Raw genomic sequence first — 42,063 nt, 5'->3', positions numbered from 1 at the left:
GGTTGATAGGCCAGATATGGAAGCCCGGTAACGGGTGGAGTTGACTGGTACTAATAGGCCGAGGGCTTGTCCTCAGTTGCTCGCGTCCACTGTGTTGGTTCTGAAACCACGAACAGCCTCATGTGCCACACATGACGGTTTGATAGTTTCATAGTGTTTCGGTGGTCATAGCGTGAGGGAAACGCCCGGTTACATTCCGAACCCGGAAGCTAAGCCTCACAGCGCCGATGGTACTGCAAGGGGGACCTTGTGGGAGAGTAGGACGCCGCCGAACAAATTTTAAGAAAACCCCCGCACTATTGGTGCGGGGGTTTTCTGCGTTCCGGGACATTTTTCCGGACCCTTTTGCAGGCCCTTTTTCAGAAAGTGACGTCCGCCGTTTCCACGACGTCGGCCTCGCGGCCGGGTGCGCTGTGGAACTTCCAGTAGAGGTTGGTGTGGGCGACGACCTTGTCCGGGGTCGGGGCGCCGTACTGGGTGAGGTCCTCGGTGGTGTGGGCGTCGGCGACCAGCGTGGCGTCGTAGCCGCGGGTGATCGCGCTGTGCAGTGTCGAGCGGATGCAGACGTCCGTCTGGGCGCCGGCGACGACGATGCGGCCCACCTGACGGGCCGCGAGGACGGACTCCAGGTCCGTGGCGTCGAAGGAGTCGGGGTACTTCTTGTGGACCAGGGGCTCGTCGTCGTGGCGCTTCAGCTCGGGGACGTACTGCCAGGGGGAGCTGTCCCGGGGCATGTGGTCGTTCGAGTGCTGGACCCAGATCACGGGCACGTCCGCGGTGCGGGCCTTGTCGATCAGGGTGGCGACGTTCGCGATCACCTGGTCGCGGTCGTGGGCGTCCGCCATGACCCCGTTCTGCACGTCGATGACGAGGAGCGCGGTGTGCGGCCGGTCGGAGAGTGTGGTCATGCGGGCACCCTAGGGCGGGTCCACTGACAACGCGTGGACAGGCTGCGGAAATCCGCTGGGAGCGACCGGGGCGCCGGCACTAGCGTGGGGCCCATGAGCTCTGTGGATGTCGCTGGTTACGTGGTCCGGGGGATACGCGCCGACGAGTGGGAGCGGGTGAGGGAGCTGAGGCTCGCCGCCCTGCGCGATCCGGTCGCCCCGCTCGCCTTCCTGGACACGTACGAGAACGCTGTCGCCAAGGAGGACCGGTTCTGGCGGGAGCGGACCGAGATGGCGGCGGAAGGGGCCACGAAGGGGCGGCAGTTCGTCGCAGAGGCGGCAGACGGGAGCTGGGTCGGGTCGGTGACCGTGCTCATGGAGCAGCCGGGCACCGAGGACTGGTCGGGGCGTCCGGTCGAGCGGCGGCAGGGGCATGTCGTCGGGGTGTTCCTGCGGGACGGGCATCGGGGCAACGGGCTGATCCAGGCTCTGCTGGAGGCCGGTGTGGCGTGGGCGTGGGAGCAGGAGGCCGAGCGGGTGCGGCTGTTCGTGCACGAGGACAACGAGCGGGCGCAGAAGGCGTATCTGAAGGCCGGGTTCGGGCCGACCGGGCTTGTGCTGTCCTTCGCCAACGACGAGACGGCCAACGAGCTGGAGTTCGCCCTAGACCGTTAGCTCTTCGTGCGGCCAGCGGGCCCTCGCCTGTTCGCGGGAGCGCAGCAGGGCCCGGGTGTCGAGGCCCTGGGCGATGCCGGTGGCCAGGAGGCCGGGGAGCTGGGGGACGGGGGCCACGGCCGCCACGTCCTCCAGAACCAGGGTCAGTGGTGGGTCGAGCCGACCGGAGGATGACCGTTCGGCCATGCGCCGGCCGTGCTCGACCACGCTGGAGACGAGGGCCGTCAGCAGGGGCATCGCGCCCGGGCTGGTCCGGGGGTCCTCGATGGTTTCACCGACCACATACAGCGTGCCCCCTTCGTGGACGAAGGAATCCAGGGCGAGCGTGTCGGTTCGGTGAGGAGTGCAGGACTCGCGGACGTTGACCGTGGTGAGCGCGGAGAGCGCACGGCCGGTCAGTTCCTGGGCGATGTCGCGGCGTTCGGGGTGGGCGGTGAGCGCGGCCTCGAGTTCGCCCGCGGCGCCGGGCGCGGCCTTGGGGTGGGTGCGCAGGACCCGTACCGCGTCCTGGATCTGTGTGCCCAGGGCCCAGCGGTGGACGTGGCGGACGGTGCGGCCGTCCAGTGCGGCGGCGTGCAGACAGCTGCGCAGCAGGGTGACGGCGGTGTCCGTGACGGCCTGGTCGATCTTTGCCGAGGGGCGTACGGGGGCCAGGAGTGCCGTCGCCCGCTCCAGCGCCGTCGCCTTGTCCTCGCAGCCCGCGGTGGGGGACCAGTGGAGGCGGGCCGGGGTGTCGCAGCGGTGGGTGGGGTCGTACAGGAGGGTCGGGCCGAGCTTGGCGCGGGCGTCCTTGGTGGCCGCCCACAGTGCCGGTTCCGAGGTGACGACCACGGCGGCGCCGGGGGCGTCCTGGAGGGCCTGGGTGGCCGTCGTGCGGCGGTCGTCGGGGGCGCCGTAGAAGACGGGGCTCACGGCCGGGAGCGGGGCGGTGGGAGCCGCCACGGGGGCTTCCGGGAGCGGCGGTCCGGTCTCCTGGGGGGCCTGGGCTTTCCGGGGTTCCTGGGGGGTGGGCTCCGGGCGGGGCACGGGGACCGGAGGCGGGGCGGGGACCTCGTGGACCGGTGCGGCCGCCTCCTGTGGCGAGGGTGTGGGCGCGGTGGCCCGGCGTGCCTTGCCCGCGCGCCAGCGGGCGAAGGTGCCGAGCACGAACACCGTCAGGACGAACAGGATCATGAGCTGGCCGATGAACAGGCCCCAGAACAGTCCCCAGTTGGGCAGGTCGTCCGGCGGGGTGCCGGGCCAGGCGCCCGCGATGTCGTGGGGGGCGCCGATGAGGTGGCGCATGGCGAGCGGGGTGCGGGTGAAGGCGAGCGGGGCGGGCCAGCCGCCCCTGGCGAGCAGGGCGCCCAGGCCCGTCGCCGTCCACACCAGCAGGGTCATGCCGAGGAGGAAGGCGAGCAGGCCCAGGAGCAGCCCGTCCGGGATGCCGCCCCGGGCCTCCTGCCCCGCGCCCCTACCGTCTCGGTCGTCCGCTCTCACGCGCGCTCCCTCGCCCTCTCCGCCGTGCCACCGTGGTCGTCTACGCGACCGTCGATTCGGAGTCGCCCAGGTGCTGTTCCACGAAGGCGGCCGCCCGGCGCTCGGCCTCCAGCTCGGCGGCGAACAGCGCGTCGTCGGCCGACATCTCGCTGGAGGACTCGGTCATCGCGCGGTCGGTGAAGACCAGCGGGCGTTCGGTCTCGGTGATCAGGTGTTTGACCACCTGGACGTTGCCGTTGACGTCCCAGACGGCGATGCCGGGGGTGAGCGTCGGGATGATCTCGACGGCCCAGCGGGGCAGGCCCAGCACGCGTCCCGTCGCCCGTGCCTCGTCCGCCTTCTGGGCGTAGATCGTCCGGGTGGATGCCATCTTCAGGATTGCCGCGGCCTCCTTGGCCGCCGCGCCGTCGACCACGTCGGAGAGGTGGTGGACGACCGCGACGAAGGAGAGGCCGAGGCGGCGGCCGAACTTCAGCAGCCGCTGGAACAGCTGGGCCACGAACGGGCTGTTGATGATGTGCCAGGCCTCTTCGACCAGGAAGATGCGCTTCTTGCGGTCGGGCCTGATCCAGGTGTGCTCCAGCCACACGCCGACGATCGCCATGAGGATCGGCATGGCGATGGAGTTGCGGTCGATGTGGGAGAGGTCGAAGACGATCAGCGGGGCGTCCAGGTCGATGCCGACCGTGGTCGGGCCGTCGAACATGCCCCGCAGGTCGCCGTCCACCAGACGGTCGATGACCAGGGCGACGTCCAGGCCCCAGGCGCGTACGTCGTCCAGGGCGACGTTCATCGCCTCGGCCGACTCCGGTTCGGGGTGGCGCAGTTGCTCGACGATGTCGGTGAGGACGGGCTGGCGGTCGACGATGGTCTCGTTGACGTAGGAGTGGGCGACCTTGAGGGCGAAGCCCGCGCGTTCGTCCAGTCCGTGTCCCATGGCGACCTCGATGATCGTGCGGAGCAGCGCGAGCTGGCCCGTGGTGGTGATCGCGGGGTCGAGGGGGTTGAGGCGGATGCCGTGGTTGAGGGCGGCGGTCGGGTCGAGCCGGATGGGGGTTATCCCCAGCTCCTCCGCGATGAGGTTCCATTCGCCGACGCCGTCCTCGCCCTGGGCGTCCAGGACGACGACCTGGCGGTCACGGAAGCGGAGCTGGCGCAGGACGTAGGTCTTCTCCAGCGCCGACTTGCCGTTGCCGGACTCGCCCAGAACGAGCCAGTGCGGGGCGGGGAGCTGCTGGCCGTAGAGCTGGAAGGGGTCGTAGATGTACCCCTTCCCGGAGTAGACCTCGCGGCCGATGATGACGCCGGAGTCACCGAGGCCGGGGGCCGCGGTGGGGAGGTAGACCGCCTGGGCCTGACCGGTGGAGGTGCGCACCGGGAGGCGGGTGGTCTCGACCTTCCCGAACAGGAAGGACGTGAAGGCGTCGGTGACGGCGGACAGCGGATCTCGCATGGAGAGCCCCTACCTTCGGATGCCGGTGGCGAACGGGAGGGTGTTCACGAACGCGCGGTGGTGCTCGCGGTCGCACCACTCCAGCTTCAGGTACGACTTGCCCGCGGAGGCCCGGATGGTGCGCTTGTCGCGGTTGAGGGCCTCCGGTGAGCGGGCGGAGACGGTGATGTACCCGACGAGGTTGACGCCGGCCGCGCCGCTGGCGAGGTCCTCGCCGCGCTGGTCGAGGCGGTTGTGGGCGGCGATGTCGCGCGGGTCGACGGTGCGGTTCATCTTGGCGGCGCGGGACGCCTCGGCCTCGTCGTTGGTCTTCTCGGTGAGCATGCGCTCGATGGCGACCTCGGTGGGTTCGAGGTCCATGGTGACGGCGACCGTGCGGATGACGTCCGGGGTGTGGACGAGCAGCGGGGCGAGGAAGTTGACGCCGACGGGGGTCATCGGCCACTCCTTGACCCAGGCGGTGGCGTGGCACCAGGGGGCGCGGGTCGAGGACTCGCGGGTCTTGGCCTGGAGGTAGGTGGGCTCCATGGCGTCGAGTTCGGCGGGCCAGGCGTTGCGCTTGGTCATGGCCTGGATGTGGTCGATGGGGTGGTCCGGGTCGTACATGGAGTGCACGAGGGAGGCCAGGCGGCTCTGGCCGAGCGGCTGGCGGACGCGGATGTCGGCCTCCTGCAGGCGCGAGCAGATGTCGGTCAGCTCGCGGGCCATGACGATGGCGAGTCCGGCGTCGCGGTCGAGCCTGCGGCCCGCCTGGGGGCGGGCGGCGCGGGCCATGGCGTGGGCCTCGGAGGCGAGTTCGCGGTTGTACGGCATACAGGCGACCAGATAGGCGCGGTGCTGCTCGCTGCTCGTGGAGACCATGGACTGGAGCTGGTCGTAGGAGCGCTGGAGCCACTCGGGGGAGCGTCCGTCGCCGCGCAGCGCGACGTCCTTGGCGTGGGCGTCGGGGTCGGCGGGCAGGGTGCGGGCGAGCATCTGGATGCGCCGGACGAAGCCGTCGCCGTTGGCCACGTGCTTGAGGAGGGTGCCGAAGCGGTCGACGAGGGCTTCCTGGTCCTCGGAGTCGCGCAGCCCGACGCCGGGACCCTCGATCTCGATGGCGGCGGTGACGGTCTTGCGGTCCGCGTGGAGCAGGACGGCGATCTCGTCGGGGCCGAAGGGGGCGGCGAGCCAGCTGATGCGGCCGATGCCGGGCGGCGGGCCGATCTCGATCTCGCGGCCGTCCAGGCGGGTGCCCGCCTCCATGACGGCGGAGCGGTAGGTCGCGCCGCGCTTGACGGTGCGCTTGTAACTGCGGTTGATCTCGAACCACTTGTAGAAGGTGCGGCGCTTGTACGGCACGTAGACGGCGGCGAGCGCGAGCAGCGGGAAGCCGGTCAGGAGCACGATGCGCAGCGGGAGCGCGGGGACGAGGAGGCCGCACATCATGCCGAGGAAGGCGCCCGCGACGATGAGCGCGATCTCGCCGGACTCGCGGTTGCGGCCGATGATCGCGTTCGGCCGGGCCCGGCCGATGAGATACGTACGGCGGGGCGTGACCGGATGGGACAGATGGGACTCGGTCGTCAACGCCCTTCACCTCCAGTGCGGTTGGTGCTGCTGTTGCGGGTGTCTCCGGCGTGCGGGGTGGCGGCCGGGCTGGGGGCGCGGGGCGCGGGGGTGGCCGCGCCGCCGCCTCCTTGCGGGGTACGGCCGCTGTGGGCGGCCACGCCGCCGCTGGCGGGGTTGGCGGGGCGGGGGGTGGACCCTCCGCCACCGCCCGCGTTGCTGTCGGCCCGTGTGCTGTGGGTCTTGATGCCCTGGGCGACGAGGGTGGCGGGGGAGCTGATGACGGCGGCGGCCTTGTTCTCGGCGCCCTGCATGATGCGGTTGTTGCGGGAGCCGGCGATCTCGTCGCCGAAGCCGGGGACGAAGCGGTAGATCATCGCGCTGGCGAAGATGGCGAGCAGGATGATGGAGAGGCCGGAGACGACGGCGCCGAAGGCGTCCGGGCCGTTGTCGCCGGAGAGGGCGCCGGCGAGGCCGAGCACGATGACGATGACCGGTTTGACCAGGATGACGGCGATCATGATCCCGGCCCAGCGGCGGACGTGGCCCCAGAGGTTCTTGTCGACGAGTCCGGCGTAGACGACGGTGCCGAGGAGGGCGCCGACGTAGAGCAGGGCGGCGCGGATGACCAGCTCCAGCCAGAGGACGCCCGCGGCGAGGATGCTGACCAGGGAGACGACGATCAGCATGATCGGGCCGCCGCCGATGTCGTTGCCCTTGCCGAGGGCGCCGGAGAAGGTGCCGAAGAAGGTGTCCGCCTGGTCGCCGGTCGCCTTGGCGAGGACGTCGGTGACGCCGTCGGTCGCGGAGACGACGGTGTAGAGGATCAGCGGGGTGAAGGCGGAGGCGAGCACGGTGAGCCACAGGAAGCCGACGGCCTCGGAGATGGCGGTGGTGAGCGGGACGCCGCGCACGGCGCGCTTGGCGACGGCGAGCAGCCAGAGGACCAGGGTCAGGATGGTCGACGCCGCGAACACGATCGCGTACTGCTGGAGAAACTTCTGATTCGTGAAGTCGACGTTCGCCGTCTCCTTCACGGCGTGGCTCAGCTTCTGAATGGTCCAGGAGGCGGCGTCGGCGCAGCCTTTGGCGAGGGAGGAGAGGGGGTCGAGGGTGGAGGTCAGGGGGTTGTCGGGGGTGTCGGGAAGTCCCTTGCGCGGGTCGTCCTGCAGGCACCGGGCCTTCGCGGGGCCCATGAGGAGATCACACTTGTGGGACGACGGCGTGGGCGAAGGGGCGGCGACGGCTCGGGTCGCCAGCATGAAGAGGGCGCCCTGCACGGTGGTGACGGCGGCGGCGACCTTGAGCGCGCGGCGCTGGCTACCGGGCATAGGTGAAGCCTCCGTATTCCTGAACGGCCTTGGCCATCTGGTCGGCGCTGGACGCCTTGTCGTCACCAGGGACGGGTGCGGGGCCGTCCTTCTGCGAAAAACTCTCGACCTTCCAGTCGCCGCCGGACCAGTTCAGACGGAGCACCAGGGTGAACCAGTCGCTCGTGACCGGGTTGGTCGAGCGGTCGCCCGCCGTTCCGTACAGACCCGTACACCACACCTCGACGGTCGCCGCGCTGTCGGCGTAGTCGGTGGTCTTGGTTCCGATCGGCGCCGTGCGGGATACGTAGGTCTGCCCCGTGGCCGCGTTGCCGTTGGCGTCCAGGCCGATGTCGCTCAGGAACTTCTGGTTGTACGCCTTGTCGAACTTCTGGGACAGGGCGGCCTGCTGACTCGGTACGAAGACCTGCTTGACGATCTCCGCGCGCCGTGCGGGTTTGAGGAAGTCGGCCGAGACGAGTGCCGTCGCGAAGTTCGCGCCCGCGCTCTCCGCCCCTTGCCGGCTGTGCGCGTACCCCATGGGGATGTCCCCCGTCTTCGTGCCCACCGGGTCCGTGCCGGTCGGGGATGTGGCGGAGGTTCTGGGGTGGGTGCCGGGGGTGGTGTTCTTGTCCGTCGCGTCCCGGGAGGAGCCGCTCCGGTTCGCGAAGGCGATCGCCGCGATCAGCAGGACGACCACGCCGACGACCGTGACCAGGCTGCGGGAGGAGGTGCGGCGGGGGGTGCCGGCGTAGGGGTCCTCGGGCAGGCGGGTGCGGGTGCGGCCCGTGTCGGGGTAGCCGTGCTCGTCTCCGGGACTCATGCCGCGTACGCCCTCTCCGCCTCGTAGACATACGACGGTAGCCGTGCTGGTTCCCGCGCGGGCGCGGTGTGGTGACTCGACATCAGGGAAACGCAACCTCAGCCGGTGGGCACGACGGACGGATGGGACGAGAGGGGGAGCGTCAGACCGCCATGCCGTACACGATCGTGAACAGCGTGCCGAGGGAGCCGATGATGAACACCCCGGTCAGGCCCGCGATGATGAGTCCCTTGCCCTGTTCCGCGCTGAAGGTGTCGCGGAGCGCCGTCGCGCCGATGCGCTGTTTGGCCGCGCCCCAGACCGCGATGCCGAGGCAGAGCAGGATGGCGACCGCCATCACCACCTCGATCATCACCTTCGCTTCGTTGCCCAGGGTGCCGAAGGGGCCCCAGTCCGGAGCGATCCCGCCGATGATGGTGTTGATGTCTCCCTTGTCGGCCGCGAAGAGCATGTAAGTCACCGCCCCTGATGGGTAGTTCCGAGAGGACCTCGCGGTGTGCAGAGGTCACGCCTCATTCTCGCCGACAACGTCGCCGTCGTATGTCGACTTGACGTCATTGACTGGCGGGTTTCGTACGAATACTTCGTACGGTGACTCTGTGTATCACGGCAGGTCACGCCGGGCAACGACGACTGAGCATAACCTGCCGCAGGGTTGCTTCGTTGTTTCTTCTTCGGCCTGGAACCGCTCCTGGCGGGACGTCAGGGCGCCGCCGTGGTGGTGGGGAAGGTGAGCGGGCGCTCACCCCTGCGCGCGTCCCGCTGTTAATGTTTATGCACATTGGTGCAGATGGCTAGGCGGGAGCAGAGGGTGCGTGAAAGCGGCCTGGAAGGCGGTGAAATCGGCGATCCCGAAGCCGATTCGGTCGAGCTCTATCGCCTGATGGTTCGTCAGGACGGCATGACGCTGGGCTCGGCCGCGGACCTGCTGGGCTGGAGCGGGGAGCGCACAGCGACGGCCGCCGAGCGGCTCGGCAAGTACGAGCTGCTGGTGCCGCTGCTCGGCGAGGGGGCCGCCTTCGCCGTCTCCACACCCCGGAGCGCCGCCTCCCGGCTGCTCGCCCCACTCGACCATCAGATCGAGCGCCTGGAGCAAGAGGCCGAACAGCTGCGCTCCCACCTCGGGCGCTATCAAGTCACCTACGAGGACGTCGTCCACGGGGCCGAGGACGCGCTGGGGTTCAGCACCCTGGTCGGGCTCGACGCCATCAACTCCGAGCTGGAGGCCGCGGCGGCACGCTGCACGGAAGAGGTGCTCACGGTGCAGCCCGGCGGGGGCCGCAGGGCGGAGAGCCTGGCGGCGTCCTGGGAACCCACTCGCGCCATGCTTGAGCGAGGCGTGCAGATGCGCACCATCTATCAGCACTCCGCCCGTTTCCACTCGGCCACCCGGCAGTACGTCGAGCGGGTCACCAGTCACGGCGGAGCCGTGCGCAGCATCGACGCGTCCACCGAGCGGCTCGTCGTCTTCGACCGGAAGCTGGCCGTCATTCCGGCCCGCAGCGACCGTCAGATCGCCCTCGCCATCCGCCAGCCGGCCGTCGTCGAGTTCCTGGTCGCGGTGTTCGAGCGGTTCTGGAGCATGGCGTCGCCCTTCTCCGCCCGGAACCGGGCGTCAGAGGTGAAGACCCTGCTGTCCGACGTCCGGATGTCCATCATCAAGCTGCTCGCCGAGGGGGAGACCGACGAGACCATCGCCCGACGCCTGGGCGTGAGCGTGCGTACCTGCCGGGGTCACATCTCCAAGATCTACGAGGAGTTCGGTGCCCGCAGCCGCTGCCAGTTGGGCGTGCTGATCGCGTCCTCGGGGCTGCTGGACGCCGAGAACGTCCAGCAGCCCGAGCGGGCCCAGGGGAGTTGATCCGGGCGCTTCATGCCGCCCGTACGGACAGACCGAGGCGTTCTGTCAGACCGCCGGTGTCCCGGACCACGTACGCCGCCCGGCTCAGCCGGTCGGCCGGGGTCAGCGCCGCGAAGCCGATGCTCGTCATGCCGGCGGCCACCGCCGCGTCGACCCCCGGGACACTGTCCTCGACGACCACCGCTCGGGCCGGATCGACGCCCATGCGCACGGCAGCGTGCAGGAACAGGTCCGGGGCGGGCTTTCCGCGCAGGACGTCGTCCGCCGAGTACACCCGCTGCCCGAAGCGGGGAGCGAGTCCCGTGACCTCGAGTGCGAGGTGAAGGCGATCACGCGGGGAACTCGATGCGACGCAGAACGGGATGCCGCGTTCGCTCAGGGTGGTCAGCACGTCCACGATCCCGGGAACGGCGCGCAGCTCTCGCTCGAAGGCCGTCTTGAGCCGCTCCCGGTAGCGCTGCTGGAAGTCGGCCGGCAACTCGCGTCCCGTTTCCGCGCGGATCATTTCGCGCACCCGGTCCACGGTGCCGCCCATGTAGCGGCGGATGCTGCCCTCGACCGTGGTGGGGAACCCGGAATCGGTGAGCAGGGCGGCAAGCACCCGGTTGGCGACGGGCTCCGAGTCGACCAGTACGCCATCGTTGTCGAAGATCACCAGAGCGGCGTCGGTGGGGTCGCACAGCGGTGAGGGAACGGTCGCGGGCGCGGCCCATCCGGGATAGGGGGCTGTGTGCAGTCGGGCATTGTCGAAGCGGAGGTCCGTGGTGACCTCCTCGGTGACCCAGGGGGGCAGCTCAGTGACGAGCGGTGCGTCGGCGGATTCCAGTTCGGCCAGGACCAGTCCGGCGTTGGAGCCGTAGAACTCGTCCACCGTCCAGCCGGCGTACGGGGCGCCGAGGTGGTGCCGGACCTTCTCCACGAGCGGCTGCGGGCACAGCCGGGCAAGGATCTCCTCGGCGTCGGTGAGCGGCACCGGGTACTCGAACTCGGGCCGGTGTGCGCCCGAGCGGGGTCCCTTGACGGTGAGAGTGGCCGTCTGCCCGTCCGTGACCCGCACGCGCACGGCCCGGTCGGGGTTGTCGGACAGGTAGCCCTGACGGACGCCGTGGGTCCGCACCACCGCCTCGCGCCAGCCGGGGCGCACGAGGAACTTGCGTTCCGTCTCCACCCCCATCAGACGATCCCGGCCAGTGCGGTGTCGAAGACCTCCGCGAAGACGTCGAGTTCGGCCTCTCGGACCACCAGTGGGGGGTGCACGTTGATGATGTCGGGTGCCATGCCGGTCGTCGCGACGAGGACTCCGGCCCGCGGATGCGCCGAGCGGAAGAGATGGCGCAGTCTGCCGGCGTGCGGTCCGTTGAGCACGATGCGCGCCGTGCCGCCCATCGCGTCGACGCCGTGCACCAGGGCGGGGTGACGCGCGGCGACGGCGGACAGCCGTTCCCGCAGACCTTCTTCCAGGAGCAGGATGTCCTTGTCCACCGTCGTCCAGCGCTCCCAGCGGTCCAGGACGGTGTCGACGACAGCGAGAGCGTGCGGGATGCCGATGTAGGTGGAGGAGTGGCTGCCGGGCCGGTAGCGGTCCGGATGGCCGAGGGGCTCGCGCGACCACACCATGCTCAGCGCCGCACCGCCGTTGGTCAGCCCCTTGCTGGTCACCACGACGTCCGGGGCGATACCGGCCCGCTGGAAGCCCCAGCGGGGGCCGACCCGGTGCATACCCGTGAAGATCTCGTCCGCGATGATCACCGCACCTTGCTCCCGCGCGTGGTCCACGGCGGAGCGCAGCAGCTCGTGATGGGGTTCGACCATGCCACCGACGTTCTGCACGGATTCGAAGACGAACGCCGACACCTTGCGGCCGAAGCCGTTGCCCCCGACACCGCTCAGCTCCGATCCCCAGCGGGCGACGGCCTTGCCGCAGCCTGTCGCACATGTGCCGTCGAGGGGCGCGTGAGGGCACTGCCGGCAGTCCGGGCTGGGCAGGCGCACCACCTCCAGGCCCCATGCGGCGAGAAGTTCGCGGTAGCGCGGGCTCGAACTGAGCATGCTCGTCACCCCGGAGCGGCCGTGGAAGGCACCTTCGAAGACGACGACCGTGCCGGGACCGTTGGCCGCGAAGGCGATGCGCAGGGCTGTCTCCATGGCCTGCGCGCCGCCGAGGTCCAGTTCCACTCGCCCGGGTACGCCGAGGGGCTCCGACACCAGCTTTTCCAACCGGGACAGTACCTTGAGCCGGAGTTCCGACTCGCAGAAGGAGGGCAACGCGGGCAGTTGCTCGCAGCGCGTCAGCGCCTCGCGCAGCAGTCCGGCGTCGTAGCCCCAGGCGACGGTGCCGTTCGCAGCCTCCGCGTCGAGGTACCGGCGTCCGTCGGCAGCGGTCAGCCAGCAGCCGTCGCCCGCCACGAAGCGGGGGACGTCGGGCTCGCGGTAGACCAGGTTGCCCGCTCCGGCGTAGGCGGGGATGCGAGCAGTGTTCTCGGGTTCGGTCACGCGGATGCCTCCTCGTTCAGCCGTCGGCCGCCGAGCGGCGTCGGCGCTCCGTCCACCAGTACGACACGGCTGCCGTCGGGGTGGGTGCCGTCGCCGAGCGCGAGCCTGCCTGCCGCGAACGCCCGCACGGTCCACCGCAGGCACGGTCGGTCGCTGCGGCTCTTCTGCTCCAGCTCCTGCTGCCAGGCGTCCTCGGGGGTGGGCCGCCGGGTTCCCACGGGTACTTCCGGTCCCATGGCCAGCACCGCGCCCCCGTCCTGGGTCTCGTCGACCAGAAAGCAGGAGGTCCGGGTGGTGGGTCGGCCTGCGGCCATGGCCAGCCGCACGGGATCCCTGCCCGTGAACGCCCGTACCCCGCCGTCCGACAAGACCGACAGGTCCGCCGGGTGCTGGTTGATCAGGCGGCCGCGGTAGTGCTCGAGGAGCTTGCCGTCGATCCAGCGGTGGTAGGCGAGGACGACCAGGTCCAGTTCGCCGTTGCGCCGCTCCCAGTCGGTCAACCGTGCGTCCAGACCGTCGTGCCACTGCCGGGCCCGGGCCCGGTACCGTGCGCGTCCTCTCGCGTCACGCGCGGCCGATGCGATGCCGCAGTAGCGGTCGAAGTCGCCCGTCCACGCCTCGACTCCGGCCTGGCGTGCCACGTCCAGTGCCTTGACCTGCTCCCCGTGTGAAGCGACGAGGCACACGTCGAATTCCTGCGGGTGCGCGTCTCTCATCCCGATCAGCGTGCTCAGATTGGCTCCGGTCGCGGAGACCAGGACACCGATGCGCAGCGGTCCGGAGACCGAGCGCCGGCGCAGCGGGGGGACGTCGGTGGCAGGCACGGGTGCGGGCAACGAGATCTCTTCTCTCAGGCCCACTGCACGGGATCGAGGCCGTGGGCGACAGCCGATTCGATCTCCACTGTGCGGCGCACCGGCGTACCGGTCCATCGCGGTCCGGCCCAGTTTGCTGCACTGCAGGAAGCTGAAGGAGGGACCCGCGGTCAACCGCACAGCTGGCGAGGCGCGCTCATGTTCATGCAGTGCATGTAGATGATGCCCGCGAGGCTGGAGATCGACGAGGTGCGTGGGCGACTGTGGCGAGGTCGTCGCTGACGGCAATCATTCGCTTGCTGACAAGGGGGAATTCAGATGGCTTCGCAGGTGTACGTACCGTCCCGGCTCGCGTCCGTCGCGACGGCGAACGACATTCGGTGGGACCTGATCCTCGGGGTCGTGGTCCCGCCCGCCCGCGGCTGATCGCGCCATGGCGTCGGGCCCCGTGGAGTCGCGCGACGCCGGTGGCCCGGCCAACGCCATGGAGTCCACGGCGCCGGGTGCCGGACCGGTCGGGTGGGCCCTGCCGTAGTACCCCCACTCCGGTCAACCGTGTCGTGCCGTGCGGGCCTCCGCACGGCACGGTTCTCGTTGGAGGACCTCATGCATACGCCCCCTATCCGTTCCTTCCGGCAGATCGAGAGCCGGCTCGACCCCTCCCGTCCGGTCGTGACGCTTTTCAGCGGCGGTCTGGACAGCAGCTACCTGCTGCTGCGCCTGCAGCAGATGGGGCTCACGGACATTCACGCCGTCAGCGTCGACCTGGGCGAGGACGAGTCCAGCGTCCACAAACAGCAGATCGCCGACGCCCTCGGTGTGAAGCTGCACATCCTGGACCGCAAGGAGGAATTCGCGGATTCCTTCGTCGCGCCGGCGATCGCTGCCCAAGCCGTGTACCTCGGCATCCACCCGGTCAGCTCGACGCTGAGCCGGCCTCTGATAGCCCGAGCCGCTGTCGAACTCGCGGACACGCTGGGCGCTCAGGCGGTCCTCCATACCGCGAACCGGTCGCAGAACACCCTGCGTCGCCTCAACGGTGCTCTGCGACTGCTGGGATACCAGGGGGTGTACGGCAGCCCGTACGATCTGGACCCGGTCGACCGCGACGACAAGCACGCCGCTCTGCGGGCCGCCGGCGTCGACCTCCTCGACGGACGCGTGGTCAGCGGTGATTCGAACCTGTGGTGTCGTGAGTTCGAGTCCGGCATCCTCGACGACCCCGAGAACCACGCCGTGCCGGAGGAGATGTACCGCTGGAGTGTCCCGGACCTCCAGGCGGCGCCCGGGACCGTCTCGGTGGGCTTCGAGTCCGGACACCCCGTTCTGGTCGACGGGGAACACCTGCCCCTGGTGGATCTGATAGCCGAACTGAACCGACGGGCGGGGGCCTACGGACTGGGCCGTTACTCGGGCCTGGAACACCTCGACCACGGTGAAAAAGTCCTGGAGATACGCGAGATGCCGGCCGCTTGGCTGTTGCTGCGTTCCTACCGGCACATCGAATCCGCCTGCCTGGACGCCGAACTCATCCGTGAGAAGCAGCACCTGGAGCAGGTCTGGGTGCGTGAGGCGCTGGAAGGGCGCTGGTTCGGGGAACTGCGCACCGCCGCACAGCGGTTCATCGACACCTGCGCTCAGCGGACGACCGGGCAGGTCACGTGGCACCTCCGCCCGGGGGGAGCCGAAACGCGTGCGATCACCTCCCCGAACCCGCGCTATGTGCGTGACCGTGAGCGGTGGGAAGCGGACTCCATCGCCCTCGAATCCGCTCCCCACACCGCGCCCGAGCCTGCCTTCGCCTGACTGCCGGAAGGGAACGAACCGTCGTGACCAGCAACATCACGCTGCTACCCGAAGTCGAGGCCGCCATCGGCGCTCTGGCCGGACCGGGCGGATACCTGCTCCCCTCCGCCGGACTCTCCCGGCTCCTCGGGGTCGGACCCGCCGACTGGCTGCGCTTCGGCCGCAACTGGGACGACCTCGAACGGGACACCCACATGGCGGACGGCGGCTCGTACCGTTACCGGCGTTACGGTCAGTACGACCTGGACCCGGGGACGGGTGAACTCGTCCTGCTCCCGCACGAGCCGTACCGGCAGGAAAGCGACGTCAATCCGCTCAATGGCGGGGTGGACCGGCTTTTCGAGCCGTTGACGGACTCCTTCACCGGAGATCCGATGCTGCCCACCCTCCTGGTCACCCTCGGCCGCGTCTTCAGCGCGGTCGACGGTACCCAGCGCTGGAACATCAAGCTCCACCCCTACCGGATCACCGCGGGGTCCGAGGTCGGCCGGCCCGCCCCGGAGGGCCGTCACCGCGACGGCGTCACCTTCATCACGTCCCTGCTCATCAACCGGATCAACGTGACCGGTGGGGAGAGCTCCGTCTGCTCCGACGACGGAGAGGGGCTGCTGACCACGACCCTTTCCCAGCCCGGCGATCTGCTCCTCGGAGACGACCGTCGGACCCTGCACTCGGTCACCCCTCTCCACCCGGTCGACACCACGGCCCCGGCTCACCGCGATGTCCTGGTCATGGCCTACACCGCCGGCTGATCGCCTGTTCCGCCGGTCCGGCCCGGCAGCGTCACGGGCCGGAGACCGGCCCGTTCCCCAGGAGGACCGCCCATGCCCGCTGCCCGAGCCGGCTCGCCCGGAGCCTGGCTGACCGACAGCCCCGTCCTGTTGGTCGCCATCGTCTGGGGCTCCAGTTACCTGGCGACCAAGGACATCACGCACCCCGACACCGTCATCGCCCTGCTCCTGCTGCGCTTTCTGATCGCTGTCCCGCTCCTCGGACTGGCGGCCCACGGCGCGCTGCGACGGCTGACGGCACATGAGGTGCGCGGGGGCGTCGTGCTGGGTGTGATCCTCACCGTCATCTTCCTGCTGGAGACCTACGGCGTCGTCCACACCTCGGCGACCAACGCCGGACTGATCATCAGCCTCACCATGATCTTCACGCCGCTCGCCGAAGCCGTCCTGAGCCGTACTCCGCCCAGCCGGTCCTTCCTGGCCGCGGCCGCGCTTTCCGTGCTCGGTGTCGCCCTGCTCACCCAGGGGGCCGGGTTCACCACGCCTTCCCTCGGTGACCTGCTCATACTGCTGGCCGCCCTCGCGCGCACCGCCAACGTGCTGGTCACCCACAGACTCCCTGCCGTGCGCGCCACCGACGACGCGGCTCTCACCTTCGTCCAACTGGGGACCGCCGTGGTCGCGTTCGCGCTTCTCGCTCCCCTGGGGGGAACGCCGCCCTGGGAACTGGCGGCATCCTTCACCGGTGCCCAGTGGATCAACCTGCTCTACCTGTCCTTCATGTGCACCCTGTTCGCCTTCTTCGTCCAGCTCTGGGCCGTACGGCGAAGCTCCCCGTCCCGCGTCAGCCTGCTCCAGGGGACCGAACCCCTGTGGGCCGCGGTCATCGGCGTCGCGTTCGGAGGCGATCACCTGGGGGCCCTCGGATGCGCGGGTGCCGTTCTCGTTCTGGCCGGGACCACTTGGGGCCGTCGCGCCTCCGAACGCCCCGCTCAGGCCAACGTGCCGTCGCTGCCGCAGGGGTCCGGAGCCGGCGAAGCCGCACGAACGTGACAGGACCAGCCCGGCTCTTCCCGCCCGGACGAGGAGCCCCAACCGGTCACCGGTCCTCGGCCCGCACGCACCGTGGGCGCGCTCAGAGCAGCCCGTAGGCGTGGAACTCCTCCTTGGCCCGGGGATCGTCGAGTACGTCCAGGGCGGTGAAGTAGTGCAGGGTCCGCTTGGCCGTCGCCCGGGTGTGCGTGGCGACGGTCTCCTCGTCGTATACCTCCGCGAGCACCTGTTCGGCGTCGTCCCGTCCCAGCCCGTATGCCAGCAGCTCCCCGCGGATGGCATCGCGGTCGGGCTGCAGAAAGGCTGTGATCAGACGCGGCACCAACAGGGCGGCCGCGCGCCGGCCGGCCGGATCGAGGGAGGCCCACAGGTAGCGCAGGAACATCGCGAAGTACGCGTGGTGGCGGCCTTCGTCGGCGGAGTGGTCGCGGATCGACTCACGCACGGCGGGCAGTACGGTGGCGTCGGCCGGGAGCTCGGCGAGGCTGGCCGAGATGAGGGTCTCCGAGACGGTCACGAAGAGCAGTTCCGCGAGCGGTCGTTCCTCGGGGGGCAGGGACTCCTGGATCTCGGCCAGCCGCCGCAGGAAGTAGGGCTGTTCGGGCAGCAGCGGACGGATGCCGGTGGCCTCTCTTACCTGACGCATGAGGTCCACGGAGAAAAGAGCGTGGTAGGCCTCGTCGCAGTAGATCTTGTAGGCGTCGAAGCGCATGTCCTCCGGCAGCCCGATGCCGACCGAGCCCGTGGCGATGCCCAGCACCGTCCGGTTGACGACCACTGTTTCCAGCTTGGCCGTGAAGTCGAGGTAGCGGTACAGGTGCTGGACCAGGATCTCGTCGAACAGCTCGGGGCGCAGCCCGGTGACCAGCCGGTGGCGGGCCACGGGGACCAGGTCGGGAGAGAAATAACGGGACGTCGGCGAGTCGGAGTCGTCGAGCACGCGCCGGGGCGAGCGGCGTACGGCTGCCCGCTCGTCCCAGCGGGAGAACGGGCTGGTGTACGACGGCTCGCCCGGTCCGCCGGCCTCCTCGGACTTGCCGCTCTTTGGTGGCGCGTCCTGCCCGTTCGTCCGGGTGCCGGTCGGCGTGAGGGCCCGGCGGGGGCAGTAGGTGAGGGCGGAGCAGCCAGTGAAGAGCCCGACGATCCCGCACATCGAGTGGATTCCAATCTGTTCGTGCCAGTGGTGGTCGCCAGGCATGCGCGGCTTCGTCGGCTCGGTCGCCGTGTCGGTTCAGGCGTGTCGCAGGGTGAGAATCCCGGACTCGGCCAGCTCGGTGAGAAGCTCGTGGACGTCCGCGACGCCTTCCACGGCGTCGATGTCGTACTCCTCCGCGAGCAGGGCACCGAGCTGTGCCACGGAGCGCTGTCCGTCGACGTGGGCGACGACGAAGGCCGCCGTCTCTGACAGCTCCAGGGCGTTCGGGCCGTACGCCACCATCGTCTTGCCGCGGAACTTGCGGAACCGGGCCTCGGGTCGCAGGGCGGGCACGGTCTCGGCCGCCGGGCTGGTCGTCATCTCTCAGACCTCCACTTTCAGGGAAAGGCTCTTGCACAGTGCGACCACGTCCCGCACCCACTTCTCGGGGGCGGCGGGGTCGAAGCCGGCCATCGTCTCGACCTCCCAGTACCGCTCGTAGGGCAGCGCCTCCGGCTGTGCGGCGAGCATCCGCCGGGCTCGCCACTTGACGAGGCGGTTGCACTCGCCGTGGGAGGCGAGCAGAGCGTCCACGACGTGTCCGAACGCCTGCCGTGCCGAGAGGACCGCGCTCGCGGTGTCGCCGTCGGCGAGCTGGCCGAGCGCGTCGTCCACGAAGTCGTCGGCGTTGGTGAGGCAGTAGGACACGACCGAGGCGCCGAAGGCCGAGGAGCCGATCAGCTCGCGCTGCCGCGCGACCCACTCCTCGCCGTCCAGCGGGTGGCAGAACAGCAGCCGCTCCAGAAGCTGTTCCTCGTCGCGGCTGAGCAACTGACCTATGGGGGACACGGTTTCGAAGCTGTCCCAGGAGACTTTCCGGAGGATCTCGGCCAGTTGCCCGGTGGTCCAGTACTTCACCTCCCACCGCAGGTCACCGGTGTACCAGGTCTCGGTGGGCACCTCGGCATGGGTGAGCGGTACCCGGATCGCGGAGGACAGCGAGCCGGTCCACGGTGCGTCGCCGACGACGTAGACGTCCACGTCGCTGGCCCTGTTGGCCCAGCCCCGGGCCAACGAGCCGACCACGAAGGCCGAGTGGTACGAGGCGGGCAGCAGACCGCGGCCGGCCAGTTCGGGCAGGCAGCGGGAGAGGTCGATGGTCATGGGGTGTCTGCCCTTCCGGAGCGGGCGCACTGGATCTGGAGCACGGCCGACGGGATGTTGTTGATCAGGTGGGCCAGCAGGGCCGGCCAGACGGAGTGTGAGAGCAGGGTCAGGGCGAGCAGCAGCGCGGCGGCGCTCACCTCCACCCCCATGGCCCGGGTGGAGTCACGGCCGTTGGCACCGGGAGCGATGTGGTGACGGGCGACGAATGCCACGGCGGCCAGCAGTCCCAGCGGAAGGGCCACGGGTGTGGACACGGCCGATGCCGCGGTCAGAGCGGTGCCCCGGTAGAGGGCTTCCTCTCCGAACGGGCCGACGATGATCGCGGTGGCCCGCGCGTACCCGTGGGCCGGCCGGGTGGGGCCGGCGAGGAAGGAGAGCTCGCCGGTGGCCAGGGCACGAAGGTTCATGCCGCCGAGCCACAGCAGCACGCCTCCGAGTGCGGCACCGGCGACGTACCACGCCGGTTCTCCCGGCTGCCTCAGCCACGCGGCGCCGCTCCAGACAGCGACGGCGATCGCACCGAGAGGACCGAGCAGGCCGCACACGGTCTCCGTCCAGAACCCCACGGCGGAGCGCTCGGTCCTGGGCAGGCGCCAAGGCAGCGCGAGCAGCAGCGTTTCCAGCAGCACGAAAACGCCCATGGTCCGGAGAGAGCCGACGGCCGCGCACAGGGCCACGGCGAACGCGACCGCACACGCGGCCCCGGCGAGCCGTCCTCGCGACAGCGGCCAGTGCCCCCAGTCGAAGACGCTGGTGAGCGGTCCAGCGATGGCGGGCGTCCGCTCCTGTTCCTCCGTCGTCGCCACGGCTAGGCGCCGGTCGGCGCCGGCTCGGCGAGGGTGAGCACGCCGAGGTCCGTGGCCTGCAGCAGTAGTTCCTCCACGTCGGCGAGAGCACAGGCCGCCGTGGCCAGCAGCTCGCCGAGGGACTGCTGTCCGTCGACGGCGTCGAGCAGCCGTTGCCAGGCAGGCGTCTCCTCGCCGTCGACGACGTACTCGATCTCGCCGTCGACGAGCACGTATCGCAGGAGCGGTTCCCGCTGGTCGGACAGGAGCAGGACCCTGTCGTCCCACACCGGAACCAGGGCCTCGTGAAGTCGCGGGTGCAGCAGCACGCGTGCCTCGATGGCGGCGCTCTCGCTCGCCCAGTCGGTGACGGGAAGTTCGGCCGGCACCGGCCCCCAGACGGCCTCCACCGGCGGGCGGGGCGGCTGCTGGGCCATCTGCTCCAGCAACCCGAGGTTGATCACGCGCAAGAGGAATTCCACATGGCCGGAGGACGGGTCGTCCTGCAGCGCGCGCAGGGTGGCGCGCGCGTTGTCGGCGTCCAGGTACTCCTTGGCCCCTGGGCCGGACAAAGCCTCGTCGAGAAGCGCGTCCTTGTCCCGGGCGAGCATGGCGGCGAACGTGCGATAGGTGTGGTGGACGCCGTCGCCGTAGAAGAACGGAACCTTGGGACGGTGGGTGAACTCGTGCGGCAGGACACCGCCGAGACCGTCCCGCAGGATGCGCTTGTCCCAGATCAGCCGCTCGCGCAGGGCCGGCGGGACCCGCACGGACAGCTCGACCAGGCGGTGGTCGAGGAACGGTACCCGGGCCTCGATGCCGCTGCCTGCCGCCGTGCGGTCCTCGTGCCAGCAGTTGTACTGCTGGACGTCGCGGTACTTCCAGCGCAGGAACCGCGCGTACGGGTCCTCCGGGGGCGCCCCGCGACGCAACACGTCCTCGCGCACCAGGGGCAGTTCGGACTGGTCCCACCAGACGGCGGCTCCACGGTGGGCATGGAGATGGTCGCGCAACGCCATTCCTCCGAGATTGGCCGCGAACCGGTCCCAGCCGCCCCCCGCCGCCATGGTGACGGAGTAGCCGCCATTGAACTCGTCGCTGCCGCCGCCCAGAAGCATTCCCTTGATCTCGGGAAACCTGGCCTTGACGAAGCGGTACAGCTCCCGCTTGTAGTAGATCTCGGGGCCGCACTGGGGGCTCTCCAGCAGCCACAGCAGGCTCTTCCACTCCTCGGCGGAAGGCACCTGGGAGGTGTCGAAGAGCACCTGGTGGTTGGGGAGCCCGAAGTGGTCTGCGACGCGGCGGCCGTACTCGGCGTCCAGGTTGGCCAGAGTGCTGCCGTTCAGCGCCGTGAAGGTACGGGGGCGAACAGTGCTGAGCGCGACGATCGCGGCCGAGTCGACTCCGCCGCTGAGGAAGAGCCCCAGCTCCGCATCCGAGGTCTCGCATTCGGCGACCGACGCGGCAAGCAGTCCGACGTACTCCTCGACGAATTCCTCGGCCGACAGGTCGTCTCGAAATTCACGGGGATCGGGAAAAGACCAGTAGACGTGGTCTCGAATGCGTCCGTCGCTCAGGTCGACGGTTCGGATCGTGCCCGGGGGAACGGTCTCGATTCCCTTGAACCAGGTCTTCGGCGCATCGTCCGTGAACTCTACGGCGCCATTGATCGCCTGGTCGGTCAGCGCACCTTCCCAGTCGAGTTCTCGCGGACAGGCCGGGTCCTCGAACAGGGCCTTCATCTCCGAACCGAACACGATTCGCTCGTGGTTACGGTGATAGAAGAGCGGTTTGACGCCGAACCTGTCGCGGGCCAGAACGAGGCGATTGAGTTTTCTGTCCCACAGAACGATGGAGAACATTCCGCGGACGTCGTCGAGGAATCCGAGTCCCCGCTGCTGATAGAGGTGGACCAGCACCTCGCAGTCGGACCCGGAGCGTGGCCGGGAGCCGACGGGCAGGGCGGCGGCGAGCTCGCGATGGTTGTAGACCTCGCCGTTGGCGATCAGGACGACGCTGCCGTCCGGGCTGTGCAGCGGCTGGCTGCCCGCGGCCGGGTCCACCAGCGACAACCGCGTGAAGGCCAGGCCGACGGGGCCGGCGCGCAGCAGTTCCCGCTCATCGGGGCCCCGGTGGGTCACGGCGTGAGCCATGCGCTCCAGCAGGCCGTCCGCTCCAGCGTCGAGCACCTCGCCATCAGTGCGGGCCAGGCCGGCCAAGCCGCACATGTTCACCTCGCTTCAAACCGTTCGGGGCAGGAATTCTGGAAGGAAAAGAGCAAGAGCCGGGACGCCGGGCTCCGATCGGAGCGGGGCGTCCCGGCTCTGATATCACGCGACGTTCGTCAGAACGGTGCCGTACGTGACCTTCTTGGCGGCGGGCTTGGTGTACTTCTTCATGGGAAATCACCTCTCTTTCGCAGGGAAATTCACGAGAATCCCGCACCGTTCGCCCCGTTTCCGAGGAGAGCCGGTGCCTCGCTGAAAGCAACCGTAGGAGATGTGGAACAGGTTGCACACCTTCAGCATGATGCAGTGCAGGATCCTGACCTCGGCCGGGCTGGATGTCGCGGGAGCGGCTGAATCACACTTGAGAGAGTGCGACTTATAGGATTGGGAGTGTTCTCGTGAAATCCCCTGACGAAGGCCGGCTGCGGCCGCCATCGGACGACCTTCCCGGGCTGCCGCCGGTGGAGGTCCATTGCCACGGGTTCGGCGATGTCGACTTCTCGGACTTCACGACAGTCGACCTCGACCGACTCGACGCCTGGTGTGCGCGCGAGGGTGTCCTGTGCCTGCCCACGATGTACCTCCACCGGGCGCAGCTCGGGGAGTTCGAGGCGTTCGTCCGCGAGTACCACCACATGCGCGGTGACGGGCGGCTCCCGCACATCGCCGGTATCGCGCTGGAGGGACCGCTGCTGGCCAGCCACGGCGGCACCCCTGCCGCCACGGTCTGGGCCCCCACCCGGCAGGAGTGGGAGCGTCTCGCCGCGCTCGGGCAGTACGGCCTGACCTACACGGTGGTCTCACCGGACGCGTTCTCGCCGGCCTCGGAGCTGCATGACGAGCCCGGAGCCCGCGAGACCGGCTTCGACTGGATCATTCCACTCCTGATGGCCCACGGAGTCCGCCCGGCACTCGGGCACTTCACCCGGGCCGACCCGCAGGCCGGCGCCGGACTCGTCGACGAGATCGTCGAGCTGGCCTGGCAGTCGGTCTGGACGGGCAACGGTGTCCGCGTCATCACGGACCACCTCTTCAACGACATGCCGCTCAAGATCCGGCACGCGTTTCGCAGTTCCCGTGCGCGCGCGGAACGCGACGCGCTCATCGCGTCGTACGACCTGCCCTCCTGGTCACTGGAGTCGATGGCGGAGATCGCGGGTCCTGTGCCGGCGGCGATCATGCGCCAGGCGGCGGCCGGGCGGATAGCCGCCTGCATCAACTTCGACGGCGAGCACGTGGACCTCGCCATCGCGGCCCGCGCGGTACAGCTGATGGGCGCCGAGAACTCGATGATGATGACGGATCGCTGCGACTCGGCCCGGCTCGGCGGCCAGGATCTCCATCACATCGTGGACAACGGCCTGTGGTACCAGGACCACGGCATCGTCGCGGCCGGCTCCATGCCCCTCGCCCGCCAGCAGGCCAACGCCGCCTCGCAGGGCCTCACACCGGCTGAGGTGCACGCCCTCGCCGCCGGCACCGCGCACCGCGTGTTCGGCCTGTCCACCCGCGCGGACCTGCGACTCCCCACCGCCTAGCCACTCAAGGAGCCCGACATGCTGGAAGACCTCGACCGTCTGGTCGTGGACTGGTCCGACCTGCCCAAGGCCCGTGCGCAGACCAAGGAGATCCTCACCGCCCTCGCCGAGGACAAGGCGACGCTCACCCAGCTCCTGGAGCGTGCGCGGGAGGAGGAGGACCTGTTCGACAAGTGCGAGCACCACCGGCTGCTCGACAAGCTGGTCATCTACGACGCCCTGGACCGCGGGTTCCGCATCCGCGTGCACGTCTCCACCGAGGACCACCGGGACCGGCCGCACGACCACCGGTTCACGTTCACCTCGCTGATCATGCGCGGGCAGTACAAGCACGTACGGCACGAACTGGTCGGACGGCTCGACGAGCAGGACATCCCGCGGAACGCCCAGGACGACTTCGACGCCGTCCCCACGGACCTGCGAGTGGTGCCCCGGTTCGTCACCAACGAGCAGGCGGGCAACTGCTACACGCTTCACCACAGCGAGATCCACACCACGTACACCACCCCGGACACCGTCTCCCTCTTCCTTCGTGGTCCTGCCGAGAAGGAGCGCTCGATCATCACCGAGCGGGAGACCGGCCGCGTGTGGTGGCGCTTCGGCGAGGACAAGGAGAAGGCCGCGCGCCGGGGCAGCAAGAGCATCAGCAAGGACTACTTCGACGAACTCACCGGCCGCCTGCGTGCCATGGAGGTGCTGTGATGGCCACCCGCCCCGGAGACGACCTGCTGGACCTGGCTCCGACCGTCCTGCTGAACCCGCCCGCGGACAGCGCGGTGAGCCGGGCCGAGGCGCTGATGGCCTCTCTTCCGGTCGTCCGCTGGGACGAGATCGAGAGCGCGGCGGAGATCACCGACGCCATCGCCCGCCGCCTGGGCGACGACCGGGAGCTGCTGCGCACCCTGGTGGCCCGTGCCGTGCGGACACCCGAGCTGCGGGAGAAGTTCGAGTGCCACGCCCTCGATGACAAGATCGTCATCTGGGACGACCAGGACAAGGGCCTGCGTATCCGGCTGCGGCTGGCCAACACCGACCAGTACGAGCGGGTGCACAACCACCGCTACAGCTTCACCGCCTACATCCTCCACGGCGCCTATCAGCACACCCTGTACGCGACGGACCAGCCGCTCGACGAGAGCGCCGACGTCACGCGGTTCTGGCCGTACTTCGTACGCGAGGAACCGGCCGGCCGCGTCATCACCCTCGACCACGAGCAGTTGCACACCACCATCACCGAGCCCGAGACCATCTCGCTGATGATTCAGAGCCCGGCGCGCAAGCGCCGCGCCTTCATGATCCGGCGGGACAGCGGTGACGTCTGGTACCGCTACGGCTCCGCCGACGAGTCGGCCGAGCGCCGCGCCGAGGTGCGGATGTCCGACGAGCGGCTGCACCACTGGCTCTCCCGCCTCGAAGCGTTCGGCCTGCTGTGACCGTGACCCTGACCTACGGCCGTCTCGGCTACGGTCCCTCGCCCTGGCAGCGCGTCGACCTGTACGGGCCCGCGGAACCGGAGCACGTGTCGCGAGAGGCGACCGGCGCTCGGGACCAGCCGGACGGATCCGCGGTTCCGGTGGTGCTGGTGCACGGCGGCTTCTGGCGGCACGACCGCACCGCCCAGGACCTGGAGCCGCTGGCCTGTGCCCTGGTCGGCCGCGGTCACCGGGTCGCCGTGCTGGAGTACCGGCCCACCTGGAACGGCGGGGCGTGGCCAGGCGCCGCCGATGACTGCCGCGCCGCGTTGCGGGCGCTCGAGCAGCACGATGCCCGCTGGGCCGGCGCCACCCTCGTCGGGCACTCCGCCGGTGGGCATCTGCTGCTCGCCGCGGTCGCCGGCACGGCCCGCGCGGCCACCGCGGTGCTGCTCGCTCCGGTGACCGACCTCGCCGAGGCGGCCCGGCTCGCGGTGGGCGGCGGAGCCGTCGAGGAGTTCCTCGCCGCCCATCTGGCGGCGGGGGGAACCTACGAGCAGGCCACTCCCGAGCCGGATCCGGCCGATCTCCGCTCGCTCACCGTCGTCGCCGCGGAGCACGACCAGGCGATCCCGGCCCGTCTGACGGATCACCAGCTCGCCCGATGGAGCGAGCGCGGGCTTGCGGTGACGTCCGTGACGGCGGCGGCCGCCCGTCACATGCATCTGGTGAACCCCGAGCGTCCGGCCTGCCGCACCGTCGTCCTGCCGCTGCTGGCCGGCCACGCCGCGAACGCGGAGGAATGAGCAAACGATGACCACGACCACCGTCGAGGCCGACCCGGTCACGCCGTCGGCACCGGAACCGACGACGTCCGCCGTCAGCCGGCGGGCGTTCGACTCCCTGAGTGCGGATCCGCGCAAGCGAGCCGCGTACCGCGTCGACCCGTACGCCCGCGAGGGACTGGACCTGTTCACGTCTCCCAGCGACCGGGCATGGCTTCACACGACCACCTTCGTGGTCCTCAAACCGGACGCGATCGTCGGCCGACGCGGCGGGCTGGTGCTGGACATCCTGGAAGAAGAGGGCTGGCGGCCTTTCGCGGCCCGTCCGTTGACCTTCGACCCGCTGCTGACCAGGGAGATCTGGCGCTATCAGTTCAACGCCGCCTCCCGGCAGCGGATCGCGGTCGTGGACCATCTGCTCGGCTCGGGGCCCTCGCTGCTCGTCCTGCTGCGTGACACGCGACGTCCGGAGGGGCTGCCGGCCAGCGTCCGGCTGACCGCGGCGAAGGGGAGCGCCGATCCGCAGGCGGCTCACGCGCGTGATCTGCGGACCCGTTTCGGCAGGGTCAACGGGCTGTTCAACTTCGTCCACACGGCAGATGAACCAGCTGACCTGGTGAGGGAGTTGCGGCTGTTCTGCTACCGGACCGGCGTCGACTGGCTGCGCGCCGCCCTGAACTCGGCACTGCCGTCGACCGGTGAGGAGTGCCCGGCCCGGAGCCTGCTCGCCGGTCTCGAAGCCGAGGCTCCGGCCCACGACCTGGACTCGGCCGCGAGCCTGAGGCGGCTGGCCGCGCGCTCCGACGCGTGGGGGCGCCTCGCCCGTGACCACACCACTTCCGGCACCGTACGGCAGTGGCTGTCGATTCTCGCCGAGACCGCACTTCCCCCGGACTCGTCCCGGTGGGATGTTCTGTCGGTGCTGACGGACTGGATCGACTGCAACGAGCCCGGGGTGACGCCCCTGCTGGCGACCGTGTCGGCGACCGACTGGAGAAACCAAGCGTGACACCCCTGCCCCTCACACCCCACGCCGTCGTCTTCGACTGCGACGGGCTGCTGGTCGACACCGAAGTCTGCTGGACCCGGGCCGAGACGAGGATCTTCGCCGCGCACGGTCATGACTTCGGGCCCGAGCAGAAGGCCCTCGTGATCGGCCGCACACTCTCGGGCGCGGGTGAGGCGATGGCCGACTACTTCGACCGGCCGGGAGCCGGCGCCGACCTCGCCGCAGAGCTCCTCGACCTCGTAAGGCAGGAGCTGGCGGGTGGTGCCGACGCGCTGCCCGGGGCCGCCGAGCTGGTCAAGGCCTGCGCCAGGGCCGTCCCCGTGGCGGTCGCGAGCAACAGCCCCCGTGAGCTTCTCGACACCGCCCTCACCTCGGCCGGCCTCGCCGGCCTCTTTCCGGTGTCCTTCGCCGCCGACGAGGTGGCGGCCGCCAAGCCCGCTCCCGATCTTTACCTCAGGGCCTGCGCGGCGCTGGGTGCCGATCCGGCCGGTTCGGTCGCTTTCGAGGACTCCGCCACCGGCGTCGCGGCGGCACGCCGTGCGGGCCTGTACGTGGTGGCCGTGCCGTCCCTGCCGGGAACCGTTCTGGACCACGATCGGCTGGCGTCCGCACTCACCGACCAGGAGCTGGTCGACTGGGCGGAAGGGCTCGCCGATGGTGCCTGACCTCGACGATCCGCTGATCTGCCTGTGCCGTCGGGTACGGGAGAGCGAGATTCTGACCGCCGTGGGCCAGGGGTGCCGCACTCTGGCCGAGGTGCGTGACCGGAGCGAGGCCGCCACCGGATGCGGGGAGTGCGCGGCCGACATCGAAGACATTCTGGCAGCGACGTACGAGGAAGCGGTCGATCGTCCATGACCGAGATCACGGTTGACGAGCAACTGCCCGCGCGCCCCCGTGGCGCGGGCGTGTTCTGGCGGTACTGGGCGGGTTCCACCGTCAGCGGCGTCGGGGACGCGGTGACGGCGATAGCGCTGCCGCTGGTGGCGGTGGAGACCCTGCGAGCGAGCAGTTTCGAGGTCAGCCTCATCACCGCCGCGAACTACGTGGCGTGGATCCTGATCAGCCTTCCGGCCGGAGTGCTGGTGCAGCGGCTGCCCCTGCGCGGCACCCAGGTGGCCATGGACCTTCTGCGGGCGGCGGCGCTGCTGTCCATACCCCTGGCCGCGGCGTACGGGCGGCTGCACCTCGTGCACCTGCTCCTGGTCGCGCTCGTGGTGGGGCTGGCCACCGTCGTCTTCGACGTCGGGAACTCGACGTTCCTGCCCTTCATCGTCAGCAAGGAGGAGCTGACGGCCCGCAACAGCCTGACCTCCGCCTCGTCGGCCGCGACCCAGCTGGGCGGGCCTTCGCTGGGGGGCGTCCTGGTGCAGACGGCCGGGGCCGCGGCGAGCCTGCTGGTGGATGTGGTGAGTTACCTCGTCTCCGCGTTCCTGCTGCAGAGCCTGCCGCGGCCCGACCGCCAGGCCCGTCCGGCGACGGACGCCTCCACCGGGAGGCTGATCCGGGACGGCTGGCGTTTCGTGGTCCGGCATCCGGTCATCGGTCCCTGCGCGGGCGCCGCCACACTGGTCAACTTCGGCTGCGGGGCGCTGATGGCCCTGGCCCCGGTGTTCCTGGTCCGGACGCTCGGCCTGCCGGTCGGCGTGGTCGGCCTGCTGATGGCCGCCGAGGGGCTGGGCAGCCTGGTGGGAGCGGCCGTGACCCCGCTGGTCGCCAGGAGGCTCGGCAGCGCCCGTGCCGTGCTGGTCGCGGCCTCGGCCGGGGCGCTGTTCGCCGTGCTCCTCCCGCTGGCCTCCGGCGGCTGGGGCGTGCTGCTGTACGCGGTGGGTGGCCTCGGATTCGCGATGGGTGTCGTGGTGCTGAGCATTCTCACCCGCACCCACCGGCAGACCGTCACCCCGGCGGAGCTGCTGCCCCGGGTGATGGCGACCGTCCGGTTCGTCTCCTGGGGGGCCGTGCCGGTGGGCGCGCTGACCGCCGGCCTGCTCGCGGGGGCCGCCGGGCCTCGGGACGCCCTGTGGATCGTCCCCGCGGCTGCCGCGACGGCGGCCGTGACCCTCGCCATGAACCGGATCAGCCGTATGCGTGACCTGACGTGAACCCGTCGCCTCGGGCTCCTGGACCGGGCCCACGAGGCGCCGAGGGACCGTTCCGTGGGTCGCCCGGCCCGCGGAGCACGGGATCGCGGTGAGCGGTTCACAGAAAAATCTCAGACAAGCCTCAGCGGGTTTCTCACCTCCCCGGGGAACAGTGACCCCTGATGAAGCGCACTCGCATCCCGGTCACGTCCCGGCCCGCGTTGCTCGGGGCGGTGGTGATGCTCGCCCTGACGTCGGCGTCCGTGGCCGCCGCCGACGACGGGCCGGGACCCCTCGGGGTCACGGCCGTGGCCGGTGTGTCCGCGCGGGGCTCCCGGGTGGGGGCGTTGTTCCAGGCGGACCGGGACGGGCGGCTCGAGGGCAGGCACTACTGCACCGCCTCCGTGGTGCACAGCCCGCACCGGGATCTGATCGTCACCGCCGCGCACTGTCTGGACGGGGTGGGCGGCGACCTGGTGTTCGCGCCGGGGTACCGGGACGGGTGGGCTCCGTACGGGGTGTGGCGGCTCGGGGCACGGGTGCTGCCCGAGGAGTGGGACGAGGACAGCGACGTGGCCTTCGCGCATCTCGACGAGCGGGACGGCAAGCGGGTCGAGGACGTCGTGGGAGGCAGCCGGTTCGTCACCGGTACGGCCACCGGCGCGACCGCCGTGACCGTGACCGGCTATCCCGACTCGCGCGAGGTGCCGATCCGCTGCACCAACAAGCCCGTCGCGCACAGCCGTACCCAGCAGCGCATCGCCTGCCCGGACTTCACCGGGGGCACCAGCGGCAGCCCCTGGATCAACGGGGACGGCCAGGTCGTCGGGGTGCTCGGCGGACACGAGCGCGGGGGTTCCACCCCGGACGTCTCCTACAGCGTGGTCCTGGGGCGCGGGGCGGCCGCGCTGTACGAGCGCGCGGCGGCGGGCTGAGGAGCACCGCCCGCCGACAGCCGTAAAAGCGTCATCCGCCCGGGATCCGGCGTGAAATGACGCCACTTCGACAAGAAATGGCGATGAACCGCGCGTCCATGGGGCAGTGTTGGGGCGTGCGGAAGGTATGGGTGATCGGCGGGGCGGCCGTAGGGCTCGGCATGGGCTTCGTCATGCTGCTCGTCGTCGGGGTGTACGTCGTCGGCGGGAACCTCGTGAACGGGGTCGTCGCCGGGGGCCGGGGGCTCGCCAAGGGTGCCGTGCCGGCCGCGTACCAGAACCTCGTGCAGCGGTGGGGCAATCTGTGTCCCGCGCTCACCCCGGCCCTGCTCGCCGCGCAGCTCTACCAGGAGAGCGGCTGGAATCCGACCGTCGTCAGCCCGGCCGACGCCCGGGGCATCGCGCAGTTCATCCCGAGCACCTGGGCGACGCACGGCATCGACGGCAACGGCGACGGCAAGCGGGACATCTGGAACCCGGCCGACGCGATCCCCTCGGCCGCCTCCTACGACTGCGAACTGGCCAAGTACGTCAAGGACGTGCCCGGCGACACCAGCGACAACATGCTCGCCGCCTACAACGCGGGCGCCTACCGGGTCATCAGATCCGGTGGTGTCCCCGCCATCACCGAGACGCAGAACTACGTCAAGCGCATCCGCTCCCTGTCGAAGAGCTTCGCCGCGCCCCAGACCCGTATCGACCCCTCCCGCCAGGCCGCGGGGGCGATCGGGTTCGCGCAGAGCAAGCTCGGCACGCCGTATCTGTGGGGCGGCAACGGCACGGCGGCGGAGGGCGGCCGGTTCGACTGCTCGGGGCTGACGAAGGCGTCGTACGCGAGCGTGGGGATCAGCCTGCCCCGGGTGGCCAACGACCAGTACAACGCGGGACCGCACCCCTCGCGCGACCAACTGCTCCCGGGGGACCTGGTGTTCTTCTCGCACGACCTGACCGATTCACGCGCCATCCACCACGTGGGCATCTATGTCGGCGGCGGCTATATGATCGACGCCCCCCGTACCGGGGCGGTGATCCGGTTCGATCCCATCGACACCTCCGAGTACTTCGGTGCGACCCGTGTCACCGAGGATGGCGCGAAAGCACTGCCCACGAAGGTGTGAGCACAGCGTGAACCAACCCCCTGAGCTGCGGCGATGAGTCTCTCTTCGATAACGTCTGCGTGATCATTCGGTGGAGGGTGGAACGCACCGGCTGGGGCTGTGCGTTCCTGTTGGCGTAGCCGAGCGGACGTCAGTGCGCCAGTGCAGCGGAAGCGGATCTACGAACCACGGGGGCCGGACGGCGCGCACCAGGCGTGCCGGGAAGACGACGAAGGGGCCGCAGCACCATGGCTGTACTCGCCGCATCGGCTGTACTCGCCGAATCCGGATCGAACCCCGACGTCGAGCTGCTGTACGACATCAACGGCCTGGCGAAGGCCGCGCCGCACTGGTTCGACCGGGTCATGGAGTTCGTGGGCGAGTACGGGCTGCCCGTCGCCATGGTGCTTCTCATCCTCGGCTGCTGGCTGAGCGTGCGGCGCCGGGGTGGCCGGGAGGCGGCGGCGGGGGTGGCCGCGCTGGTGTGGGCGCCGCTCGCGGCCGCGCTCGCCGTCGTGGTGAACGCGCCGATCCGCAACTTCGTCGAGCGGCCCCGGCCGTTCGTCGACCACCAGGGGCTCGACGTACTGATCGCGGGCAAGAGCGACTTCTCCTTCTGCAGCGACCACGCGACGATCACCATGGCGATGGCCGTCGGACTGTTCGTCGCCAACCGCCGCTTCGGCGTGGCGGGCATCGCGCTCGCCCTCCTCGAGGGCTTCTGCCGGGTCTACATGGGCGTGCACTACCCGACCGACGTGGTCGGCGGCTTCGCGCTGGGCACCGCGGTCGCGCTGCTGCTCTCCCCGCCCGCCACGGCCCTGCTCACCCCGCTGATGAAGGCGATCGAGCGCTCCCCGCGCGCGGGCTGGCTGGTGCGCGGCCGCTCGGCTCCCGGTGACCGGGACGGCGCCGTGCTCTCCGGCGGCCGCCGGGCCACCGGAGCGGGCGAGAAGGACCTGGCCGCCTAGGGTCTGTCTGACCATTCTCCTCTGCCGCGCGACGCCGTGCACGCACTCTCGCCGCGCGGCCGCCCTCCGGGCGACGACGGGAATGGTCAGACAGGCCCTAAGGTCCGGCGGTGCCGCCGGCGCCGCTGAGGCGGCGTCAGAGGCCTTGCGGGTAGCCGAAGAAGCGCTGGGGGTCGTAGCTCTTCTTCACGTCGGCCAGCCTGGCGGAGGCGGTGCCGTAGTACGCGGTGCGCCAGTCGGCGAGCGTCGGGTCCGTGTAGTTCTGGTACGCCGCTCCCGACGCGTACGGCCGCATCGCGTCGTGCGCCGCGTCCAGCCAGGAGCGGGCGGTGCCGCCTGAGGTGCCCTCGCTCCAGGAGGCTATGTACTGGGCCAGCATCCGCGAGCGCCGGTGCACGAAGGCGGTCGCCGTGGGGGAGACCCGGTTGACCGCGCCGCCGAGCGCGGTGAGGGCGACGCTGCCCGCGCCGCCGCGCACCGCGCCGATCTGCTTCAGCAGCGTCTGGATGCCCGCCGCCGACAGGGAGCGGTCGAAGAAGTCCGAGTGGGCCGCGTAGGTCTCCCGGCGCAGCGCACCGCGAGGGGAGCGGCCGGGCGCGGTGCCCGGCAGATGGCACTGGGCGTCCGTGGCGAACGACGAGCAGCCCGCGTAGATCTCCATGGCCTCCTCGTAGCCCCGGCGGCGCAGGCTGACCGAGGAGGCGTTCGCGCCCGCGCTGTGGGCGAGGCGGTCCACGGCGTTCTGGAGGCCGTCGTAGGAGCCGACGGAGAAGCAGGAGACGGAGACGGTCGGGGTGCGGCCCGGGGCGCACTCCAGGTGCAGCGCGGACCATATCTCGTCCGGCTGCGCGGGGCCCCACTCCTGCCACGCCTTGACCACGGCCGCCGCCTTCGACCAGGGCCAGGCGAGGTACGCCGTCACGGCCTTCGGCACCGGGTGGGTGCGAAAGCGCAGCTCGGTGACGACGCCGAAGTTGCCGTTGCCCGCGCCGCGCAGCGCCCAGAACAGGTCGGCGTGGTGCTTGTCGTCGGCGGTGACCTCGGTGCCGTCGGCCGTGATCAGGGTGGCCTGGGTGAGGTTGTCGCAGGTCAGCCCGTAGGCGCGGGAGGCGACTCCGTGGCCGCCGCCGAGGACCAGGCCGGAGACGCCGACGGTCGGGCAGGAACCGGCGGGGATGGTCACGCCCTTGGCGGCGAGCCCCCGGTAGACGTCGATCAGCTTGGCGCCCGCGCCGACGACCGCCTGACCGCCGCTCGCGCTCACCTTGTTCAGCGCGGAGACGTCCAGGATCAGCCGGCCGTCGCCGGAGGAGTAACCGCCGTAGGAGTGGCCGCCGTTGCGGATCGCAACCTTGATCTTGCGAGCGCGGGCGTAGGCGAGGACGGTGCGGACGTCGCCGGTGTGGGCCGGATAGGCGACGGCGGCCGGGCGCAGCCCGTCGAAGCGGGTGTTGTAGAGCCGGCTGGCCGGGGTCCAGTCGGCGTCGCCGGGGCGGACCAGGGTGCCGTCGAGGTCCTGGCCGAGCCCGCTCCACGGCCTGGCGACGGGGGAGCCGGGGCCGGAGGTGCCGTGGGCGGTCAGGGCGGTGGTGGAGGAGGGCAGCGTGGCCGACGAGGGACCCGCCGCCGGGCGCGGCGCCGTGTCGCAGGCGCCGAGCGCCGTCGCGGCCAGCGCGGCGGCGCCTCCCGAGATGAACGTACGCCGTTGCATGTCCCCGCCCTTCGGCCGTCGTGACCTTCCCGTGGAACGAGACGGCGCCCCACCGGGCGGGGTTCCACGGGAGGGTGACAAGGTGTGAGAAGAGTGCGGAGCCGGGATCTCCACGTGGCCTCCTCGTGAGCGTTCCGTGACCTCACCGGGCCGACGGCAGGGGTTCACCCCTCGTTCACTTCGGGCCATCGGCGGCTTCACCTGTTCTGCCTAATTTCGGCCGTACCAGATGCGGAGTGCGGCCATAGATGCACTCGCGTGTCCCCCTGACGTCGCACGCCGCCCGCCGCGGCGGCTCCTGGAAGGAACTCCCGAAAGTGATGCTTCAGCGCAAGAACCGGCTGCGCGCCCTGTCTCTCGGTGCTCTCGCCGTCTCCGGCGCCCTGGCCCTGACGGCGTGCGGCTCCGACGACACCGGCAAGCAGGCGGGTGGCGGTTCCTCCTCCGCGGCGAGCGCCGGGTCGGTCAAGTGCGACGGTGCGAAGGGCCAGCTCCTCGCGGACGGCTCCTCCGCGCAGAAGAACGCGATCGACGCCTGGGTGAAGAACTTCTCGCAGGCGTGCGGCGTGCAGATCAACTACAAGGGCGCCGGTTCGGGCGCCGGTGTCACCTCCTTCAACCAGGGCCAGCTCGCGTTCGCCGGCTCGGACTCCGCGCTGAAGCCGGAGGAGGTCGCCGCCTCCAAGAAGATCTGCAAGGGCGGCCAGGGCATCGACCTGCCGATGGTCGGCGGCCCGATCGCGATCGGCTACAACGTCCCGGGCGTGAAGGACCTGGTCCTGGACGCGCCGACCCTCGCGAAGATCTTCGACAGCAAGATCGCCAAGTGGAACGACGCCGCGATCAAGAAGCTGAACCCCTCGGCGAAGCTGCCCGACCTGAAGATCCAGGCGTTCCACCGCTCGGAGGACTCCGGCACCACGGACAACTTCACCAAGTACCTGATCAACACCACGCCGGACAACTGGAAGTACTCCGGTGGCAAGGCGTGGCAGGCCAAGGGCGGCCAGGCCGCGGCCGGCTCCGCCGGTGTGGCCCAGGGCGTCAAGCAGAACGCGGGCGCGATCGGCTACTTCGAGCTGTCCTACGCCAAGGACATCGACACGGTCGCCATCAACACCGGCGCCAAGTCCCCGGTGAAGCCCTCCACCGACTCCGCCACCGCCGACATCGCGGCCGCCAAGGTCGTCGGCACCGGCAAGGACCTCTCCCTGCAGCTCGACTACAAGACCAAGGCCGAGGGCGCCTACCCGATCACCCTGGTCACGTACGAGATCGTCTGCGACAAGGGCAACAAGGCGGACACGCTGCCCGCGACCAAGGCGTTCCTGAGCTACATCGCGAGCGAGGACGGCCAGAAGGTCCTCGGCGAGAACGACTACGCCCCGATCCCCGACGAGATCATCACCAAGGTCCGCAGCACCATCGACGGCCTGAGCTGACCTGATCCGAGTGTGCGGTCCGGGCCCCGCCGGGGTCCGGCCGCACCGTCCGGTGCACCGCCGCCCGGAGCCGGGGCCAGCCCCCGGCTCCCGTGAGCCGCCCACCCTCGCGGCTCAGCAGACCGGAGAAACCCGATGGACATATCGACGACCGACGTACCTCCCCCGACCGGCCGGGCCGCCGCCCGCCGCGCGGACACCGCCCGGGGCACCTCCCGCACCGGTGACCGGGTGTTCCTCGCCCTCTCGCGGGGCTCGGGCATCCTGCTCCTGGTGATCATGGCCGCCATCGCGGTCTTCCTCACCTACCGCGCCTCCCTCGCGATCAGCGCCGACCACGGCAACTTCCTGACCACCTTCGAGTGGAACACCAACGCCAGCCCGCCGGTCTTCGGCATCGCGGTGCTGGCCTTCGGCACGGTCGTCTCCTCGATCGTCGCCATGGCCCTCGCGGTCCCCGTGGCGGTCGCGATCGCGCTGTTCCTCACCCACTACGCCCCCCGCCGGCTGAGCGGTCCGATCGCCTACGTGATCGACCTGCTCGCCGCCGTGCCGTCCATCGTCTACGGCCTGTGGGGCGCCCTGATCCTGGTCCCGCACATGCAGGGCCTGTACGGCTGGCTGAACGAGTTCTTCGGCTGGACCGGCATCCTCGCCTGGAACGGCGGCGCCCCGCGCGCGATGCTCACCGTCGGCATCCTGCTGGCCATCATGATCCTGCCGATCATCACCAACGTGAGCCGCGAGGTCTTCCGCCAGGCACCCCGGATGCACGAGGAGGCCGCCCTGGCCCTCGGCGCCACGCGCTGGGAGGTCATCCGCATGGCGGTGCTGCCCTTCGGGCGCTCCGGCGTGATCTCCGCCTCCATGCTCGGCCTCGGCCGCGCGCTCGGCGAGACCATGGCCGTGGCCACCGTGCTCTCCCCGAGCTACGGGATCCAGGCCAGCCTGCTCGACCCGGGCGGCGGCACCTTCGCCCAGAACATCGCCTCCAAGTTCGGCGAGGCCACCGAGCAGGGGCGCGACGCGCTGATCGCCTCCGGTCTCGTCCTGTTCGTCATCACCCTGCTGGTCAACGGCGCGGCCCGCGCGATCATCGCCCGCCGCAAGGAGTACTCGGGGGCCAACGCATGAGCACCGCAGCCAACGGCACCGGCGTGAGCAACCTGCGCGCCGCCAGCCTGCCGAAGTGGACCCCGTGGGCCGTCGCCGCCGCGTCGGTGGCCGTCGCCGTCGCGATCGGTCTGGGCACCGGGCTCCACTCCAGGGTCCAGTGGGGCCTGATCGCCGCGCTCCTCTTCATCCTCGGCACCTACACCGTCGCCGCCCGCGTGGAGGGCCGCCGGCAGGCCAAGGACCGGATCGCCACGTCGCTGGTCTGGGTCGCCTTCCTGCTCGCCGTGGTCCCGCTGGTCTCCCTGGTCTGGGTGACCGTCTCGCGCGGCGTGAAGGTCCTCAGCCCGTACTTCCTGAGCCACTCGATGGGCGTCGTCGCCGACTCCGAGCCGGGCGGCGGCATCTACCACGCCATCCTCGGCAGCCTGGAGCAGGTCGGCCTCGCCACCCTGATCGGCGCCCCGGTCGGCGTGCTGACCGCGATCTACCTGGTGGAGTACGGCCGCGGCCGGCTCGCCCAGGCGGTGACCTTCTTCGTGGACGTGATGACGGGCATCCCGTCCATCGTCGCGGGCCTGTTCATCCTCAGCCTGATGCTCATCTTCCAGCTGCAGCCCTTCGGCTTCGCCGGGTCGCTCGCGCTGGCCATCCTGATGATGCCGGTGGTCGTGCGCTCGACCGAGGAGATGCTCAAGCTCGTACCGAACGAGCTGCGCGAGGCGTCCCTGGCGCTCGGCGTGCCCAAGTGGCGCACCATCCTCAAGGTGGTCCTGCCGACCTCGCTCGGCGGCATCGCGACCGGCGTCATGCTGGCCGTCGCCCGCATCGCGGGCGAGACCGCGCCGGTGCTGCTGCTGGTGTTCGGCAACTCCTTCATCAACGCGAACCCCTTCGAGGGCGCCCAGGCGTCGCTGCCGCTGTACATCTACCAGCAGTACGCGGCCGGTGCCGACGCGGCCTACGACCGCGCGTGGGCGGCCTCGCTGACCCTGATCGCGTTCGTGATGATCCTCAACCTGGTGGCCCGCGGCGTAGCCCGCTGGAAGGCCCCCCAGACCGGTCGCTGACGCGGCCATTTCAGTGACTGGAAGTGAAGCGGTAATGGCCAAGCGAATCGATGTGAGCGGACTCACCGCCTACTACGGCTCCCACAAGGCGATCGAGGACATCTCGATGACCGTCGAGCCGCGCTCGGTGACGGCGTTCATCGGCCCCTCCGGCTGCGGCAAGTCGACGTTCCTGCGCACCCTCAACCGGATGCACGAGGTCACCCCCGGCGGCCGCGTCGACGGCAAGGTGCTCCTGGACGACGAGGACCTCTACGGCACCGGCGTGGACCCGGTGTCGGTGCGGCGCGAGGTGGGCATGGTGTTCCAGCGTCCCAACCCGTTCCCCACCATGTCGATCTTCGAGAACGTGGCGGCGGGGCTGCGCTTGAACGGCGGCTTCCGCAAGAGCGAGCTGAACGACATCGTGGAGCGCTCGCTGCGCGGCGCGAACCTGTGGAACGAGGTCAAGGACCGGCTGAACCGGCCCGGCGCCGGTCTCTCCGGCGGCCAGCAGCAGCGGCTGTGCATCGCCCGCGCCATCGCGGTCGAGCCCCGGGTGCTGCTCATGGACGAGCCCTGCTCCGCCCTTGACCCGATCTCCACGCTCGCGATCGAGGACCTGATCGGCGAGCTGAAGGAACGGTTCACGATCGTCATCGTGACGCACAACATGCAGCAGGCGGCCCGCGTCTCGGACCGTACGGCCTTCTTCAACCTCGCCGGAGTCGGCCAGCCCGGTCGCCTCGTCGAGATCGACGACACCGAGCGGATCTTCTCCAACCCCTCGGTCCAGGCGACCGAGGACTACATCTCCGGCCGCTTCGGCTGAGCCGAGGACTCCCCGCGGTGCTGCATGGCGGTGCCACCGCGGGGATGCGAGAAGGGCCCGCCCCCGGATGATCTCCGGGGGCGGGCCCATCGCCGTGTGCGGGGAGGCTAGAGCACGGTCAGGTTGACCAGCTCGAAGGCGCCGGCCGCGACCAGGGCGGCGGCGGGCATGGTGATGAACCAGCCGAGCACGATGTTCTTGGCGACGCCCCAGCGGACCGCGTTGACCCGCTTGGTGGCGCCCACACCCATGATCGCGGAGGTGATCACATGGGTCGTGGAGATCGGCGCCTTGAAGAGGTACGCCGTGGTGAACATGATCGACGCGCCGGTCGCCTCGGCCGCGAAGCCCTGCGGCGGGTCCAGCTCGATGATCTTGCGGCCGAGGGTGCGCATGATGCGCCAGCCGCCCGCGTAGGTGCCGAGCGAGAGCATCAGGGCACAGACGATCTTGACCCAGACCGGGATCGGGTCGCCGAAGGTCTCGTTGCCGGAGATCACCAGCGCGAGCACCACGACACCCATGGTCTTCTGCGCGTCCTGGAGGCCGTGACCCAGCGCCATGCCCGCCGCCGAGACGGTCTGGGCTATGCGGAAGCCGCGCTTGGCCTTGTGCGGGTTGGCGTTGCGGAAGAGCCACAGGATGGCCGTCATCACCAGATAGCCGACCACCAGGCCGACGATCGGGGAGAGGAACATCGGGATGACGATCTTCTCGACGACGCCGCTCCAGAGCACGTCGATGCCGCCCGCGAGCGCCGCGCCCACCATGCCGCCGAACAGCGCGTGGGAGGACGAGGAGGGCAGGCCGAAGTACCAGGTGACCAGGTTCCAGACGATGGCGCCGACCAGCGCGGCGAAGAGGATGCCCATCCCCTTGCCGCCGTGCGGTGTCTCGATCAGGCCCTCGGAGACGGTCTTGGCGACCCCGGAACCGAGGAAGGCGCCGGCGAGGTTCATCACGGCCGCCATCGCGAGCGCCGCCCGGGGGGTCAGCGCACGGGTCGAGACCGAGGTCGCGATCGCGTTGGCGGAGTCGTGGAAGCCGTTCGTGTACGTGAAGAAGAGCGCGACCGCGACGGTCACGATCAGGGCGAAGGTGTCCATCGACGCCTCAGGACTCCTTGACGGCGATGGTCTCCACCGTGTTCGCCACGTGCTCGAACGCGTCCGCCGCCTCTTCGAGGACGTCCACGACCTGCTTGAGCTTGAGCACCTCGATGGCGTCGTACTTGCCGTTGAAGAGGTGGGCGAGCAGCTTGCGGTGGATCTGGTCCGCCTGGTTCTCCAGCCGGTTGACCTCGATCCAGTACTCGGTGAGGTTGTCCATGGTGCGCAGGTGCGGCATCGCCTCGGCCGTGAGTTCGGCCGCCCGCGCCAGGACCTCGATCTGCTGCTCGACGCCCTTCGGCAGCTCCTCGATGTTGTAGAGGACGACCAGGTCGACGGCCTCCTCCATGAAGTCCATGATGTCGTCGAGCGACGAGGCGAGGTTGTAGATGTCCTCGCGGTCGAACGGCGTGATGAACGAGGAGTTGAGCTGGTGGAAGATCGCGTGAGTGGCGTCGTCACCGGCGTGTTCCGCGGCCCGCATACGCTCTGCGATCTCGGCTCGGGCGGAGGGGTCCGCCCCGAGCAGTTCCATCAGGAGCTTGGAGCCCGTGACGATGTTGTCCGCTGACGCGGCGAACATGTCGTAGAAGCTCGTCTCCCTGGGGGTCAGACGAAAGCGCACGTTGAGGTCCTCGGGGTGCTTCGGTTGGGTCAGGCTGATGCTAGGCGCATCATCCGGCCACGGCTATCGGGCCATTCCCCAGTGTCGCCCATCAGGAAGCATGCTCGGCACGGGGGCGTTGCGCCAAGGGCCCGATACCCCGTGAAGTTGGTTACCATATACCCACCAGGGGTATACGTTCCGGCTGTTTTCGGTCAGACCGGGGTCCGTTCCCCGTCAGCCCGTCCCCGATGGAGGCCAGCGATGACGACGACCGAGGCCGGCGCCACGCACGGCTACCACCACCAGAAGGACGAGCACCTCAAGCGGCTGCGCCGGATCGAGGGCCAGATCCGGGGTCTGCAGCGCATGGTCGACGAGGACACGTACTGCATCGACATCCTCACCCAGGTCTCCGCCTCCACCAAGGCCCTGCAGTCCTTCGCGCTGCAACTCCTCGAGGAGCACCTGCGGCACTGCGTCGCCGACGCGGCCGTCAAGGGCGGCGACGAGATCGACGCCAAGGTGGAGGAGGCCACGAAGGCCATCGGACGCCTGCTGCGCACCTGAGCGCCCCCCAGGTCAGGCCACGGCCGCGCCGCGCTCCTCGGTGACCCGCAGCACCTCGTCGATGCTGGCCAGGCTCAGCCGGTCCTCCGCCGCAGAGGCGGCGATGATCAGCTCGCCGCACAGCTCTATCTCGGCGAGGGCCACGTGGTCCTGCACCGCCGTACCGCCGACCGGAGCCACGCGCGTCACCTCTTCCTGCCGTCACCGATGCCCGGACCGGCTTCCTAGAGTAGGCAGCGCCCCGCATACCGCGCATGGCACGGACGGGCTAGTTCGATCCCGGCGGGGCGGACTATCCCGCCGACGGTCCCGCCGCCCCCTCGTCGTCCGCGATCCTGCCCGCGTAGATGTCCTCGGGGCGCGGGAGCAGCACCTCGGCGCGGGTGCCGAAGTCGTAGAGCAGGGTCGTCGAGGCGACCGCGACGGCCGCCGCCCGCCTGCTGTTGACGAAGCCGAAGCGCTGACGGAGCTTGCGGACGCGGCCCTGGTCGTCCAGGTAGACGTCGAACGGGACGACGGCTGTGGCGAACCCTTTCGCCGCCGCCGCGAGCGAGGCCCGGTTGTCCGCCGAGGCCGCGCGCGCCGCCGCGCCGAGGTCGGCGGTGCCCCGGTAGTGCCGCACCGCCGTCCCGCCGACCTTCGTGCGGCCCACGAACGCCGCCGTGCGCGTCCCGCGCAGCACCTCCGCCGCCGCGTACGGATCGGTCGCGCCGCCGGTGACCAGGTTGCCGTCGGACACGCTCGCCGTCTCCACCCGGACCCACTTGTCGGCGGGCACGCCCGCGCCCCGGTTCTTCATGTACAGGGCGCCGGGGGCGAGCAGCTCGGTGATGGGCCGGTGCTCCGGGGCGCCCGTGGGGTCCTCCGGGAGCACGACGGTCAGGCTGCCCAGGCGGCGCCGGAAGTCGTACACCCCGCTGCCCCGGATGGTGACCCGGGTGCCGCCGGTGGCCATCTCCATGGAGGTCGAGGCCCGGGAGGTGCCCGCACCGCGCAGGGTGTCGGCGGCCTGCCGCAGGACGGCCACCGGATCGCCGCTCGCGCCGCTCACCCCCTCGGCGGCGGCCCCGCTGGAGGAACACCCGCTGGTGCCCGCTCCGAGTCCGACGGTGAGTCCCATCACGCCCGCCGCTACGACCGTCCTGGCCCCGCGCGTGTGCTGCCGCCGATCCATGGCCTGCCTTACCCCCAGCCGGTTGCGTCCGTTGGGCCCCCTGTCGTTCCCGTTAACGACGGGTAGGGGGTGCCGTCACGCGTGGCGTCAAGCACGCGAGAAGTCAGCGGGTCATACGCCCGTACAAACGCTTCAGATGCCCGAACGAACGTGTCGATCGGGGCGGGTACGGTGGCACCGTGGCGTGGCAGGACGGCCCGGTGGGGGCGCGGCAGGAGCGGGAACACCGCACGACGACGAGCGAGCAGGGCCGGTTCTGCGTGGCCGGATGCAGTTGCGGCTGGCGTGGTCCGGCGCGGCGGGCGCGCAGTCAGGCGCGCGCGGACGCGGAGGCGCATGCCAGCGCGCCGTGAGCCGGGCGTGCGCGCCGCTCGGCGCGCTC

42 protein-coding genes and 1 rRNA gene are annotated in these 42,063 nt (G+C 70.3%); 23 read left to right on the top strand and 20 right to left on the bottom strand.

The genetic code is table 11. From position 1 onward, the window contains the following. Positions 1 to 157: 157 nt before the first annotated feature. Positions 158 to 274 (top strand): 5S ribosomal RNA (gene rrf, locus ACWEEU_RS02310). 85 nt (positions 275 to 359) lie between these two features. Here rrf and ACWEEU_RS02305 read toward each other — a convergent pair. After that, the gene (locus tag ACWEEU_RS02305; protein WP_451727559.1) at positions 360 to 908 is read right to left on the bottom strand and encodes an isochorismatase family protein; all 549 of its coding nucleotides are present in this window, start codon (positions 906 to 908) and stop codon (positions 360 to 362) included. A gap of 93 nt (positions 909 to 1,001) precedes the next feature. On the opposite strand from ACWEEU_RS02305, the gene ACWEEU_RS02300 reads away from it, so the two are divergent. Next, positions 1,002 to 1,562 (top strand): GNAT family N-acetyltransferase, encoded by a 561-nt coding sequence (locus tag ACWEEU_RS02300; protein ID WP_385742625.1) that lies wholly within the window; start codon positions 1,002 to 1,004, stop codon positions 1,560 to 1,562. Here ACWEEU_RS02300 and ACWEEU_RS02295 read toward each other — a convergent pair. From ACWEEU_RS02295 to ACWEEU_RS02270, 6 genes are all read right to left on the bottom strand, one after another. Next, positions 1,551 to 3,041 carry a type VI secretion protein gene (locus ACWEEU_RS02295; protein ID WP_451727555.1) on the bottom strand — a complete coding sequence of 497 codons (1,491 nt, stop codon included), beginning with the start codon at positions 3,039 to 3,041 and terminating at the stop codon, positions 1,551 to 1,553. The two genes, ACWEEU_RS02300 and ACWEEU_RS02295, sit on opposite strands and share 12 nt — an antisense overlap. A 40-nt stretch (positions 3,042 to 3,081) precedes the next feature. Next, positions 3,082 to 4,494 (bottom strand): ATP-binding protein, encoded by a 1,413-nt coding sequence (locus ACWEEU_RS02290; RefSeq protein ID WP_385742621.1) that lies wholly within the window; start codon positions 4,492 to 4,494, stop codon positions 3,082 to 3,084. A 9-nt stretch (positions 4,495 to 4,503) separates the two neighbouring features. Next, positions 4,504 to 6,063, bottom strand: coding sequence for an SCO6880 family protein (locus ACWEEU_RS02285; protein WP_385742619.1), 1,560 nt, complete (start codon positions 6,061 to 6,063; stop codon positions 4,504 to 4,506). Further along, on the bottom strand, positions 6,060 to 7,373 hold the full coding sequence (locus tag ACWEEU_RS02280; RefSeq protein ID WP_385742617.1) for a hypothetical protein: 1,314 nt from the start codon (positions 7,371 to 7,373) through the stop codon (positions 6,060 to 6,062). Before ACWEEU_RS02280 ends, ACWEEU_RS02285 begins: the two co-directional genes overlap by 4 nt. Beyond that, positions 7,363 to 8,175, bottom strand: a complete 813-nt coding sequence (locus ACWEEU_RS02275) for a hypothetical protein (protein ID WP_451727550.1) — start codon at positions 8,173 to 8,175, stop codon at positions 7,363 to 7,365. Before ACWEEU_RS02275 ends, ACWEEU_RS02280 begins: the two co-directional genes overlap by 11 nt. 142 nt (positions 8,176 to 8,317) lie before the next feature. Beyond that, positions 8,318 to 8,626, bottom strand: a complete 309-nt coding sequence (locus ACWEEU_RS02270; RefSeq protein WP_018548503.1) for a hypothetical protein — start codon at positions 8,624 to 8,626, stop codon at positions 8,318 to 8,320. A 432-nt stretch (positions 8,627 to 9,058) separates the two neighbouring features. On the opposite strand from ACWEEU_RS02270, the gene ACWEEU_RS02265 reads away from it, so the two are divergent. After that, positions 9,059 to 10,036, top strand: a complete 978-nt coding sequence (locus ACWEEU_RS02265; RefSeq protein WP_385742613.1) for a helix-turn-helix transcriptional regulator — start codon at positions 9,059 to 9,061, stop codon at positions 10,034 to 10,036. 10 nt (positions 10,037 to 10,046) lie between these two features. Here ACWEEU_RS02265 and ACWEEU_RS02260 read toward each other — a convergent pair whose 3' ends face one another. Genes ACWEEU_RS02260 through ACWEEU_RS02250 form a run of 3 tightly spaced genes read right to left on the bottom strand, consistent with a single transcriptional unit; the run spans position 10,047 to position 13,365 of the window. Next, positions 10,047 to 11,210 (bottom strand): HAD-IA family hydrolase, encoded by a 1,164-nt coding sequence (locus ACWEEU_RS02260; protein WP_451727546.1) that lies wholly within the window; start codon positions 11,208 to 11,210, stop codon positions 10,047 to 10,049. Further along, positions 11,210 to 12,529, bottom strand: a complete 1,320-nt coding sequence (locus ACWEEU_RS02255) for an aminotransferase class III-fold pyridoxal phosphate-dependent enzyme (RefSeq protein WP_385742609.1) — start codon at positions 12,527 to 12,529, stop codon at positions 11,210 to 11,212. Before ACWEEU_RS02255 ends, ACWEEU_RS02260 begins: the two co-directional genes overlap by 1 nt. Continuing rightward, a complete protein-coding gene (locus tag ACWEEU_RS02250) occupies positions 12,526 to 13,365 on the bottom strand; it encodes a formyltransferase family protein (protein ID WP_451727543.1) in 840 nt (279 codons plus the stop codon). The genes ACWEEU_RS02255 and ACWEEU_RS02250 overlap by 4 nt, the downstream gene beginning before the upstream one ends. Positions 13,366 to 13,950: 585 nt before the next feature. On the opposite strand from ACWEEU_RS02250, the gene ACWEEU_RS02245 reads away from it, so the two are divergent. From ACWEEU_RS02245 to ACWEEU_RS02235, 3 genes are all read left to right on the top strand, one after another. Then, positions 13,951 to 15,150: an argininosuccinate synthase-related protein gene (locus ACWEEU_RS02245; protein WP_451727540.1), complete on the top strand. Its 1,200-nt coding sequence runs from the start codon at positions 13,951 to 13,953 to the stop codon at positions 15,148 to 15,150. Positions 15,151 to 15,173: 23 nt separating this feature from the next. Next, positions 15,174 to 15,902 carry a 2OG-Fe dioxygenase family protein gene (locus ACWEEU_RS02240; protein ID WP_451727537.1) on the top strand — a complete coding sequence of 243 codons (729 nt, stop codon included), beginning with the start codon at positions 15,174 to 15,176 and terminating at the stop codon, positions 15,900 to 15,902. A gap of 72 nt (positions 15,903 to 15,974) precedes the next feature. Next, on the top strand, positions 15,975 to 16,934 hold the full coding sequence (locus ACWEEU_RS02235; RefSeq protein WP_451727534.1) for a DMT family transporter: 960 nt from the start codon (positions 15,975 to 15,977) through the stop codon (positions 16,932 to 16,934). An 82-nt stretch (positions 16,935 to 17,016) separates the two neighbouring features. Here ACWEEU_RS02235 and ACWEEU_RS02230 read toward each other — a convergent pair whose 3' ends face one another. From ACWEEU_RS02230 to asnB, 5 genes are read right to left on the bottom strand one after another with little or no spacing between them, the layout of a single operon-like run. After that, on the bottom strand, positions 17,017 to 18,132 hold the full coding sequence (locus ACWEEU_RS02230) for a diiron oxygenase (RefSeq protein ID WP_451727531.1): 1,116 nt from the start codon (positions 18,130 to 18,132) through the stop codon (positions 17,017 to 17,019). A gap of 33 nt (positions 18,133 to 18,165) precedes the next feature. After that, the gene (locus tag ACWEEU_RS02225) at positions 18,166 to 18,450 is read right to left on the bottom strand and encodes a PqqD family protein (protein WP_385742597.1); all 285 of its coding nucleotides are present in this window, start codon (positions 18,448 to 18,450) and stop codon (positions 18,166 to 18,168) included. A 3-nt stretch (positions 18,451 to 18,453) separates the two neighbouring features. Next, complete coding sequence (locus ACWEEU_RS02220) at positions 18,454 to 19,233, bottom strand: nucleotidyltransferase domain-containing protein (protein WP_385742595.1); 780 nt, start codon at positions 19,231 to 19,233, stop codon at positions 18,454 to 18,456. Then, entirely contained in the window at positions 19,230 to 20,042 is an 813-nt protein-coding gene (locus ACWEEU_RS02215; protein ID WP_451727526.1) for a CPBP family glutamic-type intramembrane protease, read from the bottom strand. Before ACWEEU_RS02215 ends, ACWEEU_RS02220 begins: the two co-directional genes overlap by 4 nt. A gap of 2 nt (positions 20,043 to 20,044) precedes the next feature. After that, a complete protein-coding gene (asnB, locus tag ACWEEU_RS02210; RefSeq protein ID WP_451727523.1) occupies positions 20,045 to 22,240 on the bottom strand; it encodes an asparagine synthase (glutamine-hydrolyzing) in 2,196 nt (731 codons plus the stop codon). Positions 22,241 to 22,647: 407 nt separating this feature from the next. Here asnB and ACWEEU_RS02205 point away from each other — a divergent pair, with 407 nt between their 5' ends. From ACWEEU_RS02205 to ACWEEU_RS02155, 11 genes are all read left to right on the top strand, one after another. Next, positions 22,648 to 23,787, top strand: a complete 1,140-nt coding sequence (locus ACWEEU_RS02205) for a hypothetical protein (RefSeq protein ID WP_385742589.1) — start codon at positions 22,648 to 22,650, stop codon at positions 23,785 to 23,787. Positions 23,788 to 23,805: 18 nt separating this feature from the next. Next, positions 23,806 to 24,489, top strand: coding sequence for a hypothetical protein (locus ACWEEU_RS02200; protein WP_385742587.1), 684 nt, complete (start codon positions 23,806 to 23,808; stop codon positions 24,487 to 24,489). Then, positions 24,489 to 25,220, top strand: coding sequence for a hypothetical protein (locus ACWEEU_RS02195; protein WP_451727518.1), 732 nt, complete (start codon positions 24,489 to 24,491; stop codon positions 25,218 to 25,220). The genes ACWEEU_RS02200 and ACWEEU_RS02195 overlap by 1 nt, the downstream gene beginning before the upstream one ends. After that, complete coding sequence (locus tag ACWEEU_RS02190; protein ID WP_451727515.1) at positions 25,217 to 26,005, top strand: alpha/beta hydrolase fold domain-containing protein; 789 nt, start codon at positions 25,217 to 25,219, stop codon at positions 26,003 to 26,005. The genes ACWEEU_RS02195 and ACWEEU_RS02190 overlap by 4 nt, the downstream gene beginning before the upstream one ends. 7 nt (positions 26,006 to 26,012) lie before the next feature. Further along, complete coding sequence (locus ACWEEU_RS02185; RefSeq protein WP_451727512.1) at positions 26,013 to 26,993, top strand: nucleoside-diphosphate kinase; 981 nt, start codon at positions 26,013 to 26,015, stop codon at positions 26,991 to 26,993. Next, positions 26,990 to 27,658: an HAD family hydrolase gene (locus tag ACWEEU_RS02180; protein ID WP_451727509.1), complete on the top strand. Its 669-nt coding sequence runs from the start codon at positions 26,990 to 26,992 to the stop codon at positions 27,656 to 27,658. Before ACWEEU_RS02185 ends, ACWEEU_RS02180 begins: the two co-directional genes overlap by 4 nt. After that, the gene (locus tag ACWEEU_RS02175; RefSeq protein ID WP_385742577.1) at positions 27,648 to 27,851 is read left to right on the top strand and encodes a (2Fe-2S)-binding protein; all 204 of its coding nucleotides are present in this window, start codon (positions 27,648 to 27,650) and stop codon (positions 27,849 to 27,851) included. Before ACWEEU_RS02180 ends, ACWEEU_RS02175 begins: the two co-directional genes overlap by 11 nt. Further along, positions 27,848 to 29,095 carry an MFS transporter gene (locus ACWEEU_RS02170; RefSeq protein WP_385742575.1) on the top strand — a complete coding sequence of 416 codons (1,248 nt, stop codon included), beginning with the start codon at positions 27,848 to 27,850 and terminating at the stop codon, positions 29,093 to 29,095. The genes ACWEEU_RS02175 and ACWEEU_RS02170 overlap by 4 nt, the downstream gene beginning before the upstream one ends. A gap of 161 nt (positions 29,096 to 29,256) precedes the next feature. Beyond that, the gene (locus ACWEEU_RS02165; protein WP_385742573.1) at positions 29,257 to 30,009 is read left to right on the top strand and encodes a trypsin-like serine peptidase; all 753 of its coding nucleotides are present in this window, start codon (positions 29,257 to 29,259) and stop codon (positions 30,007 to 30,009) included. Positions 30,010 to 30,170: 161 nt separating this feature from the next. Continuing rightward, entirely contained in the window at positions 30,171 to 31,127 is a 957-nt protein-coding gene (locus ACWEEU_RS02160) for a C40 family peptidase (protein WP_385742635.1), read from the top strand. 227 nt (positions 31,128 to 31,354) lie between these two features. After that, positions 31,355 to 32,077 carry a phosphatase PAP2 family protein gene (locus ACWEEU_RS02155; protein ID WP_385742571.1) on the top strand — a complete coding sequence of 241 codons (723 nt, stop codon included), beginning with the start codon at positions 31,355 to 31,357 and terminating at the stop codon, positions 32,075 to 32,077. Positions 32,078 to 32,213: 136 nt separating this feature from the next. On the opposite strand, the gene ACWEEU_RS02150 is transcribed toward ACWEEU_RS02155, so the two are convergent. Next, the gene (locus tag ACWEEU_RS02150) at positions 32,214 to 33,788 is read right to left on the bottom strand and encodes an FAD-binding oxidoreductase (protein ID WP_451727503.1); all 1,575 of its coding nucleotides are present in this window, start codon (positions 33,786 to 33,788) and stop codon (positions 32,214 to 32,216) included. A gap of 317 nt (positions 33,789 to 34,105) precedes the next feature. Here ACWEEU_RS02150 and pstS point away from each other — a divergent pair, with 317 nt between their 5' ends. The 4 genes from pstS (at position 34,106) to pstB (ending at position 38,224) form a co-directional block, all read left to right on the top strand. Beyond that, a complete protein-coding gene (gene pstS, locus ACWEEU_RS02145) occupies positions 34,106 to 35,230 on the top strand; it encodes a phosphate ABC transporter substrate-binding protein PstS (RefSeq protein ID WP_385742633.1) in 1,125 nt (374 codons plus the stop codon). Positions 35,231 to 35,365: 135 nt separating this feature from the next. Beyond that, on the top strand, positions 35,366 to 36,364 hold the full coding sequence (gene pstC, locus ACWEEU_RS02140; protein ID WP_451727500.1) for a phosphate ABC transporter permease subunit PstC: 999 nt from the start codon (positions 35,366 to 35,368) through the stop codon (positions 36,362 to 36,364). Beyond that, positions 36,361 to 37,413, top strand: coding sequence for a phosphate ABC transporter permease PstA (gene pstA, locus ACWEEU_RS02135; RefSeq protein ID WP_385742565.1), 1,053 nt, complete (start codon positions 36,361 to 36,363; stop codon positions 37,411 to 37,413). The genes pstC and pstA overlap by 4 nt, the downstream gene beginning before the upstream one ends. A 34-nt stretch (positions 37,414 to 37,447) precedes the next feature. Then, a complete protein-coding gene (pstB, locus tag ACWEEU_RS02130; protein ID WP_385742563.1) occupies positions 37,448 to 38,224 on the top strand; it encodes a phosphate ABC transporter ATP-binding protein PstB in 777 nt (258 codons plus the stop codon). 107 nt (positions 38,225 to 38,331) lie between these two features. On the opposite strand, the gene ACWEEU_RS02125 is transcribed toward pstB, so the two are convergent. Next, positions 38,332 to 39,330: an inorganic phosphate transporter gene (locus ACWEEU_RS02125; RefSeq protein ID WP_199586676.1), complete on the bottom strand. Its 999-nt coding sequence runs from the start codon at positions 39,328 to 39,330 to the stop codon at positions 38,332 to 38,334. A 7-nt stretch (positions 39,331 to 39,337) separates the two neighbouring features. Further along, positions 39,338 to 39,958, bottom strand: a complete 621-nt coding sequence (locus tag ACWEEU_RS02120) for a DUF47 domain-containing protein (protein WP_361111138.1) — start codon at positions 39,956 to 39,958, stop codon at positions 39,338 to 39,340. Between the two features lie 243 nt (positions 39,959 to 40,201). On the opposite strand from ACWEEU_RS02120, the gene ACWEEU_RS02115 reads away from it, so the two are divergent. After that, complete coding sequence (locus tag ACWEEU_RS02115; protein WP_161181244.1) at positions 40,202 to 40,507, top strand: metal-sensitive transcriptional regulator; 306 nt, start codon at positions 40,202 to 40,204, stop codon at positions 40,505 to 40,507. A gap of 12 nt (positions 40,508 to 40,519) precedes the next feature. Here the strand turns inward: ACWEEU_RS02115 and ACWEEU_RS02110 are convergent, their stop codons facing one another. Both ACWEEU_RS02110 and ACWEEU_RS02105 read right to left on the bottom strand, forming a co-directional pair. Next, positions 40,520 to 40,687: a hypothetical protein gene (locus ACWEEU_RS02110; protein WP_385742637.1), complete on the bottom strand. Its 168-nt coding sequence runs from the start codon at positions 40,685 to 40,687 to the stop codon at positions 40,520 to 40,522. A gap of 112 nt (positions 40,688 to 40,799) precedes the next feature. Then, positions 40,800 to 41,681 (bottom strand): hypothetical protein, encoded by an 882-nt coding sequence (locus ACWEEU_RS02105; RefSeq protein ID WP_385742561.1) that lies wholly within the window; start codon positions 41,679 to 41,681, stop codon positions 40,800 to 40,802. Positions 41,682 to 41,860: 179 nt separating this feature from the next. Between ACWEEU_RS02105 and ACWEEU_RS02100 the strand changes: the two genes are divergently transcribed. Beyond that, complete coding sequence (locus tag ACWEEU_RS02100) at positions 41,861 to 42,034, top strand: hypothetical protein (protein WP_385742559.1); 174 nt, start codon at positions 41,861 to 41,863, stop codon at positions 42,032 to 42,034. Positions 42,035 to 42,063 lie beyond the last annotated feature (29 nt).

The sequence above is a fragment of the Streptomyces sp. NPDC005004 genome, from assembly GCF_053600675.1.
The sequence above is the reverse complement of the archived record's forward strand: the minus strand, read 5'-3'. Positions and strand labels throughout refer to the sequence as shown.

Excerpts from the sequence above, each read along its gene's own strand:
- ACWEEU_RS02235 (WP_451727534.1), top strand. The coding sequence starts at position 15,975 with ATGCCCGCTGCCCGAGCCGGCTCGCCCGGAGCCTGGCTGACCGACAGC.
- ACWEEU_RS02170 (WP_385742575.1), top strand. The coding sequence starts at position 27,848 with ATGACCGAGATCACGGTTGACGAGCAACTGCCCGCGCGCCCCCGTGGC.
- ACWEEU_RS02165 (WP_385742573.1), top strand. The coding sequence starts at position 29,257 with ATGAAGCGCACTCGCATCCCGGTCACGTCCCGGCCCGCGTTGCTCGGG.
- ACWEEU_RS02265 (WP_385742613.1), top strand. The coding sequence starts at position 9,059 with ATGGTTCGTCAGGACGGCATGACGCTGGGCTCGGCCGCGGACCTGCTG.
- ACWEEU_RS02230 (WP_451727531.1), bottom strand. The coding sequence starts at position 18,132 with ATGCCTGGCGACCACCACTGGCACGAACAGATTGGAATCCACTCGATG.
- ACWEEU_RS02105 (WP_385742561.1), bottom strand. The coding sequence starts at position 41,681 with ATGGATCGGCGGCAGCACACGCGCGGGGCCAGGACGGTCGTAGCGGCG.
- ACWEEU_RS02275 (WP_451727550.1), bottom strand. The coding sequence starts at position 8,175 with ATGAGTCCCGGAGACGAGCACGGCTACCCCGACACGGGCCGCACCCGC.
- ACWEEU_RS02175 (WP_385742577.1), top strand. The coding sequence starts at position 27,648 with ATGGTGCCTGACCTCGACGATCCGCTGATCTGCCTGTGCCGTCGGGTA.
- ACWEEU_RS02245 (WP_451727540.1), top strand. The coding sequence starts at position 13,951 with ATGCATACGCCCCCTATCCGTTCCTTCCGGCAGATCGAGAGCCGGCTC.
- ACWEEU_RS02115 (WP_161181244.1), top strand. The coding sequence starts at position 40,202 with ATGACGACGACCGAGGCCGGCGCCACGCACGGCTACCACCACCAGAAG.
- ACWEEU_RS02280 (WP_385742617.1), bottom strand. The coding sequence starts at position 7,373 with ATGCCCGGTAGCCAGCGCCGCGCGCTCAAGGTCGCCGCCGCCGTCACC.
- pstC (WP_451727500.1), top strand. The coding sequence starts at position 35,366 with ATGGACATATCGACGACCGACGTACCTCCCCCGACCGGCCGGGCCGCC.
- ACWEEU_RS02270 (WP_018548503.1), bottom strand. The coding sequence starts at position 8,626 with ATGCTCTTCGCGGCCGACAAGGGAGACATCAACACCATCATCGGCGGG.
- ACWEEU_RS02225 (WP_385742597.1), bottom strand. The coding sequence starts at position 18,450 with ATGACGACCAGCCCGGCGGCCGAGACCGTGCCCGCCCTGCGACCCGAG.
- ACWEEU_RS02125 (WP_199586676.1), bottom strand. The coding sequence starts at position 39,330 with ATGGACACCTTCGCCCTGATCGTGACCGTCGCGGTCGCGCTCTTCTTC.
- pstA (WP_385742565.1), top strand. The coding sequence starts at position 36,361 with ATGAGCACCGCAGCCAACGGCACCGGCGTGAGCAACCTGCGCGCCGCC.
- ACWEEU_RS02260 (WP_451727546.1), bottom strand. The coding sequence starts at position 11,210 with ATGGGGGTGGAGACGGAACGCAAGTTCCTCGTGCGCCCCGGCTGGCGC.
- ACWEEU_RS02155 (WP_385742571.1), top strand. The coding sequence starts at position 31,355 with ATGGCTGTACTCGCCGCATCGGCTGTACTCGCCGAATCCGGATCGAAC.
- ACWEEU_RS02195 (WP_451727518.1), top strand. The coding sequence starts at position 24,489 with ATGGCCACCCGCCCCGGAGACGACCTGCTGGACCTGGCTCCGACCGTC.
- ACWEEU_RS02150 (WP_451727503.1), bottom strand. The coding sequence starts at position 33,788 with ATGCAACGGCGTACGTTCATCTCGGGAGGCGCCGCCGCGCTGGCCGCG.
- ACWEEU_RS02300 (WP_385742625.1), top strand. The coding sequence starts at position 1,002 with ATGAGCTCTGTGGATGTCGCTGGTTACGTGGTCCGGGGGATACGCGCC.
- ACWEEU_RS02185 (WP_451727512.1), top strand. The coding sequence starts at position 26,013 with ATGACCACGACCACCGTCGAGGCCGACCCGGTCACGCCGTCGGCACCG.
- ACWEEU_RS02200 (WP_385742587.1), top strand. The coding sequence starts at position 23,806 with ATGCTGGAAGACCTCGACCGTCTGGTCGTGGACTGGTCCGACCTGCCC.
- ACWEEU_RS02290 (WP_385742621.1), bottom strand. The coding sequence starts at position 4,494 with ATGCGAGATCCGCTGTCCGCCGTCACCGACGCCTTCACGTCCTTCCTG.
- ACWEEU_RS02305 (WP_451727559.1), bottom strand. The coding sequence starts at position 908 with ATGACCACACTCTCCGACCGGCCGCACACCGCGCTCCTCGTCATCGAC.
- ACWEEU_RS02160 (WP_385742635.1), top strand. The coding sequence starts at position 30,171 with ATGGGCTTCGTCATGCTGCTCGTCGTCGGGGTGTACGTCGTCGGCGGG.
- ACWEEU_RS02220 (WP_385742595.1), bottom strand. The coding sequence starts at position 19,233 with ATGACCATCGACCTCTCCCGCTGCCTGCCCGAACTGGCCGGCCGCGGT.
- pstB (WP_385742563.1), top strand. The coding sequence starts at position 37,448 with ATGGCCAAGCGAATCGATGTGAGCGGACTCACCGCCTACTACGGCTCC.